This is a genomic window from Jeongeupia naejangsanensis (assembly GCF_016865585.1).
In the GTDB taxonomy this organism is placed as follows: Bacteria; Pseudomonadota; Gammaproteobacteria; order Burkholderiales; family Chitinibacteraceae; genus Jeongeupia; species Jeongeupia naejangsanensis.
Genome location: NZ_JAESND010000006.1, coordinates 111,609 through 165,437, shown reverse-complemented (window position 1 = coordinate 165,437; position 53,829 = coordinate 111,609). Strand labels below are relative to the sequence as shown.

General features: G+C 65.1%; 60 protein-coding genes and 2 tRNA genes (2 of these 62 running past the window's edge). 25 read left to right on the top strand and 37 right to left on the bottom strand.

Translation table 11 applies throughout. The annotated features are described in order from the left end of the window. On the bottom strand, positions 1-541 hold the 5' portion of the coding sequence (locus JMJ54_RS13035) for an N-acetylmuramoyl-L-alanine amidase family protein (protein ID WP_203538988.1). It extends 161 nt beyond the left edge of the window; the window shows 541 of its 702 coding nt (coding positions 1-541); it begins with the start codon at positions 539-541; the stop codon falls past the left edge of the window. Beyond that, positions 528-899: a hypothetical protein gene (locus JMJ54_RS13030; protein WP_203538987.1), complete on the bottom strand. Its 372-nt coding sequence runs from the start codon at positions 897-899 to the stop codon at positions 528-530. Before JMJ54_RS13030 ends, JMJ54_RS13035 begins: the two co-directional genes overlap by 14 nt. Positions 900-1,083: 184 nt before the next feature. On the opposite strand from JMJ54_RS13030, the gene JMJ54_RS13025 reads away from it, so the two are divergent. Further along, complete coding sequence (locus tag JMJ54_RS13025) at positions 1,084-2,127, top strand: imelysin family protein (RefSeq protein WP_203538986.1); 1,044 nt, start codon at positions 1,084-1,086, stop codon at positions 2,125-2,127. Between the two features lie 78 nt (positions 2,128-2,205). Here JMJ54_RS13025 and nagA read toward each other — a convergent pair whose 3' ends face one another. The 8 genes from nagA to agaR form a co-directional block, all read right to left on the bottom strand. Continuing rightward, positions 2,206-3,351, bottom strand: a complete 1,146-nt coding sequence (nagA, locus tag JMJ54_RS13020) for an N-acetylglucosamine-6-phosphate deacetylase (protein ID WP_203538985.1) — start codon at positions 3,349-3,351, stop codon at positions 2,206-2,208. Continuing rightward, positions 3,341-3,772 carry a PTS galactosamine/N-acetylgalactosamine transporter subunit IIA gene (gene agaF / locus JMJ54_RS13015; protein WP_203538984.1) on the bottom strand — a complete coding sequence of 144 codons (432 nt, stop codon included), beginning with the start codon at positions 3,770-3,772 and terminating at the stop codon, positions 3,341-3,343. The genes nagA and agaF overlap by 11 nt, the downstream gene beginning before the upstream one ends. 78 nt (positions 3,773-3,850) lie before the next feature. Next, positions 3,851-4,744, bottom strand: coding sequence for a PTS system mannose/fructose/sorbose family transporter subunit IID (locus tag JMJ54_RS13010; RefSeq protein WP_203538983.1), 894 nt, complete (start codon positions 4,742-4,744; stop codon positions 3,851-3,853). Continuing rightward, the gene (agaW, locus tag JMJ54_RS13005) at positions 4,734-5,507 is read right to left on the bottom strand and encodes a PTS N-acetylgalactosamine transporter subunit IIC (RefSeq protein ID WP_189461428.1); all 774 of its coding nucleotides are present in this window, start codon (positions 5,505-5,507) and stop codon (positions 4,734-4,736) included. The genes JMJ54_RS13010 and agaW overlap by 11 nt, the downstream gene beginning before the upstream one ends. Positions 5,508-5,526: 19 nt before the next feature. Then, positions 5,527-6,000: a PTS N-acetylgalactosamine transporter subunit IIB gene (gene agaV, locus JMJ54_RS13000; RefSeq protein WP_070528418.1), complete on the bottom strand. Its 474-nt coding sequence runs from the start codon at positions 5,998-6,000 to the stop codon at positions 5,527-5,529. 24 nt (positions 6,001-6,024) lie between these two features. Then, a complete protein-coding gene (locus JMJ54_RS12995) occupies positions 6,025-7,173 on the bottom strand; it encodes an SIS domain-containing protein (protein WP_239000076.1) in 1,149 nt (382 codons plus the stop codon). After that, complete coding sequence (locus JMJ54_RS12990) at positions 7,170-8,471, bottom strand: D-tagatose-bisphosphate aldolase, class II, non-catalytic subunit (RefSeq protein WP_203538982.1); 1,302 nt, start codon at positions 8,469-8,471, stop codon at positions 7,170-7,172. The genes JMJ54_RS12995 and JMJ54_RS12990 overlap by 4 nt, the downstream gene beginning before the upstream one ends. Positions 8,472-8,485: 14 nt before the next feature. Further along, positions 8,486-9,256 (bottom strand): transcriptional repressor AgaR, encoded by a 771-nt coding sequence (gene agaR / locus JMJ54_RS12985; protein ID WP_203538981.1) that lies wholly within the window; start codon positions 9,254-9,256, stop codon positions 8,486-8,488. Positions 9,257-9,791: 535 nt separating this feature from the next. On the opposite strand from agaR, the gene JMJ54_RS12980 reads away from it, so the two are divergent. From JMJ54_RS12980 to JMJ54_RS12970, 3 genes are all read left to right on the top strand, one after another. Next, entirely contained in the window at positions 9,792-10,955 is a 1,164-nt protein-coding gene (locus JMJ54_RS12980; RefSeq protein WP_203538980.1) for an iron-containing alcohol dehydrogenase, read from the top strand. A 208-nt stretch (positions 10,956-11,163) separates the two neighbouring features. Next, positions 11,164-12,132 carry a phosphate/phosphite/phosphonate ABC transporter substrate-binding protein gene (phnD, locus tag JMJ54_RS12975; RefSeq protein ID WP_203538979.1) on the top strand — a complete coding sequence of 323 codons (969 nt, stop codon included), beginning with the start codon at positions 11,164-11,166 and terminating at the stop codon, positions 12,130-12,132. A gap of 173 nt (positions 12,133-12,305) precedes the next feature. Continuing rightward, the gene (locus JMJ54_RS12970) at positions 12,306-13,637 is read left to right on the top strand and encodes a sodium-dependent transporter (RefSeq protein WP_203538978.1); all 1,332 of its coding nucleotides are present in this window, start codon (positions 12,306-12,308) and stop codon (positions 13,635-13,637) included. Between the two features lie 75 nt (positions 13,638-13,712). Here JMJ54_RS12970 and JMJ54_RS12965 read toward each other — a convergent pair whose 3' ends face one another. Then, complete coding sequence (locus JMJ54_RS12965) at positions 13,713-17,012, bottom strand: PAS domain S-box protein (protein WP_203538977.1); 3,300 nt, start codon at positions 17,010-17,012, stop codon at positions 13,713-13,715. Between the two features lie 185 nt (positions 17,013-17,197). Between JMJ54_RS12965 and tsaA the strand changes: the two genes are divergently transcribed. The 3 genes from tsaA to JMJ54_RS12950 are packed head-to-tail and all read left to right on the top strand — an operon-like array spanning position 17,198 to position 19,079. Beyond that, a complete protein-coding gene (gene tsaA, locus JMJ54_RS12960; RefSeq protein WP_203538976.1) occupies positions 17,198-17,896 on the top strand; it encodes a tRNA (N6-threonylcarbamoyladenosine(37)-N6)-methyltransferase TrmO in 699 nt (232 codons plus the stop codon). After that, a complete protein-coding gene (locus JMJ54_RS12955) occupies positions 17,893-18,825 on the top strand; it encodes a patatin-like phospholipase family protein (protein ID WP_203538975.1) in 933 nt (310 codons plus the stop codon). The genes tsaA and JMJ54_RS12955 overlap by 4 nt, the downstream gene beginning before the upstream one ends. Further along, on the top strand, positions 18,822-19,079 hold the full coding sequence (locus JMJ54_RS12950) for a DUF2164 domain-containing protein (protein WP_189461417.1): 258 nt from the start codon (positions 18,822-18,824) through the stop codon (positions 19,077-19,079). Before JMJ54_RS12955 ends, JMJ54_RS12950 begins: the two co-directional genes overlap by 4 nt. Here JMJ54_RS12950 and JMJ54_RS12945 read toward each other — a convergent pair whose 3' ends face one another. The 3 genes from JMJ54_RS12945 to JMJ54_RS12935 are packed head-to-tail and all read right to left on the bottom strand — an operon-like array spanning position 19,080 to position 21,409. Further along, the gene (locus tag JMJ54_RS12945; RefSeq protein ID WP_203538974.1) at positions 19,080-20,516 is read right to left on the bottom strand and encodes a TIGR01777 family oxidoreductase; all 1,437 of its coding nucleotides are present in this window, start codon (positions 20,514-20,516) and stop codon (positions 19,080-19,082) included. It lies immediately after the preceding gene. A gap of 16 nt (positions 20,517-20,532) precedes the next feature. Further along, complete coding sequence (locus JMJ54_RS12940) at positions 20,533-20,979, bottom strand: hypothetical protein (protein WP_203538973.1); 447 nt, start codon at positions 20,977-20,979, stop codon at positions 20,533-20,535. A 16-nt stretch (positions 20,980-20,995) separates the two neighbouring features. Beyond that, the gene (locus JMJ54_RS12935) at positions 20,996-21,409 is read right to left on the bottom strand and encodes a thiol-disulfide oxidoreductase DCC family protein (RefSeq protein ID WP_203538972.1); all 414 of its coding nucleotides are present in this window, start codon (positions 21,407-21,409) and stop codon (positions 20,996-20,998) included. A 303-nt stretch (positions 21,410-21,712) separates the two neighbouring features. Here JMJ54_RS12935 and JMJ54_RS12930 point away from each other — a divergent pair, with 303 nt between their 5' ends. Beyond that, the gene (locus tag JMJ54_RS12930) at positions 21,713-22,579 is read left to right on the top strand and encodes a pirin family protein (RefSeq protein WP_203538971.1); all 867 of its coding nucleotides are present in this window, start codon (positions 21,713-21,715) and stop codon (positions 22,577-22,579) included. 10 nt (positions 22,580-22,589) lie between these two features. Here JMJ54_RS12930 and JMJ54_RS12925 read toward each other — a convergent pair whose 3' ends face one another. Beyond that, positions 22,590-22,787, bottom strand: coding sequence for a hypothetical protein (locus JMJ54_RS12925; protein ID WP_189461413.1), 198 nt, complete (start codon positions 22,785-22,787; stop codon positions 22,590-22,592). 209 nt (positions 22,788-22,996) lie between these two features. Between JMJ54_RS12925 and JMJ54_RS12920 the strand changes: the two genes are divergently transcribed. From JMJ54_RS12920 to JMJ54_RS12910, 3 genes are read left to right on the top strand one after another with little or no spacing between them, the layout of a single operon-like run. Then, positions 22,997-23,932 (top strand): pirin family protein, encoded by a 936-nt coding sequence (locus JMJ54_RS12920; RefSeq protein WP_203538970.1) that lies wholly within the window; start codon positions 22,997-22,999, stop codon positions 23,930-23,932. Further along, positions 23,929-24,339 (top strand): OsmC family protein, encoded by a 411-nt coding sequence (locus JMJ54_RS12915; protein ID WP_203538969.1) that lies wholly within the window; start codon positions 23,929-23,931, stop codon positions 24,337-24,339. Before JMJ54_RS12920 ends, JMJ54_RS12915 begins: the two co-directional genes overlap by 4 nt. After that, on the top strand, positions 24,336-24,914 hold the full coding sequence (locus JMJ54_RS12910) for an NADPH-dependent FMN reductase (protein ID WP_203538968.1): 579 nt from the start codon (positions 24,336-24,338) through the stop codon (positions 24,912-24,914). Before JMJ54_RS12915 ends, JMJ54_RS12910 begins: the two co-directional genes overlap by 4 nt. 38 nt (positions 24,915-24,952) lie before the next feature. Here the strand turns inward: JMJ54_RS12910 and JMJ54_RS12905 are convergent, their stop codons facing one another. Beyond that, entirely contained in the window at positions 24,953-25,294 is a 342-nt protein-coding gene (locus JMJ54_RS12905; protein WP_203538967.1) for a FlxA-like family protein, read from the bottom strand. A gap of 89 nt (positions 25,295-25,383) precedes the next feature. Between JMJ54_RS12905 and recG the strand changes: the two genes are divergently transcribed. Both recG and JMJ54_RS12895 read left to right on the top strand, forming a co-directional pair. Then, positions 25,384-27,450, top strand: coding sequence for an ATP-dependent DNA helicase RecG (gene recG / locus JMJ54_RS12900; RefSeq protein WP_308438004.1), 2,067 nt, complete (start codon positions 25,384-25,386; stop codon positions 27,448-27,450). Between the two features lie 6 nt (positions 27,451-27,456). Next, positions 27,457-27,810, top strand: a complete 354-nt coding sequence (locus tag JMJ54_RS12895) for a YbaN family protein (protein ID WP_203538965.1) — start codon at positions 27,457-27,459, stop codon at positions 27,808-27,810. Positions 27,811-27,879: 69 nt separating this feature from the next. Here the strand turns inward: JMJ54_RS12895 and JMJ54_RS12890 are convergent, their stop codons facing one another. The 8 genes from JMJ54_RS12890 to queG form a co-directional block, all read right to left on the bottom strand. Then, positions 27,880-29,208, bottom strand: coding sequence for a D-arabinono-1,4-lactone oxidase (locus tag JMJ54_RS12890; RefSeq protein ID WP_203538964.1), 1,329 nt, complete (start codon positions 29,206-29,208; stop codon positions 27,880-27,882). Between the two features lie 108 nt (positions 29,209-29,316). Continuing rightward, a complete protein-coding gene (locus JMJ54_RS12885; RefSeq protein WP_203538963.1) occupies positions 29,317-30,033 on the bottom strand; it encodes an LrgB family protein in 717 nt (238 codons plus the stop codon). After that, complete coding sequence (locus JMJ54_RS12880) at positions 30,023-30,418, bottom strand: CidA/LrgA family protein (protein ID WP_203538962.1); 396 nt, start codon at positions 30,416-30,418, stop codon at positions 30,023-30,025. The genes JMJ54_RS12885 and JMJ54_RS12880 overlap by 11 nt, the downstream gene beginning before the upstream one ends. Positions 30,419-30,513: 95 nt before the next feature. Next, the gene (gene murI / locus JMJ54_RS12875) at positions 30,514-31,323 is read right to left on the bottom strand and encodes a glutamate racemase (RefSeq protein ID WP_203538961.1); all 810 of its coding nucleotides are present in this window, start codon (positions 31,321-31,323) and stop codon (positions 30,514-30,516) included. A gap of 52 nt (positions 31,324-31,375) precedes the next feature. Then, positions 31,376-32,095, bottom strand: coding sequence for a 5-oxoprolinase subunit PxpA (gene pxpA / locus JMJ54_RS12870; protein ID WP_203538960.1), 720 nt, complete (start codon positions 32,093-32,095; stop codon positions 31,376-31,378). After that, positions 32,092-33,027, bottom strand: coding sequence for a 5-oxoprolinase subunit C family protein (locus tag JMJ54_RS12865; protein ID WP_203538959.1), 936 nt, complete (start codon positions 33,025-33,027; stop codon positions 32,092-32,094). Before JMJ54_RS12865 ends, pxpA begins: the two co-directional genes overlap by 4 nt. Then, complete coding sequence (pxpB, locus tag JMJ54_RS12860) at positions 33,024-33,656, bottom strand: 5-oxoprolinase subunit PxpB (protein ID WP_275411107.1); 633 nt, start codon at positions 33,654-33,656, stop codon at positions 33,024-33,026. Before pxpB ends, JMJ54_RS12865 begins: the two co-directional genes overlap by 4 nt. A gap of 53 nt (positions 33,657-33,709) precedes the next feature. After that, positions 33,710-34,807 (bottom strand): tRNA epoxyqueuosine(34) reductase QueG, encoded by a 1,098-nt coding sequence (gene queG, locus JMJ54_RS12855; protein ID WP_239000075.1) that lies wholly within the window; start codon positions 34,805-34,807, stop codon positions 33,710-33,712. Between queG and tsaE the strand changes: the two genes are divergently transcribed. From tsaE to JMJ54_RS12835, 4 genes are all read left to right on the top strand, one after another. Next, on the top strand, positions 34,793-35,269 hold the full coding sequence (gene tsaE / locus JMJ54_RS12850) for a tRNA (adenosine(37)-N6)-threonylcarbamoyltransferase complex ATPase subunit type 1 TsaE (protein WP_203538957.1): 477 nt from the start codon (positions 34,793-34,795) through the stop codon (positions 35,267-35,269). The two genes, queG and tsaE, sit on opposite strands and share 15 nt — an antisense overlap. Further along, complete coding sequence (locus tag JMJ54_RS12845) at positions 35,245-36,552, top strand: N-acetylmuramoyl-L-alanine amidase (RefSeq protein ID WP_203538956.1); 1,308 nt, start codon at positions 35,245-35,247, stop codon at positions 36,550-36,552. The genes tsaE and JMJ54_RS12845 overlap by 25 nt, the downstream gene beginning before the upstream one ends. Before the next feature lie 69 nt (positions 36,553-36,621). After that, positions 36,622-37,050, top strand: coding sequence for a tetratricopeptide repeat protein (locus JMJ54_RS12840; RefSeq protein ID WP_203538955.1), 429 nt, complete (start codon positions 36,622-36,624; stop codon positions 37,048-37,050). Positions 37,051-37,075: 25 nt separating this feature from the next. Continuing rightward, a complete protein-coding gene (locus tag JMJ54_RS12835) occupies positions 37,076-37,873 on the top strand; it encodes a MipA/OmpV family protein (RefSeq protein ID WP_203538954.1) in 798 nt (265 codons plus the stop codon). Between the two features lie 78 nt (positions 37,874-37,951). Here the strand turns inward: JMJ54_RS12835 and JMJ54_RS12830 are convergent. Both JMJ54_RS12830 and JMJ54_RS12825 read right to left on the bottom strand, forming a co-directional pair. Continuing rightward, a tRNA-Asn gene (locus tag JMJ54_RS12830) sits at positions 37,952-38,027 on the bottom strand. 41 nt (positions 38,028-38,068) lie between these two features. Beyond that, a tRNA-Asn gene (locus JMJ54_RS12825) sits at positions 38,069-38,144 on the bottom strand. Positions 38,145-38,218: 74 nt separating this feature from the next. On the opposite strand from JMJ54_RS12825, the gene JMJ54_RS12820 reads away from it, so the two are divergent. The 4 genes from JMJ54_RS12820 (at position 38,219) to JMJ54_RS12805 (ending at position 42,414) form a co-directional block, all read left to right on the top strand. Then, positions 38,219-39,502 carry an AsmA family protein gene (locus JMJ54_RS12820; protein ID WP_203538953.1) on the top strand — a complete coding sequence of 428 codons (1,284 nt, stop codon included), beginning with the start codon at positions 38,219-38,221 and terminating at the stop codon, positions 39,500-39,502. A 115-nt stretch (positions 39,503-39,617) separates the two neighbouring features. Then, the gene (ygfZ, locus tag JMJ54_RS12815; RefSeq protein WP_203538952.1) at positions 39,618-40,652 is read left to right on the top strand and encodes a CAF17-like 4Fe-4S cluster assembly/insertion protein YgfZ; all 1,035 of its coding nucleotides are present in this window, start codon (positions 39,618-39,620) and stop codon (positions 40,650-40,652) included. A 94-nt stretch (positions 40,653-40,746) separates the two neighbouring features. Next, entirely contained in the window at positions 40,747-41,541 is a 795-nt protein-coding gene (gene fabI, locus JMJ54_RS12810; protein WP_203538951.1) for an enoyl-ACP reductase FabI, read from the top strand. A 108-nt stretch (positions 41,542-41,649) separates the two neighbouring features. After that, positions 41,650-42,414, top strand: coding sequence for a class II glutamine amidotransferase (locus JMJ54_RS12805; RefSeq protein ID WP_203538950.1), 765 nt, complete (start codon positions 41,650-41,652; stop codon positions 42,412-42,414). Positions 42,415-42,420: 6 nt separating this feature from the next. Here the strand turns inward: JMJ54_RS12805 and JMJ54_RS12800 are convergent, their stop codons facing one another. The 9 genes from JMJ54_RS12800 to rplM all read right to left on the bottom strand — a co-directional run bounded on the left by JMJ54_RS12800 (position 42,421) and on the right by rplM (position 49,270). Then, complete coding sequence (locus JMJ54_RS12800) at positions 42,421-43,500, bottom strand: hypothetical protein (RefSeq protein WP_203538949.1); 1,080 nt, start codon at positions 43,498-43,500, stop codon at positions 42,421-42,423. Between the two features lie 16 nt (positions 43,501-43,516). Then, positions 43,517-44,107, bottom strand: a complete 591-nt coding sequence (locus JMJ54_RS12795; RefSeq protein WP_203538948.1) for a malonic semialdehyde reductase — start codon at positions 44,105-44,107, stop codon at positions 43,517-43,519. 2 nt (positions 44,108-44,109) lie between these two features. Then, entirely contained in the window at positions 44,110-45,591 is a 1,482-nt protein-coding gene (gene pap / locus JMJ54_RS12790; RefSeq protein WP_203538947.1) for a polyphosphate:AMP phosphotransferase, read from the bottom strand. A gap of 129 nt (positions 45,592-45,720) precedes the next feature. Further along, positions 45,721-46,053 (bottom strand): iron-sulfur cluster insertion protein ErpA, encoded by a 333-nt coding sequence (gene erpA, locus JMJ54_RS12785; RefSeq protein ID WP_203539066.1) that lies wholly within the window; start codon positions 46,051-46,053, stop codon positions 45,721-45,723. A gap of 85 nt (positions 46,054-46,138) precedes the next feature. Further along, positions 46,139-46,537, bottom strand: coding sequence for a bactofilin family protein (locus JMJ54_RS12780; RefSeq protein WP_203538946.1), 399 nt, complete (start codon positions 46,535-46,537; stop codon positions 46,139-46,141). After that, the gene (locus JMJ54_RS12775) at positions 46,537-47,250 is read right to left on the bottom strand and encodes a DUF6776 family protein (protein WP_203538945.1); all 714 of its coding nucleotides are present in this window, start codon (positions 47,248-47,250) and stop codon (positions 46,537-46,539) included. The genes JMJ54_RS12780 and JMJ54_RS12775 overlap by 1 nt, the downstream gene beginning before the upstream one ends. Further along, entirely contained in the window at positions 47,251-48,294 is a 1,044-nt protein-coding gene (gene argC / locus JMJ54_RS12770; RefSeq protein WP_203539065.1) for an N-acetyl-gamma-glutamyl-phosphate reductase, read from the bottom strand. A gap of 132 nt (positions 48,295-48,426) precedes the next feature. After that, positions 48,427-48,819 carry a 30S ribosomal protein S9 gene (gene rpsI, locus JMJ54_RS12765; RefSeq protein WP_203538944.1) on the bottom strand — a complete coding sequence of 131 codons (393 nt, stop codon included), beginning with the start codon at positions 48,817-48,819 and terminating at the stop codon, positions 48,427-48,429. Positions 48,820-48,841: 22 nt separating this feature from the next. Next, the gene (gene rplM, locus JMJ54_RS12760) at positions 48,842-49,270 is read right to left on the bottom strand and encodes a 50S ribosomal protein L13 (protein ID WP_189461386.1); all 429 of its coding nucleotides are present in this window, start codon (positions 49,268-49,270) and stop codon (positions 48,842-48,844) included. A 339-nt stretch (positions 49,271-49,609) separates the two neighbouring features. Between rplM and JMJ54_RS12755 the strand changes: the two genes are divergently transcribed. Further along, a complete protein-coding gene (locus tag JMJ54_RS12755; RefSeq protein WP_203538943.1) occupies positions 49,610-50,029 on the top strand; it encodes an OsmC family protein in 420 nt (139 codons plus the stop codon). 63 nt (positions 50,030-50,092) lie between these two features. Here the strand turns inward: JMJ54_RS12755 and JMJ54_RS12750 are convergent, their stop codons facing one another. Further along, a complete protein-coding gene (locus JMJ54_RS12750) occupies positions 50,093-50,974 on the bottom strand; it encodes a formate/nitrite transporter family protein (protein ID WP_203538942.1) in 882 nt (293 codons plus the stop codon). 190 nt (positions 50,975-51,164) lie between these two features. Beyond that, positions 51,165-51,818 carry a 2-polyprenyl-3-methyl-6-methoxy-1,4-benzoquinone monooxygenase gene (coq7, locus tag JMJ54_RS12745; RefSeq protein ID WP_203538941.1) on the bottom strand — a complete coding sequence of 218 codons (654 nt, stop codon included), beginning with the start codon at positions 51,816-51,818 and terminating at the stop codon, positions 51,165-51,167. 129 nt (positions 51,819-51,947) lie between these two features. Here coq7 and JMJ54_RS12740 point away from each other — a divergent pair, with 129 nt between their 5' ends. From JMJ54_RS12740 to JMJ54_RS12730, 3 genes are all read left to right on the top strand, one after another. Beyond that, a complete protein-coding gene (locus tag JMJ54_RS12740) occupies positions 51,948-52,478 on the top strand; it encodes a peptidylprolyl isomerase (protein WP_239000089.1) in 531 nt (176 codons plus the stop codon). 40 nt (positions 52,479-52,518) lie between these two features. Then, entirely contained in the window at positions 52,519-53,019 is a 501-nt protein-coding gene (locus JMJ54_RS12735; RefSeq protein ID WP_203538939.1) for a peptidylprolyl isomerase, read from the top strand. Between the two features lie 65 nt (positions 53,020-53,084). Beyond that, a protein-coding gene (locus tag JMJ54_RS12730) for a histidine kinase N-terminal 7TM domain-containing diguanylate cyclase (protein ID WP_203538938.1) crosses the window boundary here: on the top strand, positions 53,085-53,829 show its start. It continues 878 nt past the right edge of the window; the window shows 745 of its 1,623 coding nt (coding positions 1-745); its start codon is at positions 53,085-53,087; its stop codon lies off the right edge, out of view.

Genomic DNA, 53,829 nt, shown 5'->3' with positions numbered 1-53,829 from the left:
ACTGGTAGACGGCCAGATCCGGGTCGAGCACGGCATAGCCTTCGCCGGCGTCGTTCATCACGTGATGCAGGTTGGGTGCAAAACCGGCGCGCTTCATCGCGCTGCCGACCGCCTCCGCACACCCCAGGCTCTCGGTGTAGCGCGGGTTGTCCTTCGAGACGAAGACCGAATAGCCGTGCGAGATATCGCTGTAGCGCTGCGCCTTGCCGGCGACGGTCCACGTCGACAGATAGCGTTCCTGCACCGAATCGTGGTGGATCGAGATGAACAGGTCGGCGCCGGACGCCATTGCCGGCCGCGCACGCAGGCTGTCCATGTCGCCACCGGCGCCGATCAGCAGCACGACGTGACCGTCGGCACGCAAACGCTGCGCGACGACCTTCGCCAGCGCCAGATTGTAGCCGAACTCGGTCTCGCCGTAGGCGCTGGTCGCGCCCGGTGCGGCGAGATAGTGGCCGACATCGACGGCGATCGTCGCGGCCTGGGCCGTTCCCGCGCAGAGCGCGAGCATGGCCCAGAGTACCGGCTTACTCGGCCGCATTGTTTCCTTCGTTCAGTGCTTTGACCGCAGCCAGCTCGTCGGCCTGCTGCTGCGCGCGCTTGGCGGCAATCTTCGGCCGCAGGATGTTCATCATCACGATGTCGCGGGTGCTCATCAGCGCCAGCAGCCAGACGATCAGCACCGCCGCGTAGCCGAGCGAGTTGTTGCGGAAGCCCGGCGCCAGCGATTCGACCAGCGGATTGATGACGAACTGGATCGAGCCGATCACGATCAGCAGCAGCACCAGTGTCGAAATCGCCCGCTCTTTCAGAAAGGTACCGCGCAACAACACGCGCTGGTCCCATTTCGACAGGCCACGCAGTTCGGGCACGTCGTCGGCCCGGAAGTAAAACGCCATGATTGCTCCTTTAAACAAACAGCTGACCGCCCGTCGGGGCGATTCGTTCCCGGCGCAGTGTTGCCGCAAGCGTCGCCATTGGCAAGCACCGTGCGCCGGCGGCACCGGCCGGCGGCGCGCTGGCTGCGCGGCGTAAGCACTTGTGGTAAGAAAGGCGCGGGAGACAACACCTCGGAAAACGATAATGAAATTACCGCTCTGCGCCTTGCTCGTCCTGCTGTCCGCACCCGCCTTCGCCACCAGCCAGCCAGCCGGCGAGCCGGCACCGCTGCAGATTCCGGTTCTGGTCCGCTCGCTGGCCGATCAGGTCTACCTGCCCGGTCTGCAAGCGTTGCAGGCCGAATCGGCCAGGCTGCAACGCAGTGTCGACGCACTCTGTACGCGCCCGGATGCCGAGGCGCTGGCCACAGCGCAATCGGCCTGGCGCAACACCTCCCTTGCCTGGCGCCGGGTCGAAAGCGATCGCGTCGGTCCGCTGCGTCAGGACGAATTCATCAACCGGATCGATCCGTGGCCGCTCGACGCCAAGGTACTGGCCGCGTCGCTCGCCGCAACACCGGCGCAGCCGGCCGAGCCGTACTCGTTCGAACAATGGACCCGCCAGCCCAAGGGCGGCAGCGGCCTGCCGGCCATCGAAGCGCAGCTTTTCGGCCAAGCACCGGCCCAACAGCTGGCGCAGCTCAAATCGGGACGCAGCTGCGGGTTCACCCAGTGGCAAGCAGCCTCCCTCGCCCGCCAGTCGCAGATTCTGGTGATGGAATGGCAGGGCCTGCGCCGCGGCCTCGATTACGATCCGACCTATCCGCGCCCGCTGATGACCGAAATGCTCACCCGCAGCGTGGCCGGCCTGCGCGAACTGGCCGGCTGGAAGCTGGCCAAGGACGAGGTCGCTCCGCCCGCATCGCGATTCCCCGACGCGCTCGCCGGCCAGTCCCGCGCCAGCCTGCTCGCCAGTTTCGACAGCATCCGCGCCGTCCTGCTCGGTGCTCCGGGCGGCATGGGCTTCGATGACTATCTGCAAAGCCGCAACCGCGACGAAGTCGTCAGCACGCTGAACGGGCGGCTGGACGACGCACGCCGCGCGCTCGAGGCACTGCCCGACGATTTCACCAGCCGCGCCGGTGAAGTCCGTGGCGAACGTGTGCTCGCTCAGCGTCGCCTCAACGCGCTGGCCGACTACGTCGACGGCCCGATGCGCGATGCGCTCGGCCTGCTGATCTCGCGCTGAGCAGAAAAAAAGCCCCGGGCAAGCCCGGGGCGAGATCGGTGTCGAGGGTAGGCGGCACCGGGGGTCTGAACTCGGTTTTCAGCCGAATACGCTGCGGCCCTGCACCCAGGTCGCGATGACCTCGCACTGCGGCGTGATCGCCGTCAGGCTGGCGGTCTGCCCAGGGGCGATGCTGCCCAGATCGGGCCGGCGCAGCGCGCGCGCCGGGTTGCGGCTTGCCAGCGCCCACGCGCGCTCGATGGGCAGGCCGAACCAGTCCATTGCGTGCCTCACCGCGTCGATCAGGTGCGCGGTGCTGCCGGCCAGGCCGCCGGCATCGGTGCGCACCACGCCGGCCTTCATGTGCACGGTGATCTCGCCGATCCGGTAATCGCCCTCGGGCATGCCGGTGGCGCGCATCGCGTCGGTGATCAGGATCAGCCGCTCCTCGCCGGCGCTGCTGAGCGCGATCTGCGCCGCCGCCGGGTGGACGTGATGGCCGTCGACGATCAGTTCGACGTCGGACTCGGGCCGGGTCAGCCCGGCGCCGACGACGCCCGGATCGCGATGGTGCAGCCCGCGCATGCCGTTGTAGCAATGGACGACGCCGCGCGCACCGGCGAGCATCGCATCGACCGTTTCGTCGTAACTGGCGTCCGAATGGCCGATCAGCGTGCGCACGCCGCGCTCGCGCAGCCAGGCGATTGCTTCGTCGGCACCGGGCAGTTCGGCCGCGAGTGCGACGGTGTTGAGCGAACCGTCGGCCAGCGCATGCCAGCGCGCCAGTTCGGGCACGCTGATCGGCCGCATCAGCGGCACCGGGTGCGCGCCGCAGCACTTGGCGGTGAAATACGGCCCTTCGAGATACGTCCCGACGATTTCGGCACCGGATACGCCATGCTTGCGGCTGTCGCGCACCTGAACGATGGCGGCTTCGATCGCTTCGACCGGTGCGGTGACCGTGGTTGCGGCAAACGCCCCGACGCCGCAGCGGGCAAAGTAGGCCGACATGGTGTCGAGCGCATCATGGCTGGCGTCCATCACGTCGGCGCCCATCGCGCCGTGCACATGACTGTCGACCAGCGCCGGCATCAGCCAGGCGTCGCCCAGATTCCGGTCGAAATCGCCGCCGGCCTTCACCGCGAGGATGCGTCCGTCGTCGCCGACATGCACCACGCCACCGGCGAGCCAGCCCTGCGACGTCAGCACCCGTGCGGCGCGGATACGGACCGGGTCACAGGCCATCGACGGCCTCCGCACGCTTTTGCTGCCGGGCCAGCCGGTCGGCCAGACTGGTGATGCCGCCCTGCCCGGCCTCGATCGCCCGCTGGCGGAATTCGGCCGCGGTGGCGATGTCGTCACGCTCGAACAGCATTTCGGCGAACATCGACAGATTCATCCCGGCGATCACCTCGGTCCCCGGACGGGCCTGCGCCAGCGTCGAGGCAATCCGGAACGGCGAACCGCCGAGCAGGTCGGTAAAGAACACGGTTTCGCCGGTACAAGCACCGAGCACCGTGGCCAGTCTTGCTTCCAGATCACCGGTACCCATGCCGTCGGGGAAATCGACAACATGCAGATCGGCCTGTGCGCCGAACACCTGGGTGATCGCTTCTTGGATGCCGGAGGCAATGCGGCCGTGGCCGGTCAGGATCAGGGAAATCATCGTCTTGCTCCATGCGGCCTTGGCCGCGATGTCGTTTCCGCCGCCAAACACCCCGGCGTTCAGCCGGGGTGCAGGCGATTACAGGAAGCCCATAAATTTACCGACGAGGCCAAGCACCACGGTCAGGCCGATCAGCTTCACCGGCGAATAGCCCTTCTTCATCAGCCAGTAGACCACGAGCGTAAAGCCGAGCGGCAGCAGGTTGGGCATCAGCTTGTCGAGCACGCCCGATTGCAGCGCGATCTTGGCTTCACCGGCGTGGATCTCCAGCGGTGTGCTCAGCCTGACGTAGGACGCGACCAGCGCACCGATCACCGTCATCCCGACGATGGACGCCGCGTGCGAGATCTTCTTGGTGCTGTTCTTGAGCACGTTGATCGCGCCCAGCCCGGCCCGGTAGCCGTAATGCGCCAGACCGAAGCGCAGGCCGAAGTGCAATGCGTTGAACAGCAGCAGGAAGACGATCGGGCCGAACATCGAGCCTTCGAGCGCCAGCGCCGCGCCGATGCCGGCGCAGATCGGCAGCCAGGTCAGCCAGAACATCGCGTCGCCGATCCCGCCCAGCGGCCCCATCAGCGCGACCTTGACCGCGCGGATGGTCGAGATCTTCTCCTTGCTCTGCTCCATCGCCAGCACGAGGCCGGACAGGAAGGTCACGTCGAACGGGTGGACGTTGATGAACTCGAGGTGCATCTTCATCGAGTTCCGCAAGTCCTCGTCGTTCTTGTGGATCTTGCGCAGCGCCGGGATCAGCGTGTACAGCCAGCCGCCGGCCTGCATCCGTTCGTAGTTGAACGATGCCTGCAGCGCGAGCGAGCGCCACGCCATGCGGTTGATGTCCTTCTTGGTCAGCGGCTCGGCCGGGGTGGTGTCGACATAGTCGTCCCGCTCGACCGAACTCGTGGCCAGCGCCTGTTCCATCCGCTTCTCGGCCTTGGCGGCCAGTGCGGCTTCGCTATCGTTAAATGCCATCTTCCACCTCCACATTCCGGGCAGCGGCAGCCTGCGGCTGGGCGCGGTTGCTGTTGAAGAAATCGATCATTGCAATCGCCAGTGCGCCGAGCGCGATCGCCAGGATCGGCAGCTTCAGGTAGGTGACGCCGACGAAGCCGAGGATGAAGTAGGCGACGTAGTTCTTGTTGAGCATGATCTTCATCAGCAGCGCGAAACCGATCGCCGGCATCATGCCGCCCGCCACGCCGAGGCCGTCGAGCACCCACTGCGGTGCGGCCTTGACGACCGCGCCTGCGGCATCGGCACCGAAGTAGATCGGCAGGAAGGCCACGATGAAGTAGAAGCAGAACAGGATGGCCATACCGAAGTAGTTGACCAGCTCGATACCGCGCCAGTTGCCCTTCTTCGCCATCGCGTCGCACTTGTGCATCATCGGCGAGAACGCGGTGAACAGGATGGTGATGCACCCTTGCACGGCGATCGAGAACGGCACCGCCACCCCGATCGCCACCGTGGGCTCCGCCTTGGTCAATATCGCGAACGCCGTGCCGATGACGCCGCCGATGACGACGTTGGGCGGCTGTGCGCCGGCCAGCGGCACCATGCCCATCCACACGAGCTCCAGTGTCCCGCCGACCAGCAGGCCGGTATGGACATCCCCCAGAATCAGCCCGACCAGCGGGCCGAGCACCACGGGACGGTGGAAGTGGGTCAACCCGTCAAACAGGTCCACCCCCGCCAAACCGGCCAGCAGCGCTATCAGCAGTGCTTCGATCAACATGTCTCAACCCCTCCCAGAGTCAGAGCAACTTCGAAACGAGTTCGCCGGCCTCGTCGGGAACGCGGCGGATCTCGCAGGTCACGCCCAGCGAGGCCAGCTCGCGGAACGTCGCCACATCGGCATCGTCGACCGACACCGTCTTGTGGATCTGGCGCTTGCCCTCGGCGAAGTGCATGTTGCCGACGTTGACAAACGTGATCGGTACGCCGCCCTTGACCAGTGCCAGCACGTCCTGCGGCGTCTTGCAGACGATGAGGATCTTCTGGCGGTCGGCGGCCTTGTGGATGACTTCGGTGGTCTTGGCGAGCGTGAAGTAGCGCGTCTGCACGCCCTCGGCGACGACCATGTCCATCAGGTTCTGCTGCACCGGGTCGTTGGCGGCAGCGTCGTTGGCGACGAGGACCAGGTTGGCGCCGAGGCTGCCTGTCCAGGTCACCCCGACCTGGCCGTGCACGAGGCGGTTGTCGATGCGGGTCAAGAGAATGTTCGGCATGGTGTTTTTCTCGCTTGTCCTGAATCAGTTCGGATACGGGTAGATCGTCACGCCCTGGACGACGCGGTTCACTTCGCCGGTCGGGCACGGGTTGTCCGGCGTCAGGCCGGCCGCGAGCGAGGCCTCGAAGGCGAACAGCTGCGCGAACAAGAGGTAAGGCAGCGCCAGCCACAGGTCGTCGGCATCGGTCAGCTCGACCGGCAGCGTGTCACCGGCCCGGGTCCCGAGTGCGATCACCTGCGGCGCGATGCCGTTGCCGACCAGTTCGGCGTACAGGTCGTCGTCGTAGCGGCGCGTGTACGGCTTAGCCGACATGAACACCAGCACGCAGGTCCGGGCGTCGATCATGAATTTCGGGCCGTGGCGCACGCCGAGCGTCGAATCGAAACGCGTTGCGATCTTGCCGGCGGTCAGCTCCAGCAACTTGAGCGACGCTTCTTCGGCCAGCCCGGCAAGACCGTTGCTGCCGAGGTAGACGACGCGCTCGAAGCCTTCGATGGCCAGCTGGCGCGCACGTTGCGGCCAGACGCCGAGCTTGGCCTCGCACTGTGCGGCGACCGACTCGACCCGTGCAGCCGCGTCGGCCAGCGGTACCGCGCCGAGCATCAGCGCGGCGCTGACGAACATCGACGTGAAACTCGACGTCATCGCGAAGCTCTGGTCGTTGGCGCCGTCGGGCATCAGCACGCAGCGCACCCGCGGGTTGCCGGCGGCATAACGCGCCAGCGCACCGTCCGGGTTGCACGTCAGGATCAGGTGACGGCAGTCCGGCAGCAGCTGGTCGGCCAGTTCGACCGCAGCCACGCTTTCCGGGCTGTTGCCCGAGCGGGCAAACGACACCAGCAGGGTCGGCAGGCGCGGATCGAGCCAGGCTTGCGGATCGCCGACGATGTCGGTGGTCGCCACCGGGTCGATGCGCAGGCCGGTACGTTCGCGCAGTACCGGGGCCAGCGTCTTGCCGGCAAAGGCCGAGGTGCCGGCGCCGGTCATCACCACGCGCAGGTTCGGGGTGGCGAGCAGGTCGTTCAGCCACGGCTGCCAGTCGGCCGCCGAGTCCTGCAGCGTGGCGGTGATTTCGCGCCACAGCCGCGGTTGCTGGGCAATTTCACGGGCGGTGTGGATGGCGCCGTGGGCGACGAGCCAGTCGTGATCGTGATCGAGATAACGCATCATGCAGCCCTCCGCAGGTCGGCGGGCCGGGCCATGCCGCAGGCACGGGCGTAGCTGCGGGTCACTTCCATCACCTTGTCGATCACCAGTGCCTCGGCGGTCGGGGCGATGCGGCCTTCGGCGACGCGCTTGGCCTGCTCGGGCAGGTACTGGCTGACCAGGGTCATCAGCAGCGGCTGCTTGGCAAGGTTGGCGAACAGCGTTTCCTGCGCGGCAACGACCTTCGGGTGCGGCCAGTAGTAACGGATCCGGTCGGACAGGCTGTAGTTGCGGTCGAGGTACTGCTGGTGGCCAGGCTGGCTGTAGTACGGCAGCCAGTAGTCGGGCTCTTCCTGCATCACCTGCGCGATCACCGACTTCAGGTGCGAGGCACCGAGTTCGCCGATGGTTTCGCGTTCGATCACGTCGAGTGCGTACAGCGCTTCGCGCAGTGCGAACGTCAGCCCCGGGCCGACCTTGAGGATGGCGAAGTGGTTGCGCACCAGCTCGGTCAGTGCGGTGTCGCTCTGGTAGTCGGTCGAGTGCGCTTCGAACACCAGCGGCTCGGATTCGATGAAGGCACTCAGCGTTTCGGCTTTTGCCGCGTTGTAACGGACGACCTTGTGGTGGTCGAACTCGACGCCCGGCTGTACCACCATGGCGATGACGCGCTCGAACGTGTCGGCAAGGCCGGCGGCGGCAAACACCTCGCGGTGGACCTTGAGCGTGGTGCCGGCGGCCTGCGGCGACGTCACTTCCAGCTCGCCGAGCTCTTCGTTGGCACCGCCGGGAACCGGCACTTCGGTGCCGATCACGTACACCGGCGCCTCGCCACCGACGTCGCGCCAGGCAGCTTCGGAAATCGCGCACAGCTGCGCGGCGCGTTCGGCGACGACGGCGTCGGACAGCGGCACCGGATCGCCGGCGCAGGACATCGAGCAGTCGAGGTGGATCTTGCGGAAACCGGCCTTCACGTAATCGCGGACCATGTCGCCGGCCATCGCCATGGCTTCGTCCGCCGGAGCCTTCTTCCAGGCGTTCGGGCCGAGGTGGTCGCCGCCGAGGATCAGCCGGGCCGGATCGAAACCGACCTTCTTCGCCAGACCGAGTACGAAATCGCGGAAGTCTGCCGGCTTCATGCCGGTATAGCCGCCGAACTGGTTGACCTGGTTCGACGTCGCCTCGATCAGGATCGCGCTGTCGTCCTCCAGCCCCTGCAGCAGCGCGGCTTCGAGCACCAGCGGGTGCGCCGAGCACACCGAGTAGATCCCGGTCGGCTGGCCGGCCTTGTGGCGATGGATGATGTCGAGCAACAGACTCATGGCTTTCTCCTTGTTCATTCGTCGGCGACGATCACGTTGACGCCGGACAGCGTCAGTGCACGTCGGTATTCGTCGGTGATGCCGCTGTCGGTGATCAGCGTGTGCACCTGTGGCAGCGGGCAGATCACGCAGAACCCGCGGCGACCGAATTTGCTCGAATCGGCCAGCAGCACGACCTTGTCGGCGACGCTGATCATGGCGCGGTTGAGCTGGGCGTCCTGTTCATTGGTGGTGGTGACGCCGGCCTTGAGATCGATGCCGTCTGCACCGATGAAGAGCGTGTCGAAGTGGTGCAGCCGCACCGCCTGCTCGGCGATCGGTCCGCACAACGAGTACGAATCGGCGCGGACATTGCCGCCGGTCATCATCAGTTCGAAGCGCACGTCGCCGATCAGCTCGTTGGCGAGATTCAGCGCGTTGGTCATCAGCGTGCAGCGCTTGTACGGCTCGATGTAGCGCGGCACGAAACCGACGGTGGAGCCCGAATCGATGATCAGCGCGTCGCCGTCGTTGACGAGCTGCGCTGCGGCGCGGCCGATCAGCTGCTTGGCCTCGCTGCGGATCTTTTCCTTTTCGCGGAATTCGAGCTCGAAGGCGAAGTGCGGGCTCAGCACCGCCTTGCCATAGCTGCGGCTGATGCAGCCGCTGTCTTCGAGAAAATCGAGGTCGCCCCGAACCGTTACCGTCGACACGCCGAGGGCGTCGGCGAGGTCGCTGACATTGCAGCTTTCCTGTTCGCGCATCAGTTGCACGATGCGGTTGCGGCGTTGCTGTACCCGGTCCATGTCTGCCTTCCTTCGTTGGCTCGCCGGATGGGGTTCGGTGCCCGTTCCGGCGTGGTGCGTTGACCGGACTGTAGGCGCACAAACAAAAGTGGGTCAATTCGACAACTTTCGATCAACAGCGATCGAAGCTTGCGAGTTTTTGCCAAGTCGACAGCGGATTCATACGAAGGCCATTTGAAAAACCACCAAACGGAAACGCATGGAAACATAAACACAACTTACTGTTATTTATGGCTTTTACAAAAACAACCGCAGTACACGATCAGCTTGTCTCCACGACAACGGCACCGATATGAAATTTTGTTACAGCCTGAAGCGGGCCGGAACGGCACCGGCATGACAAATAAAAAGAAAGTCGAATCGAAAATCGAAAGATGAATTTCTTTCGATTGGTATCCGACAGACGGTAATATTTACTGCAAATAGAACCTGCCAAAGTGAATCCCAATACACTAGGCGGATGGGGTCGCTCGCGCTGTCCGCAGACAGACGCGACAGGCGGCCAGAGTCGAGAACCGCTGCCAGGATTCACCCGATGAACAATTTCAGCTTCCACAACCCGACCCGCCTGCACTTCGGCCAGGGGCAGATCGCCCAGATCGCCAACGAAATCCCTCCGAGCGCACGCGTCCTGCTGCTTTACGGCGGCGGCAGCATCAAGCGCAACGGTGTCTACGACCAGGTGATCGCCGCACTGGCCGGTCGGACCGTCGTCGAGTTCGCAGGTGTTCCGGCCAATCCCGAATTCGATACGCTGATGCAGGCGGTCGAACTCGGCAAGAAAGGCAAGGTCGACTGGGTGCTCGGTGTGGGCGGCGGTTCGGTCCTCGACGGCAGCAAGTTCGTCGCTGCCGCGCTGGCGCTTGATCCGGAAATCGACCCGTGGCTGATCGTCGGCAACAAGACGCCGTTGAAATCGGCGCTGCCGATCGGCTGTGTACTGACGCTGCCGGCCACCGGTTCGGAAGCCAACTTCGCCGCGGTGGTCACCCGGCGCGAGACGCAGGACAAACTGTCGTTCAAGAATCCGGTGGTCTTCCCGCGCTTCTCGGTGCTGGACCCGAGCGTCATCACCACCCTGCCGCCGCGCCAGCTGGGCAACGGGCTGGTCGACGCCTTCGTCCACACCACCGAGCAATACCTGACGTTCCCGAACGAAGCCCGGGTGCAGGACCGGCTGGCCGAAGGCATCCTGTCGACGCTGGTCGAAATTGCACCGGCGCTGCTGAAGGACCAGAGCGACTATGCCGCGCAGGCGAACCTGATGTGGGCCGCCGACCAGGCCATGTACGGCCTCGTTCCGCTCGGCCAGCCGCTCGACTGGGCCACGCATGCCATCGGTCACGAGCTGACCGCGCTGTACGGCCTCGATCACGCGCAGACGCTGGCCATCACACTGCCGAACCTGCTCGAACACACTTTCGAAACCAAGCAGGCCAAGCTGGCGCAGTACGGTCGCCGCGTCTGGGGACTTAGCGGCGACGACACCGACGTTGCCCGCGCAGCCATCGCCGCGACACGGGATTTCTTCGAGTCGGTCGGCGTGTCGACGCGACTCTCCGGCTACGGCATCACCGACGTTGCCGCAGCGGCAGACGGCGTACGTGCGCAACTGATCCGGCACAAGCGCGTTGCGCTGGGCGAGCACGGCACGCTGACGCCGGACGACTGCCACGCGATCATCATGCAGGCAGGCTGACGCGGGTCATTCACCCGATCCGGACATGCAAACGGGACGCCAGGGCGTCCCGTTTTTCATCTCGCGCGAATCCGGTCCGGCCCGGCTTCATGCCGTTCGCAACGGGCACGATCATCGGCCGACGGCGCGCCCGGCACCGCCGCCAACTTGTCATTGTTTTGTCATCTTCAAAGCTTACAGTCGCGCCCCTATAACATGGGGAAGAACGATGTCGCGATTCTGGCTACCTGCATTGCTCGTCGTCGCGCTGCTTTCCGGCGCCGCACGTGCCGAGGTCACGCTCGGACTGCTGGCGAACAAGGGCGAAGGCGATGTCGCCGCCGACTGGCAACCGATTGCCGACGATCTGGCCAAAACGCTCGGCCAGCCGGTGAAGGTCGTTGCGGTCAAGGATGATGCCGAGCTGGCACGCCGCTTTGCCGCCAAAGAGATCCAGATCGCCCGGACCAATACCGGCACCGCACTGACGCTGGTCGAACAGGGCAACGGCGACATTGTTGCCCGACTGGCACTGACCGGCGGCGTCGCCGAATACCGTTCGCTGCTGCTGGTACGCAACGATGGTCCGGCCAGCCTGGCCGCCCTGCTGCGCGACAAACAGCGCTGGACGATCGCCATGGGCGCACCGACATCGACCGCCGGCTACCTGATTCCGGCCTACCACGCCTTCGCCAAACAGAACGTGCTGCCGGAGTCCTTCTTCCGCAGCATCACGACCGGCAACGCCGAGGACGGCTTTCGCGCGCTGGCCGAGCAGCGCGTCGATGTCGCGGTCTGCAACAGCGACGATCTCGACAAGCTGCGCGAAACCTATCCGCGCGACTTCAGGAACATGCGCGTGCTGTGGCAATCACCGTCGTTCTCGTACGATCCGCTGGTGCTGAACAAGGCGCTGCCGGCCGCCACCCGGCAAAAGATCACGCGCTTCTTTCTCGGCTACGGCCGCAGCGGCGCCCACAGCGCACAGGAAAAGACCCGGCTTTACTACGCCGACCAGTTGTCGGGCTTCCTGCCTTCGAGCAACCGCCAGCTGCGCGAAGTCACCGACCTGCAGCTCTACTTCGGCCTGTTCAAGCTCAATCTCGCCAAACAGAGCGATGCCGAGCGCAGCGCCAGCGAAAAACAGCTTTACCGACGCTACAACCAGCTGGTGGCGGTGCTCGGCGGCCCGAAATGAGTCTTGCCGGTGCATGCGCATGACATCAGGACGGGCCGCAAGGCCCGTTTTGCTTTTCCGCAGGAGCGCGCCAGGCAGCATGAATTTGCGCCAGATCACAATGGGTGATTGTTGCACTTGAAATGGGCCGTTCCTGGCGTGCAAGCTAATCGGTTGATTTTGTGGAGATTTTGATGTCTGACACTGCCAACCGGGCAAACTGGGGCTCCAAGCTGGGCTTCATCCTCGCCGCTTCGGGCTCCGCCGTCGGCCTCGGCGCCATCTGGAAATTCCCCTACGTCGCCGGCAAGAACGGCGGCGGTGCCTTCCTGATCGCCTACCTCGTCTGCGTGTTCACCATCGGCATTGCACTACTGCTGGCCGAGATGCTGATCGGCCGCACCGCGAAGAAGTCGGCCACCACCGCCTTCCGCGACCTCAAGGGCGGGCTGTGGCCGTGGGCCGGCCGGCTGTCGGTGCTGTGCATCTTCATCATCCTGTCCTATTACTGCGTCGTCGGCGGCTGGACGATCGCCTACATCTTCCGCTCGATCACCGGCGAGGCACTGACCAGCGACACCAAGGCGCTGTCGGCCGCCTTCGGCAGCTTCATCGCCAATCCGGGCCAGGCGCTCGGCTATACCGCGGCCTTCCTCGGCATCACCGTCGCCGTCGTCATGGGCGGCGTCGAAAAGGGCATCGAGCGGATGAGCAAGGTGCTGATGCCGGCGCTCTTCATCCTGATGCTGATCCTGATCGCCCGCTCGCTGACGCTGCCGGACGCATGGGACGGCGTGAAGTACTTCATCACGCCGGACTTCTCCAAGCTGACCGCCAGCATGATCGTCGACGCGCTCGGTCTGGCGTTCTTCTCGCTGTCGCTCGGCGGCGGCATGATCATCGCCTACGGCTCTTACCTGCCGCAGGACACCAAGCTCGTCGGCGCTACGCTGTGGGTCAGCTCGCTGGCCACGCTGGCCTGCGTGCTCGCCGGGTTGATGGTGCTGCCGGCCGTGTTCGCCTTCCATGTCGACCCGGCTGCAGGCCCGGGGCTGACCTTCATCACCATGCCGGCGATCTTCGCGCAAATGCCGGCCGGCCAGTTCTTCGCCATCGCCTTCTTCTTCCTGCTGCTGTTTGCCGCGCTGACCTCGTCGGTGTCGATCCTCGAACCGATCGTGTCCTTCCTGATCGACGAGTTCGGCTGGGCCCGCAAGACCGCAACCATCGCCGTCGCGATCGCCTCCTTCGTCGTCGGCATCCCTGCCGCACTGTCGTTCGGCCCGCTGGCCGACGTCCAGCTGTTCGGCAAATCGGCCTTCGACCTGATGGACTACGTCGCGTCGAACGTGATGATGCCGGCCGGCGGCCTCTTCGTTGCACTGTTCGTCGGCTGGGCAATCTGGCCGAAGATCCGCAGCGAACTCAGCGCCGAAGGTTCGGCCGCCGTGCTGCCGGCGTTCCGGTTGATCTGCGCGGTGATGGCACCGATCGTCATCGGCGTGATCTGGTACCACAACCTCTGAGTCGCCTCGCGACCAGACGAAAAGGCCGGCATTGCCGGCCTTTTTTCTGCGCGTCCGCTACGCCGGACGGATTGCTCAGGCGGTGACGATGCGGTCGCGACCCTGGTCCTTGGCCGCGTAGACCAGGTTGTCGACGCGCTTGAGCGCCGCGTCGATGCGCTCGAACGGCTGGTACTGGGTGACGCCGATGCTGGCGGTGACCCGGCCGACGACCTCGAACGGCTCGTCGCGCAGCGAGGCAAGCAGCGTCTTCGCCAGCCGCTCGGCGTCGGCAAAATCGGTATCCGGGCAGACCAGCAGGAATTCCTCGCCGCCAAGGCGGCAGAAGATATCGGTCGCACGCACGCGCTGGCGCACGAGCAGGGCGAAATGCTGCAGCACCTTGTCGCCGACATCGTGACCGAACTGGTCGTTGATCCGCTTGAAGTGGTCGAGGTCGAACATCAGCAGCGACAACGGCACGCCATTGCGATTGACGCGGCCGACCTCGCGCTCGATCGCCAGATTGAAGTAGCGACGGTTGTAGAGCAGGGTCAGCGGATCGGTGATCGACATCTGCTCCAGCTCGCGCTGCAGGCGCTTCTGCTCGGAGATGTCCTCGACGATGCACCAGGCCAGCCCCTGGCCCCCCTCCTTGCTCGGCATCAGGAAGCCGTTGATCAGCACCGGCACGCGATGGCCGGCCCGGTGCAGGTATTCCTTTTCGTACGGACCGTAGCGCTGCTGCCGGTACAGCTCGTAAACCAGCTCGCGATCCTGCAGTGCGTATTCGGCCGGCGTGATCGCCGACAGCGTCTGCGCCCGCAGATCGTCGACGCCATAGCCGAGCAGATTGCAGAACGCCGTGTTGGCATCGACGAAATGGCCATCGCTATGGCGGATCAGCGCCATCCCGACCGGCGAGGATTCGAAGAAGGTGCGGAATTTCTCTTCGCTCGCCGCCAGCGCGTTCTGCGCCTCGACCCGGTCGGAGATGTCCTCGCAGACGCCGATGTAATGCGTCAGCGTACCCAGCGTGTCGGTCAGCGGTGTCAGCGACAGCGAGTTCCAGAACGGCGAGCCGTCCTTGCGGTAGTTGCGCAGCCGCACGCGGCCGGCGCGGCGCTCGGCGATCAGCCGGCGGACGGTTTCGATTTCCGGTTGCAGCCGGTCGCGCCCCTGCAGGAAGCGGCAATTGCGCCCGAGCACTTCGTGCCGTGCATAGCCGCTGAGGTGCTCGAACGCCGAGTTGACGAAAATCAGCGGCAGATCCGGCGCATGCGCGTCGACGATCAGCACGCCGAGCGAGCTGGCCTCGATCACGCTCGCCAGCAGCGCGATCTGGTCGCTGGCCTTCTTCTGTTCGGTGATGTCGGAAATGAAGCCGTACCAGATCGTGCTGCCGTCTTCCTGCCGCTCCGGCGACGACTCCCCCCGCAACCAGCGCACACCGCGCTGCGGCAGGTCGACCCGATAGTCGCAGCGCCACAGGCTGAGCTGCTGCGCCGACTGGTCGATCGATTCGGCCAGCATCGGCATGTCGTCGGCAACGATGCGGTCGAGCACGATGGTCGCGTCGGCGCCAGCCGCCTCGGGGCTGACGCCGTAGATCGCCTGGATGCCGTCGCTGGCATACGGAAAGACCGAACGGCCGTCCGGAAAGCGCTGGTACTGGTAGATCAGCCCCGGCACGCGCTCGGACAGCTTCGACAGCAGCCGGTCGCGGCGGATCAGCGCCGCTTCGGCGGCCAGCCGCTCGGTGATGTCGACCCCGATGCACAGATAGCCGACCCGGTTGCCCTGCGCGCCGACGATGCGCGTCACCGTCAGTTCGACCTGACGCACGTCGCCGCTGCGGGTCCGGTGCGTCCAGACCCGCGCATCCATGCCGCTGCGTTCTGCGACCAGCGTCAGCGCCTCGAAACGGCCGACCGCCTGCCCCAGCTCGTCCTCCAGTTCGATCCGGCGCCCGTCGATTTCGCGGTCGGCAATGAAATCCAGCATCGACCGGCTGCCGACCACCTCGTCGCTACGGTAGCCGAGCAGGTATTCGGCACCACGGTTGAACAGGCCGATCTGGCCGTCGTTGTCGGTTGCGATGATCGATACCCGCGACGCCGCGTCGAGCACATTGCCCAGATAGGCCCGGGTGTCCTGCAGTTCGAGCAGCGTGCGGCGCTGTTCGGACAGGTCGGCGACACGGATCAGCACGTCGTCGACGCTGGCACCGGTCCGTGCGACCCGGACGCCGGAAATCGCATAGCTGTGGCCGTCGATGACGCGATCGAGCAGGAAGGGCTCGCCGCCGGCGAGCAGCGCGGCAATGGCCTCGTCGAGTTCGGCCAGCCTGGCGACGTGGGCAAACACGCCAACGCCGTCGGCCTGCTCGATGTGCCAGTCGTGCAGCAGCGATTCCGCCGCTTGGTTGGCCTTGCGCACCGACCACTGCGCGTCGACGAGGAACAGCGCGTTGTCGATCGCATGGAAAATCCGCCGCAGCCGCTGCTCGCTCTGCTTGAGTTCGCGTGCCCGCGACACCGCCAGCGCTTCGGCATAGCCTTGCCGGTTGGCCAGCACGTAGACCAGCAAGGCCAGCAGGAACGGAATCACCGTACCGGGCAGCCACACCGCGGAAATATCGACCCAGTCGCCCTTGCGGGCAAACGCCCCCGCCGCCGTCACGCGCAGTGTCACGGTGCGATCGCCGATCAGCAACGGCAGGAAGAAGTCGCGCAGCTGCGCCGGATGCCCGGCGGCGATGCCCGGATCGCTTTCGGCCACGGTACGGCCGCTCTCGTCCTCGAGCGCCAGCATCACACCGCGCTCCTGCGCGATCCGGTTCAATTGTGCCTGCAGCAGGTTCAGACGGTAGGTGCCCCAGACGAAGCCATACGGCGTCTGCTCGCCGGGGCGGAACACGGCGATCGCGATCGCGAAACCGTGCTCGCCGGTATAGTCGCCGCGCAGGGCCATCACCGGCGACGTCGCCATGCCGTGACGTGCCTGCGCCCGCCGCAACACCTCGCCACGGATGGGGTCGGCGCTCAGGTTGCTACCGACAAAGCTCCCCTGCGACCCGCCGGGTTCGGCATAACGCACGCGCAGCGCATCACCGGCCTCGGGGCGGACCCAGGCAATGCCGCCGAAGGTATCGAGATAGGGTTCGACGAACGATCCGAACTGGGACGCCGAAACCGACGGCGAAAGCGCCATGTAGCGCGCCGACGCGCGCAAGGCGCCCAGATCGTTGGCGATGCCGCGCGTCAGCTGTACGGCAACGCTTTGCGCCTCGGCCCGGAAACGCCCTTCAAGCGCGCGCAATTCGATCCGCACCAGCAGCTGGGACACCAGCCAGGACATGCACAGGCCGACCGCGAACACGATCAGTGCAAGCACGAGCGGGCGCGATACGGAGCGCAGGGCAGCAGGCAGTCGGATCACGTCGTCAGACAGGGAGGGGGTGAACGCCGACTATAGCACCGCCCCTTCTTCTGCCGGCCTTGCGGCCGCTCTCCGGCCACAAAGCGTTGGTGCGTTGCGTCACTTGGAAAGCCATCGCGAAGCAAGGCACAATCGCACCGGTGAATACCGACTCCTTTTCGCTCTCGCCGCTGGGCCGTCTGGCGACGCCGTTTCCGGACAAATTCGGCATCCCGCGCCAGCCTTCGCTGGCGCCTCACGCCACCGGCACGCTCAGGCTGCTCCCCCCTTACGACCGGCCCGAAGCGGTGCGCGGGCTCGACGCGTTCTCGCACGTCTGGCTGACCTTCGTGTTCCACCAGACCGGCGGCCAGTGGCAGCCGACTGTGCGCCCGCCGCGCCTCGGCGGCAATGCCCGCGTCGGCGTCTTCGCCAGCCGCAGCCCGTTCCGGCCCAACTCGCTCGGGCTGTCGCTGGTCGAGCTGGCCGGCGTCGACACCACCGACGGCGTGGTATTGCACTTTCGGGGCGTCGACCTCGTCGACGGCACCCCCATCGTCGACATCAAGCCCTATATCCCCTACGTCGAAAGCCTGCCCGATGCCGTCGGCGGCTTTGCCAGCAGCGCACCGCCACGGCTGACGGTGAATTTTTCCACCGCTGCACGGCAGGCGATCGAGCGGCAGGCAAGGCATCATCCGGAACTGGCCGCACTGATCACCGAAGTGCTGGCGCAGGATCCGCGCCCAGCCTACGCCGGCGACCCCGCGCGCGTCTACGGTGTGCGGCTGTACCGATTCGATGTGAAATTCCGCGTGGCCGACGGCTGCGCCTTTGTGGACTCCCTGGACCCGGCATGAACCGACTTTCCCGCCCCTTGCGCCCACTATTTCGTCCGCTGTTCGGCGCACTCCTGACGCTGGCGCTGCTCGCCGGCTGCACCACTACGCCCCCTGCACCTCCTGTCGCGCCGGAGCCGCCGCCCAAGGTCCGTGTCGGCCTGGCGCTCGGCGGCGGCGCGGCCAAGGGCTTCGCGCACATCGGCGTGATCAAGATGCTCGAAGCCAACGGCATCAAAATCGACACCGTTGCCGGCACCAGCGCCGGCAGCGTCGTCGGCGGGCTGTACGCCAGCGGGCTGGATGCGTTCGCGCTGCAGGAAAAGGCCTTCGGTCTCGACGAGGCCGCGATTCGCGACGTCAGCCTGCTGAATGGCGGCATCGTCAAGGGCCAGAAGCTGCAGGACTTCGTCAACCAGCTGGTCGGCAACCGGCCGATCGACAAGTTCGCCAAGCCCTTCGGCGCGGTCGCGACCGAACTGGATACCGGCAAGCGCACCGTGTTCGTCCGCGGCAACGCCGGTCAGGCCATCCGCGCCTCGAGCAGCATTCCCGGCGTATTCGAGCCGGCGCTGATCGCCGGCAAGCGCTACGTCGACGGCGGCGTGGTCAGCCCGGTGCCGGTCGACGCGGCGCGCGAGTTGGGCGCCGACATCGTCATCGCCGTCGACATTTCGACCAAGGCCGGCAACAAGGCCCCGAGCGGGTTGATCGGCACGGTCAATCAGGCGGTCGTGATCATGGGCCAGAAGCTCGGCGAGCAGGAACTGACCCGTGCCGACGTGGTGATCCGGCCCAAGGTCGGCAAGATCGGCCCGACCGATTTCGACCAGAAGAACCAGGCCATCCTCGAAGGCGAAAAAGCCGCGCTGGCGGCCATTCCGCAGATCAAGCAGAAGATCGCCGAGAAGCAGCAGGCGCTGATCGCCGCACGGATGGCCAAACGATGAGCGAGGCGCTGATCCGCTTCGAGCCGGCCGAGCGTGCAGAGCTGGCCGCCCGCCTGCGCACCTGGTGTGATCGCGAGATCGGTCTGGAACTCGGCGGTTTCGATGCCGAGTTCCTGCTCGACTTCGCCATCAATGAAATCGGCACGCAGTGCTACAACCGCGGCCTGCTCGACGCGCAGGCCGCAATCGCCAAGCGCGTCGACACGCTGACCGACGCGATTGCGGAGCTGGAGAAAGCCCCGCCGCGTCGCTAGTCAGACGAGACTGCGCAAGGCACCGGCCAGATCCGGGTGGCGGAAGCGGAAGCCGCGCGCCACCAGGCGATCCGGAACCACCCGCTGGCCGTCGACGAACAGCTGGGCCATTTCGCCGGCCAGCCAGCGAATCGGCGCGGCCGGCAAGGCCAGCCAGACCGGACGGTGCAGCTGGCGCCCCGCGCAGGCGGCAAACGTCGCCTGTGCAACCGGCTCCGGCGCGACGGCGTTGTAGACCCCCGCCATCGTCTGGTCAGCGAGTGCATTGGCGATCAGCGCGAGCACGTCGTCACGATGGATCCAGCTCATCACCTGCCGCCCGCTGCCCAGCCGCCCGCCGACACCCAGACGGATCGGCAGCAGCAGTGCCGGCAGGGAACCGCCGTCACCGAACACCAGCCCCAGACGCAGCACGACCTGCCGCACGCCGTACGTGGTCGCCGTGCACGCGGCATCTTCCCAGCGCCGGCACAGCTCGACCATGAAACCCTGCCCCGGTGCAGCATCGTCGGCCAGCGTCTCGTCGGCCGGCCGCACGCCGTAATAGCCGATCGCCGATGCCTGCACCCAGACGCCGGGGCGTGTTTCCGCCCTTTGCAGCCAGCCCAGCAGCGCCTGCGTGGTGCCGATCCGGCTGGCAAGCAGCTGCGCCTTGCGGCGCGGACTCCAGCGCGGCCCGATCACCGGCGCACCGGCCAGATTGACCACGGCGTCGAACACCTCGTCATCGGCCAGCGCCTCCAGCGAGCGCACGCAGCGCGCACGGCAGTCGAACAGGTAGGCCGCCCGCAGCGGATCACGCGCCAGCAGGGTCACCGCATGGCCGGCGTCGAGCAGCTGCCGTACCAGCGCCGTGCCGATGAAGCCGGTGCCGCCGGTCACGAGCACGCGCCGGTGCGGCAGCGCGGCGAACGGATTGGGTACTGACACGGCACGGGACAGCCTGAACGCCGCCCAGCCGTCACGCAGCCCCGACAGCGCCACGCCAAGCGCAAACAGCGTCAGCACGGTGCCGCGCCAGCCCGAGTCGGTGGCCACCAGCGCCGTCGGCAGCGCCCCCCACTGGACCAGTTGCACAGCGTAAAGCCCGAACACGGCACCGCCGTTGATCGCCAGCAGCGTGTGCAGTACCCGTTCGCTCGCCGGCAGCTTGCGGCTGCCATCCTCGACGACGAAATCCCACAAGGTCAGTCCGACCTCGACGGCGATCAGTGCCGCCACAGCCAGCGCCCAGAAGCCCTGGAATGCAAAATGCGCGACACCGGCGAACAGCAGCCCGTACAGCACGGCCCGTACGGCATGGATCGCCAGCTCCAGCCGGGCACTGCGCTGCGCGGGCAGCCGCACGGTCAGCTCATGGTGGTAAACGGTATCGAAGGCGCCCATCAGGCCTTGCGCGATCAACAGATTGAGTACCCATTGCAGTGGTTCTGACATCGCCCTCTCCTCATCGTCATGAATCGTCGGATACGCTCCGGTCACGCCACCACAGCCAGCACAACGGCGGCAGCATCGTGACCAGCGCCAGCACGTCGACCCAGACGTGGATCCACGCACCGGCGCGCAGGGAAACCAGCATGTCCTGTGGCGCCCACAGCAGCAGCCCGGCAATCAGCCAGCCCCAGGCGGTGACGCTGCGCTGCACGTCGCCGATGCGGACCAGCGCCCACATCCACAGCGCCAGCCCCTGGATCGTCGGGCCGAACAGCGACATCCACCACACCTGCAACGCCCGCGCCCCGTCCGGCGTCGTGCCGCCCCGGAACGCCGGCTCGATGCTGCGGTGATAACCGTCGAGCAGCGCGGCATCGGCCACCCACGGCAACGCCAGCCCGACCACCAGATGTGCCAAGGCCGCGCCATACAGCCAGCGGACCAGCCAGACTCTCGTTTGGATCACGGCCTCCGGTCTTGGGTCAGCGCAGAAAAGGATTACCGATTTTGCAACGGTCGCCGTCGCAACGTGTGATCGGCCGGTAGCCCAGCCAGCGCGAGATGCGATAACGGTTGCGGGCAAACCAGCGGTACCAGCGCGCCAGGTGCGGCCGGAATACGGCGACCCGCAGCGGCGCCACCAGCCAGCCGCGGCCGACCAGGGTGTAGGCGGCCAGCATCGTGTCGATCCCGACGAGCATCCGGCCATTGGCGTCGCGCCCGTGCAGCTCCAGACCGAGTGCCGCCGTGTCGACACCCAGCTCGGCCGGATCGAATCCCGCTTGCGAGATATCGACAAACCCGAGCTGCCCAGCGCGGTCCCAGCGGTGCAAGCGCTGCATTTCGGCGACACAGAACGGGCAGAGTCCGTCGTAATACAGGGTGAGCGTGGTCATGGTGCATCTCCGTCGTCGTCCGGCACCGTCCGCCCGATCCGGCAGCCACAGCGGAATTGCTGAAGGCAGTCGTGGCGTGGCAGTGGCCAACTCGTCATTTATTTCCGAAATTTCTGTATTTACAGAAATTAAAGATCGAATGAATGCCAACGTCAAGGCCGATTGGTGTCGACCACGCCGCACGCCACAGGCAAGCGCCCTATTGTCCCACCAGTAGAACAATCAATTGCCGATCCGGTGGATTATCATTCCGGACAGCTTGCACGATGATAGCGACACCACCACTGACTGGAGTCCCCGATCATGACCACCGCTTCCTATCGCCGTATCGCCCGCATCGTCCGCGGCATGGCCACCTCCGACGGCGGTGGCGTCCGGCTCAACCGCGTGATCGGCAGCCAGGACCTGCCGATGCTCGACCCGTTCCTGCTGCTCGACGAATTCCGATCGGACAACGCCGACGACTACCTCGCCGGTTTTCCGGAGCACCCGCACCGCGGCTTCGAAACGGTGACCTACATGCTCGCCGGCCAGATGCAGCACGGCGACAACAAGGGCAACACCGGCAACCTCGGCCCGGGCAGCGTGCAATGGATGACCGCCGGGCGCGGCATCGTCCACTCGGAAATGCCGCAACAGGAAAACGGCCTGCTGCAGGGCTTCCAGCTGTGGGTGAACCTGCCGGCCAGCGACAAGATGACCGCGCCGCGCTATCAGGAATTCGCCGCCAGCGAGATCCCGCAGGTTGCGCTGGATGGCGGCGGTTCGGTCAAGGTGATCGCCGGCACGTTTGGCGGCGTGACCGGCCCGGTATCGGGCGTGGCGACGCAGCCGAGCTACTACGACGTGATCCTGCCGGCCGGTGCGACACTGGATCTGACGATGCCGGCGGAACATCATGCCTTCATCTACGTCTACCAGAATGTGCTGAGCGTGGTCGACGGCCCGCAGGAGCGGCCGGTGAAGCAGGGTGAACTCGCCGCGCTGACGCAGGGCGACACGATCGCCGTCGGCGCGCTGGAACAGGAAGTCCGTTTCATCGTCGTCGCCGGCAAACCGCTGAACGAGACCGTGGCACGCTACGGCCCCTTCGTGATGAACACCGCCGAAGAGGTCCAGCAGGCCTTTGTCGACTTCCAGCAAGGCCTTAACGGTTTCGAACGGGCCTAGGCACCCGAAATCAGTGTGCGTGGCTCTCGGCAGATGCGGTCAGCATTTTTGCCGAGAACCGCCCACTCATCACATCGGCACCGGCGGCATAGCCTTGTGCACGCTCCTGTGCGAGCAGTTGCGCGATGGTGGCATGCACCTCGTCGGAAATGGCACCTTGCTCGCGCATCTGGTCGAGCAAGCGATAAGCATTCGGTTGATGCGACATGTCCTGATTCCTTGGCGAGATGAACAACAAACATCGATGCCCGCAACGATAGCTCGCCATCTTTGTGGGCAATACTGCGATAAATCCTAACTGCGGGCTTCCCTTACCACCGCGCTCGCCGCAAAGTATTCGCATCCGCCGCGACTGCCGCCATGAAAGAAGAAGTCAGACAACCGGCGCCCCTGCGCCAATCCAGACAAGGAGCCGTGATGAGCAGCACCGAACACGAAGTATCGATCTCGACCGACTGCCCGGCGCCACCCTTCGTGCAGCGCTTTGCCGCGCACAATGCCGTGCTCGGCGAAGGCATGCAGATCCGCCGCGCCCTGCCCAACCGCGAACGCCGGATGATCGGCGCGTGGTGCTTCCTCGACCATTTCGGCCCGGTCGACATCGGTGCCGGCAAGGGCATGCGCGTCGGCCCGCACCCGCACATCGGGCTGCAGACCTTTTCCTGGCTGCTGGAGGGCGAGGTCTACCACCGTGACAGCCTCGGCTTCGAACAGCTGATCCGCCCCGGACAGGTCAACCTGATGACCGCCGGCCACGGCATTTCGCACTCGGAAGAATCGCCGCCGAACCACAGCGCGATCATGCACGGCGCACAGCTGTGGATCGCGCTGCCGGACGAGCAGTTCGAGCGCCCGCCGGCATTCGAGCATTACCCGTCGCTGCCGGAATTCGACGACGGCGGCTACCGGGTCACCGTACTGGCCGGCGAATTCATGGGTCACGTGTCGCCGGCGCGCGTCTATACGCCGCTGCTGGGCCTCGACCTCAACGCAGCGGCCGCCGCCGCGACGACGCTGCCGCTGCGCCGCGACTTCGAGTACGGCGCCATCGTGCTGGTCGGCGAGGCCCGGCTGAACGGCGAGACGCTGGTGCCGGGCGAATGCCTGTACTTCGGCTGTGGCCACGATGCATTGCAGGTCGAAACCGATGCCGCGACGCGCATCCTCATCGTCGGCGGCGAGCCCTTCAAGTCCGAGCGCATCCTGTACTGGAACTTCGTCGGCCGCAACGGTGCCGACATCCGCGAGGCCACCGACGAGTGGAACGCCGGCGACGCGCGCTTCGGCGAAGTCCATGGCTACGATGGTGACCGGCTGCCGGCACCGGCCGTGCCGAAACTGAGGGGGGAATGATGGCCCGCGACATCGTCAACGCCCACCTGTCGGGCGAACCGTTCCGTGCGCTGCTGACCGACGGCCGTCACGACTGGTTCGGCGACGTCGGCCGCGAATCGGGCGGCATGGACGCCGGCCCCGATCCGCACGCGCAGCTCTTGGCCGCGCTCGGCACCTGCACCGCGATCACGGTCAAGATGTACGCAGCGCGCAAGGGCTGGCCGCTCGACGACGTCCGGGTCCGGCTCGCCTACGCGCCCGACCACAAGGATGGCGATGCCCGGATCGAGCGGCAGGTCGAATTCGTCGGTGCGCTCGATACCGACCAGCGCACCCGCCTGCTCGATATCGCCAACGCCTGTCCGATCCACAAACTGCTGACCGGCCCGGTCGCGGTTGCCACCACGCTCACGGAGTCCCCATGACGGTTCGCCTGCTCGCTTTTTCCGCCAGTACCCGCGTCGCCTCGTTCAACCGCAAGCTGATCGCCGTCGGCGCCCGGGCCGCGCGCGACGCCGGTGCCGAGGTCACGCTGATCGACCTGCTCGATTACGAGCTGCCGCTGTACAACGGCGATCTCGAAGCCCGCGACGGCCTGCCCGAAGCCGCGGCACGGCTGCAGCAGCAGTTCGCCGCCCATCACGGCCTGCTGCTGTCGACGCCCGAATACAACGGCATGTTCCCGCCGCTCTTGAAGAACACGCTCGACTGGGTCAGCCGCGCCGATGCCAGCGGCCAGTCCGGGCTGCGCTTTCTCGAAGGCAAGGTCGCCGGGCTGCTGTCGGCGTCGCCGGGTGCGCTGGGCGGGCTGCGCTCGCTGATCGCCAGCCGCCAGTACCTGACCAACCTCGGCTTTCTGGTGATTCCGCAGCAGCAGGCCGTCGGCGGCGCCGGTCAGGCCTTCGGTGAAGATGGCGCGCTGGTCGAGGCCCGGACACAGGCCGGCGTCGAGAAAGTCGCCCACGCGCTGGTCCGGCTGGCACGGCAGACGCAGGAATAACGGTCAGCCCGCGGGCGCCGCGCAACGGCGCCCGTCACTCACACCTTCACGTCCACCGAACCGGTCACCGCCTGCACCACCTGGGTGACCGGATTCGACTCCTGCCGTGGCTGGGCCGGCGAATGCCTGTCTCCACGCTCGCTGCGCTGTTCGACCAGCTGGCGCAAGCGCTCCTGCAGCAATGCCAGCTGCGCCTGCAGCAACTGCTGGATTTCCTTTTTCTCTTTGGGCCCCAGCGAGTCGTCGTGCGCGAGCTTGCTGATCTGGTCCTGCGTGTCCTGGATTTTCTCCTTGACCCGCTCGATCTGCTCGTTGATGTTGCCGCCACCGGCTGCGGGCCGGGCGGCGGTAGCAAGACTCGGGACCGAGATCGTCGTCATGGCGGATTCCTGTGATTGATTCCATGCCATCGGCAATCCGGCGTGTTTCTTGAGCCGGCACGGCCGCGCGCCTCGCCAAAGCGGCACAAATCCGCTACAGTCCAAGGCAACAGAACAATCGTTCTAGCTTGATGGACCTCGCCCAACTCCAGCCCGGCCTGCGCACCCGCCTGTTGAAACTCGGCATCAGCCGTGCCTTCGACCTCGTGCTGCACCTGCCGATGCGCTACGAAGACGAAACCCAGCTCTACCCGATCGCCGAAGCGCCGGTCGGCACCGCTGCGCTGGTCGAAGGCGAAGTCACCGGCTGCGAGACCACGTTCCGGCCGAAGAAACAGCTCGTCGCCCGCGTGCGCGATGCCAGCGGCACGCTGGTGGTGCGACTGATCCACTTCTACCCGAATCAGGCCCAACAGCTCGCCGTCGGCAAGCGGGTACGGCTGTACGGCGAAATCCGCCACGGTTTCTGGGGCGACGAAATGGTCCACCCCAAGGTCAAGACGCTGTCGGACAGCGACACGCTCAACGACAGCCTGACGCCGATCTACCCCACCACCGCCAACCTGTCGCAGGCCCAGCTCGCCCGGCTGATCGCCAAGGCGCTGAAGGACGAGCCGCTGACCGACACCCTGCCGGCGGCGGTGCGCCACGATTTCGGTTTTCCCGACTTCGCCGAGTCGGTGCGCTTTCTGCACAACCCGCCGCCCGACGTCGCCCGCGTGCAATTGACCGAGCGCATCCACCCGACGTGGCGGCGGATCAAGTTCGACGAGTTGCTGGCCCAGCAGCTGTCGCTGCGCATGGCCCGGGCGATCCGGCGCGAACGCACCGCACCGGTGATCGCACCGCCGGGCCGGCTGGCCGCACAACTGGTTGCCAGCCTGCCGTTCGGGCTGACCAAGGCGCAGAACCGCGTGCTGCTGGATATTTCAAAAGACCTCGGCCAGCGCCATCCGATGCAACGGCTGCTGCAGGGCGACGTCGGCGCCGGCAAGACCATCGTCGCCGCGATCGCCGCCTGCCACGCGATCGAGGCCGGCTACCAGGTCGCGATGCTCGCGCCGACCGAAATCCTCGCCGAGCAGCACTACGCCAAGTTCGTCCAGTGGCTGGAGCCGCTCGGCGTCAAGGTGGCGTGGCTGACCGGCAGCCTCAAGGCCAGGGCCAAGCGCGAAGCACTCGAGGATGCCGCGCTCGGCAGCGCACAGATGGTCGTCGGCACGCACGCGATCTTTCAGGGCACGGTCGAGTTCAAGAACCTTGGTCTGGCCATCGTCGACGAACAGCACCGCTTCGGCGTCGCCCAGCGGCTGGCGCTGCGCGAAAAAGGCGGCAGCCCGCACCAGTTGATGATGTCGGCGACGCCGATCCCGCGCACGCTGGCGATGAGCTTCTACGCCGACCTCGACGTCAGCGTCATCGACGAACTGCCACCGGGCCGCACGCCGATCGTCACCAAGCTGGTGTCGGACGCGCGCCGCGACGAGATCATCGAGCGCATCGCCAGCAAGGTGCTCGAAGGCCGGCAGGTGTACTGGGTCTGCCCGCTGATCGAGGAATCCGAAGCGCTGCAGTTGCAGACCGCCGTCGACACCCACGCGCAGCTGACCGAGGAACTCGAAGGCATCGCCATCGGCCTTGTTCACGGCAAGATGAAGCCGGCCGAGAAGGCCGCGATGATGGACGCGTTCAAGCGCAACGAGATTCAGGTGCTGGTCGCGACGACAGTGATCGAAGTCGGCGTCGACGTCCCCAACGCCAGCCTGATGGTCATCGAACACGCCGAACGGATGGGGCTGGCGCAGCTGCACCAGCTGCGAGGCCGCGTCGGCCGTGGCGCCCATGCCAGCCTGTGCATCCTGCTATACACCGGCCCGCTGGGCGAGACGGCCAAGGCGCGGCTCAAGGTGATCTACGAAAGCACCGACGGATTCGAGATCGCCCGTCAGGACTTGCAGATCCGCGGCCCGGGCGAACTGGCCGGCGTACGTCAGTCCGGTGTGCCGATGCTGCGCTTCGCCGATCTGGAAAAGGACGCCGACCTGCTGGACGCGGCACGCGACGTCGCCGAGAACATCCTCGCCACCGAGCCGCAACTGGCGATTCCGCATCTGGACCGCTGGCTGCCGGGGCGCGAAGCGCTGCTGCGGGTCTGAGCGCCGATGCTGCGACGCAACCTCTGGCGCATCGCCGGCCTGCTCGCCCTGCTGCTCGGCGCCATCGGCGCGGTACTGCCGCTCTTGCCGACCACACCGTTCGTGCTGCTCGCGGCATTCTGCTTTGCCCGTGGCGAGCCGGCGTGGCACGCCTGGCTGCTGCGCCACAAGGTATTCGGAGCACTGATCGCCGAATGGGAGGCCCGTGGCGCCGTTCCGCGCCGGGCCAAATGGGCGGCCACGATCATGATGGCCGTCAGCTTCGGCATCAGCGTGCTGCTGATCCACAGCCGTGCGCTGTGGTTTGCCGGGATTTCGATGGCGCTGGTGCTGGTGTGGTTATGGCGGCGGCCCGAGTAATCCGGCGCCACTTTCGCCCGCTGCAACAACCGAACGAGGAAGCCACGGACATTGCTTCGGCGAACAGTCTCAGGCCAGGGCAAGCACGCCGTCGGAAAAGGCATTCCCGAACCGGTTGAGCGGATCGAGGCTGTGCTTCAGCGTGATGAACCGGTTCAAGTCCGGATAAAGTGCCGGCCAGCGATAGCGCTCCGCTTCGAAGTACTTGCCCCAGTGCGGCCTGCCGCCCAAGGCGCCCAAGGCCTGCTCCACCTGACTGACGTAGTCCATGCCGGCTTTGGAAATACCGCCGTCCATCGCGTAATAAACGACGAAACCGAAATAGCAGACCGGCCGGTTGAGCGTCGGACTCAGCCAGGCCCCCGACGGACCGGTGCAGCGCAGGATCACCGGGTAGTGCGTCCGTTGCGGGGAGTCGCGATGAATCCGCTTCAGGGCTGCAACCGCATCGGCAAACCTGTCCAGATCCACGGCAATTTCGAAATTGATCTGCGGCACCGGAATGCCCTTGCACCAGATATCCGGAATGCCGGCCTGCAGCTGCGCCTCGTCCCGGAAGCGGGTGACCGTCTGGTACGGCTTGCAATCGGCCTGATCCGGCCGGATGTCCTGCCCCATCAAGGTCAGGCTGTTGTCGATGGTTCGGGAAAAGACGCCGTCGGCCAGCGCGTTCACGTTTTCCTGCCGCCAGTCCTGCACGGCATCGCTGTACCACAGCATGGCCTGCTGCTCGTCCGGAAACCACCAGCACTTGGCGTACTCGTGTTGCTGGTTGATCTGGATGAACTGGTCGAACAGGACGTCGTCGCTGATCGACACCTTCGAGCAGATGTGTTCCGCATAGGGGATCGTGCGCAGCGTGATTTCCAGCACGATGCCAAGGCAGCCCAGATTGAGTTTCGCGCCGTCGAACCCCGCGTCCGACTCGTCCAGCGTCATCACGCGGCCATCGGCCAGCATCAGCCTGATGGCCAGAACCGAATCGGAGATCGCACACTGCTGCAGACCCTGGCCATGCGTACCGGTCGCCACCGCGCCACCCAGACTTTGCACGGCAATGACACCCGGCGCATGGGGCAGCATCCGCCCCATTGCCTTGAGTTCGTCGTAAATCACGTGCAACGGCGTGCCCGATTTGTAGGTCACCGAGCCGGCATCGTGACGGACCATGCCGGTGTATCCGTCCATCAGCGCAGCCACATCGGACGGCTGGGCCAGATTCAGCAGCCTCACATTGGAATAGCGCGTTCCCAATGGGCGGATGCGGCCATCCGTACCGGTGACGGCCCTGCGCAACGCGTCCTCGTCGACCACACGAAGGGATTGCTCCGTGCCGCAGACCGTTTCTGTGTCCGACCAGTTGGTCACATCGTGCTTGCTAACGGGTCGAACACTCATCGAGTTGCAATTCCAGTCTAAAAGTCGGTGCCGTTATAACGGTCAAACAGCTTGTCCACAAGACCCATCTCGCAAGAACGCGCCTTGCACGTCATCGGTAGCCGGCGGTCAATGCGGCCAGAACGCCAGAATGACCGGCAGCACGACCGAGGTCAGCACCCCGTTGAGCCCCATCGCCAGCCCGGAGAACGCCCCGGTCGTCGTCGACAACTGAAACCCGCGCGCGGTGCCGACGCCGTGCGCGGCGACACCGAGCGCCAGCCCCTGTTCGATCTCGCCGGTAACCTTGAGCCAGCGCATCAGCGGTACGACGATGATGGCGCCGAGGATGCCGGTGATGATGACGAGGTTGGCGGTCAATGGTGCGAGGCCGCCGAGCTTGTCGGCCAGCGCCATCGCAATCGGTGTGGTCACCGACTTCGGTGCGAACGACACCTGAACCGGCCACGACAGGCCGAACAGCTTGCCCAGCAGCAGCGCCGAGACGATGCCGGTAACGCCGCCGACGAAGAGCGATACAGACAGCGGTACGAGCAGCGATCGCACGCGCTGCAGGTTGTCGTACAGCGGCACGGCGAGCGCAACGGTCGCAGGCCCCAGCAGCAGGTGCAGAAGACGCGCACCACTGAAGTAGTCCGGATACGGTATCCGGGCAACGCTGAGGACGACGATGATCAGCGCAATCGCCACCAGCACCGGATGCAGCAGCGGATTGTGGCCGCTCTTGCGGAAAAGCTTTTCGGCCAGCAGGTAGGCAAGCCCTGTCACCAGCAGCCACAACAACGGTGCGGCCTTGAGCGAAGCGAAAGCGGCATCAATGTTCATCGGCCTTCCCCTTGCGGCGTACCAGCACCCGGTTGCGCAGCTTGCGGCGATGGCGGTTCAGCATCGCCTTCATCGTCAGCGCCGTCACCGCCATGGTGATCACCAGCGACAGCACCAGCACCGGCAGCATCGCCAGGCCCTGATCCCGCAGCACCGGGCCGAGCAGCATCAGCCCGACGCCGGCCGGCACGAACAGCAAGCCCATGTAACCGAGCAGCCCTTGTGCGACCTGTGCCAGCCGCGGATCGACGCCGCGATGCCAGACGCACCAGGCGGCGAGCAGCAACATCCCCAGCACCGGGCCGGGCAGCGGCAGGTGCAACAGGTTGGAGGCGACCTCACCGATCAGCTGGAACAGCACCAGCACACAGAATCCGTACAGCACCTCTGCAACTCCTCCAAGCGATCCGTGGTTACCCAGATCACGCCAACGACACGGCAAGCGAGCACAACGCAGCCAGCGCGGTTTTATGCATCGTGCTAGAGGCTGACGAGTTCGACCTTGCCCAGACTCCGCCCCAGAAAACGCTCGCCGATGGTCTGGAATTTCACCGGCACGTCGGTCACATAGCAACGATAGTCCGGCCGGCCGCGATGCGGATTGGCCAGTCCCTGCTCGGCCAGCAGGTCAGCGGCCTGATCGGCGATCGCCAGCGCCGAATCGACCAGCTCCATCCGGCTGCCGGTGACGTCGAGCAGCATCGGCTTGAGCAGCGGGTAATGGGTGCAGCCGAGCACCAGCGTGTCGATGCTTTCGACGAACACCGGCCGCAAGTATTCCTGCGCGACCATCCGGGTTACCGGGTGATCGACCCAGCCTTCCTCGACCAGCGGCACGAACAACGGACAGGCTTGCGAGTAGACGCGGTACTTGGGTTCGAGCGTGTGGATGGCGCGGGCGTAGGCGTTGGAATTGATCGTCGTCGGCGTACCGATGACGCCGATGCCGCCCGACTTCGTCCGTTTGGCCGCCTCGCGCGCGCCGGCTTCGATCACGTCGAGCACCGGCACCGGCGACGCCTCGCGCACCTTGTCGGCGGCGACGGCCGCCATGGTGTTGCAGGCGATGATCAGCATCTTGACGTTCTGCTCGCGCAGGAAGTCGGCAATCTGCTGGGTGAAATGCTCGATGGTAGCGACGGACTTCACGCCGTAGGGCACGCGCGCGGTGTCGCCGAAATAGATGATGTTCTCGAACGGCAGCCGGTCCATCAGCGCGCGGACTACGGTCAGGCCGCCGACGCCGGAATCGAATACGCCGATGGCGTGCGATGGTTGAGCGTTCTGCATTCTGTTCCCCGAAAGCGGGCATTCTACGCCGCCCGGCAAGGGCGAAACAGCCTCAAACGCGTCGGGGAAAGCGCTTGCGCAAGGTTTGGGCAAATTTCAGTGCATGGGCATTGTCGCCATGAATGCACACCGAATCCGCCACCAGCGGCAGCCAGTCGCCGTTCTGGGCGTACACGCCGCCCTGCCGCCACAGGCTCTCGACCTGGGCGATCGCGGCGATGTCGTCGAGCACGGCGCCCGCTTCGCTGCGGGGCGCCAGACTGCCATCGTCGAGGTAGGCGCGATCGGCAAAGGCCTCGCGGATCACGGTCAGCCCGACCGCCTCGCCGGCCTTGACGAGCTCGCTGCCGGTCATCGCCATCAGCGCGAGCGACGGATCGATCTCGTACACCGATTGCGCCAGCAGCGCTGCCAGCTTCGGATCCCGCGCCGCGTCGTTGTACAGCGCGCCATGCGGCTTCACGTAAGACACCGAGACGCCGGCCTCGATGCAGACGGCCTTCAGCGCCCACAGCTGCGCAGTCAGACTGGCGACGAGCTTGGGATCGGACATCTGCAACGACACCCGGCCAAAGTGTTCGCGATCCGGATAACTCGGATGCGCACCGATGCGCACCCCATTGGCGCGGGCCAGCTGCACCGCCTCGCGCATCGAATCCACCCCGCCGGCATGGCCGCCACAGGCAATGCTGGCCGCGTCGATCAGCGGCATCAGCGCCGCATCGTATTCATAGCCTTCGCCCAGATCGGCGTTCAGCGCCAGATAGTTCATCGTCCCTCCCAGGCCAGCGCGCGACGCATGCGTTCGAGCCAGTCCCGCTGCGCCGTCGTTGCTGCCAGCGCCGCAGCGGTATCCACTTCGACAAAGCGCAGCGTGTCGCCCGGCTTGAACTGCCCGGCGCGCCACAGGTCCGCGCGAATCACGACCAAGGGCCGCAGATAACCACCGGTGGTCTGCGCATCGGCCAGCAGCACGATGGGCTCGCCCGACGGCGGCAGCTGCACGCAACCCGGCATCACCGCATGTGAAGCGAGCGATGAAGCCGATGCCACGTCGACCGCGGTACCGGTCAGCCGCATGCCCATCCGGTTGCTGGCAAGCCCGATGTGCCAGGGCGTTCGCAACAGTTGCCGCTGGGCATCCTGACCGAGCAGCGGCCAGTCCGGCCCCGGCAGCACGCGCAGATGCTCGCCGCGCTCGGCCTGCGCCACGGCAACGCCGGGCAAGCGCGGCTCGGCCTCGCCGCACTCGATCACATCGCCCGCGCACAGCGCACGCCCCTTGAAGCCGCCGATGCCGGCAAGCAGGCCGGTAGAGCGGCTGCCCAGTACCGGCGCCACGTCGATACCGCCAGCCAGCGCCAGATAGGCGCGCGCCCCGTGCTCGGCAAAGCCGAAACGAAGCACCGCGCCCTTGGCCGCTGCATAGCGGTGTGCCGGGCTCAGTGCCACGCCGTCGAGCGTCACACCCATCGTCGCGCCGGCCCAAGCGAACACAGTCGGCGCATCGAAGCGCAGCGCCAGACCGCCCAGGGTGATTTCCAGTGCCGCTGCCCCTGCCGCATTGCCGGCAACAAGATTGGCCAGCCGCAGCGACAGCGGGTCGCAAGCGCCCCCGCGCGGCACGCCAAGCGCGGCATACCCGTCGCGCCCCAGGTCCTGAACGCTGGTCTGCGGCCCGGGCTTGAGGATGGTCAGCGTCATGCCGGCCTCGGCACGAACACGACCGTATCGCCCGGCGACAACAGCCCCGGTGTCTCGCGATACGGATCAAACAGCTTCACATCGGTCCGGCCGATCAACTGCCAGCCACCCGGCGACGCCAGCGGATAGACCGCCGTCTGCGCGCCGCCGATCGCGACCGAACCGGCCGGCACCGACAGCCGCGGCGACGCCCGGCGCGGGCAGGCGAGCGCGGGGTCCAGTCCGCCGAGGTAGGCAAAGCCCGGCAGAAAGCCGAGGCAGTAAACGACATACTCGCCCGCTGCATGGCGTGCGATCACCTCGTCGCAGCTCAGGCCGGCCTGCTCGGCGACAACCGCCAGATCCGGCCCGGCCTCACCGCCATAGACGACGGGAATCTCGACGCGTTTGCCCATTTCGGTCTCGGCGCCGTTACTGTCCAGCCAGGCCGCCTCGATCGCCCTTTCGAGCTGCGTCGTTGCGATCGCCAGCGGATCGAAAAAACCGGTCAGATTGCCCATGCCGAGCACCCACTCGACTTGGGGCTCCCGCGCGCACAAGGCATGCCAAGTCGCCCACAGCCGCCGCTGCGTTGCCAGCGCGACGTCGACGCTGAGCATCAGCGCGGCTTCGCCGAAAGGCTGGATCATGACGGACGGGGATGTTTCTGGCATGAGGTGCGGCATCGGTTTCGATGCCTCCATCATGGCTTATTTTGCAGTGCAGCGTGACGCGCCAGCGCCCACGCGACGTGCTCGCGGACCACATCATCATCGTCGTTGGCACGCGCTACCAGCGCCGCCAGCACCGCCGGCGTCGACGGCGCGTTGCCGAGCCCGACCGCCAGGTTACGCAACCAGCGCGCATAGCCGATCCGGTAGATCGGGCTGCCGGCGAGCTTTTCCTTGAAGTCGTCCTCGGACCACGCGAACAGCTCGACCAGCGTCACGTCATCGAGGCCGTGGCGGACATGGAAATCGGCTTCGCTGGTATCGACGGCAAAACGGTTCCACGGGCAGCAGAGCTGGCAGTCGTCGCAGCCGTAGACGCGGTTGCCGATCATGGAGCGGAACTCTTCCGGAATCGCCCCGTGCAACTCGATCGTCAGGTAGGAAATGCAGCGGCGTGCATCGACCGTGTACGGTGCAACAATGGCCTGCGTCGGACAGGCGACCAGACACTTGGTGCAGCGGCCGCAATGCTCTTTTTCCTCGGGCGGATCGAGCGGCAGTTCGAGGTCGGTGAACAGCTCGCCGAGGAAGAAGTACGAGCCGTAGTCGCGGTTGATCAACAGCGTGTGCTTGCCGCGCCAGCCCAGCCCCGCCTGCGTCGCCAGCTCGACCTCGAGCACCGGCGCCGAATCGACAAACACCCGGTGGCCGAACGGGCCGATCTCGGCGCCGATCCGGTCGGCGAGCTTTTGCAGCTTGTTGCGCAAGACCTTGTGATAATCGCGGCCCAGTGCGTAGCGCGAGATGTGCGCCTTCGTTCCGTCGGCAAGCACCGCCTCGCTCGACGACACGCCGGGCGGACGGTAAGGCAGGAAGACGCTGATCACGGTTTTAGTACCGGGCACGAGTTCGACAGGCCGGGCACGCTTCATGCCGTGCCGTGCCATATAATCCATCTCGCCGTGAAAACCGGCCTCCAGCCACGCGGCAAGGCCTGCTTCGGCATGCGAGAGATCGGTGCCGGTAATCGCCACCCTGGCAAAGCCGAGCGCCTCCCCCCACGCCTTGATCGAAGTGGCCAGTTCCCGAACGTCGAGACCCTTGTCGAGATCCTTATGCATAACGCCCATGATACCGCCTTCACGCTCTTTCTCGCCGACGAGGCCGAGACGCTCGCGCTCGGCGGACGGCTGGCTGCGGCACTGCATCCGGGGCTGGTGATCTTCCTCGAAGGCGACCTTGGCGCCGGCAAAACCACGCTGACGCGCGGCATCCTGCGCGGGCTCGGATTCGCCGGGCGGGTGAAAAGTCCGACCTATACACTGGTTGAACCTTATACAGTTTCGAATTTATACTTGTATCACTTTGATTTATATCGCTTTAGCGACCCATCGGAGTGGGAAGATGCCGGTTTTCGCGATTACTTCAATCGCGACAGCGTCTGCCTGATCGAATGGGCCGACAAGGCCGAGGGCCTGCTCCCCGCGCCGGACTGGCTGATCCAGCTGGCGCCCGAGGCCGATGGCCGCCGCCTGAACCTGACCGCACTGACGACAAACGGAACGCAATGCCTGGCCCGACTCGCCCGCTGATCCCCGACGCCCACCGCCGCACCGTACTGCGTGCAGCGGTCACCACCCTGCTGCTGTCGGTCATCCCGAAAGGCTTTGCCGCGACCGATTCGCGCGTCGTCGCCGTGCGCGTCTGGCCGGCGCAGGCGTATACGCGGATCACGATCGAATCGACCGCGCCTTTGAGCTTCAACCAGTTTTCGCTGAAGAATCCCGAACGTCTGGTCGTCGACCTCGACGGCATCGACCTGAACGGCGAGCTGCAGACGCTGGCCGGCAAGGTCAACGCCGACGATCCCTACATCCAGCAACTGCGCGCCGCACGCAACAAGCCCGGCACGGTGCGGCTGGTGCTCGACCTGAAGACCGACGTCAAGCCGCAGGTGTTCACGCTGGCGCCGGTCGGCGAATACCAGCACCGGCTGGTGATCGACCTGTATCCGGCGGTGCAGAACGACCCGCTGCTGGCCTTCCTCGACGATCAGACCACCCCGCCGACGCCGGCGGCCAAGCAGCCGGAACCCGCCAAGCCGGCGGAACCGCAAACGAAAACGACCAACGTCGACCGCAAGGACCTGAAGATCGACCGGCTGATCACCGTCGTCCTCGATCCGGGCCACGGCGGCGAAGACCCGGGCGCGATCGGCCCGCAGGGCAACCACGAAAAGACCGTCGTACTGTCGATCGCCCGGAAGGTCAAGGCGCTGCTCGAGAACGAACCCAACATGCGCGTGGTGATGACGCGCGACGACGACTTCTTCGTGCCGCTCGGCGTGCGGGTAAAAAAGGCCCGCGCGGTGCAGGCTGACCTGTTCATGTCGATCCACGCCGACGCCTTCATCAAGCCCGACGCCAACGGCTCGTCGGTATTCGTACTGTCCGACCGCGGTGCAACGAGCACCGCCGCCAAATGGCTGGCGCAGACGCAGAACGACGCCGACCTGATCGGCGGTGTGAAGATCGCCAACGTCAAGGACGTCCACCTGGCCAAGACGCTGATGGACCTGACGCAGACGGCGACGCTGAACGACAGCATGAAGTTCGGCAACGCGATGCTGTCCCAGCTCAAGCAGATCAACCGGCTGCACAAGAACCATGTCGAGCAGGCCGGTTTTGCCGTGCTCAAGGCGCCGGACATCCCGTCGATCCTGATCGAGACTGCCTTCATCTCCAATCCGGCCGAAGAACAGAAGCTGATCGACGAGGGCTATCAGCAGAAAATGGCGCAAAGCATCGTCAGCGGCATCAAGGCCTACTTCGCCAAGAACCCGCCACTCTCGCGCACCAAGCTGGCACAGGGGTAATAGCGGCGATTTGGGCGATCCGCTTTTCATCGTAGAATCGCCCACCGCCGCCTTATCAGGAAGACCGCCATGCCCGCCATTCCCGCCAAACTGTTCAACGAGATCGAAGCACTGTCCGGTGCCGGCGATGCGCTGTACGAAGCCGGCGACTACAAGGCGGCCATCGCCAAATACAAGGCAGGCTACGCACTGGTACCGGCGCCGAAAGAGGAATGGGAGATGGGTACCAGCCTGCTGATCGCGATCGGCGACACCCAGTTTGCCAACGGCGACTTTGCCCGCGCGATCGAAACGCTGACCACGGCATCGTTCACGCCGGCCGGCATGGGCAACCCCTTCGTCCACCTGCGCCTCGGTCAGGCCCTGTTCGAAACCGGCGCGCTCGATCTCGCCGCCGAATCGCTGCAACGCATTCGCGGCCACGGCGACGACAGCATTTTCGAAGACGAAGACCCGAAATACCTCGACTTCCTGCAATCGCGCACGCCCAACCTCTGACAAGACTCCCACCAAGGATCACCCCATGACCCGTCTTGCCGCGTCCATCGCCGGTCTCGCGCTGTTCGCCGCCTCCGCAGCGCAGGCCATCGATCTGCCGTCGATGAATCTGCCCAATCTGGTCGGCGTCGGCATCGGCGCAACCCCGGAGTGCTCGGGCTGCAAGGACGATATGATCGGCGTCGTGCCGGGTGTGCGCTACGTGACCGAGTCCGGCCGGCTGTTCGAGTGGTACGGCCCGTATGCGCAGTACAACTTCGGCGGGCTGACCGGCTTCCAGTGGGGCCCGGCCGTCAACCTCAAGCTCGGTCGCAGCAATGTCAGCGACGACGTGATCAGCAAACTGCACGACATCGACAACACGGTCGAGTTTGGCGGCTTCATCGGCTACGAGTACGACAACCTGCACGGCATTCCCTACCGTTTCCGCGTCAACGCCAACGTACTGACCAACGCCGGTCAGGTGTATGACGGCGCCCGGTTCAACCTTGGCGCAACGCTGTGGGTACCGCTGTCGGAGCGCTTTTTCGTCGGCAGCGGCCTCGGCGCGACCTGGGCCAGCGCGAGCTATGTGAATACCTACTACGGCGTCACCGACGCCGATGCGACGGCATCCGGTCTGGCGCCGTTTCAGGCCGGCGGCGGCAACCAGCAGGTCTTCGGCTGGATCGGCGTGATCGGCCAGATTTCGGGGCACTGGTGGGGTGGCGCGGGCGCCTTCATGCAGCGGCTGATGGGCGACGCGGCCGACAGCTCGTTCGTGCGCGAGCGCGGTGATCGCGACCAGTTGACCTATGGTGCCGGTCTCGGCTACGTCTGGTAAGACGCAACGCCTGCGACCCGCGGTCGCGGGTCGTGACGCAAAAAACCCCGGCCATCGCTGACCGGGGTTTTTCGTATTTGGCTCCCCGACCTGGGCTCGAACCAGGGACACACGGATTAACAGTCCGTTGCTCTACCGACTGAGCTATCGGGGAAAAGAAAATCCCGGCTTGAAACCGGGACTTCGGTATTGGGTTGGCTCCCCGACCTGGGCTCGAACCAGGGACACACGGATTAACAGTCCGTTGCTCTACCGACTGAGCTATCGGGGAACCGAAGAGATGCGTATAATAGGAACGGACTCGCCCGTTGTCAACACATTCCAACAATAAATCCAGACGAGATCATGAAAAACACACGGAAGCCACTGATTCTTATCGTTTTAATTCTGGTCCTGATCGGCTTGCTTCCGCTCGTGATCCCCGACTCGCTGTACCGCGACCGACTCGTCGATGCACTGCAAAAGCGCCTGCACGGGCCGGTACAGATCGGCCGTAGTGGTATCGAATACGCACCCCGCCCCACCCTGGTCATGCATGATGTCGTGTTCAACCAGGATGCGCGCACCGCAAAAATCGACAAGCTCAGCGTGCCGATTTCGCTCCACAACCTGTTGAACTGGGGGCGTGAAATCCGCGGCATTACCGTCGAGAATGGCCAGTTCAGCCCGCGCTTCGCGATGCAGCTCCCGGAAAAACTTCGCCCCGAAGCCGATCAGCCGCGCCTCGTCCAGATCGACCTCAAGCAATCGAGCGTATTGCTCGGCAGCAGCGTGATCGGCCCGATCGACGCGACGCTGCGTTTCGCCAGTGACGGCCAACTGGCCGAGCTGCAAGCCGGTGACGAAGGCAACCACCTCGACTTCCACGTACAGCCCAAGGGAGGCCAGTTTGCCGTGACCCTGACCGCTAGCGGCTACACGCTGCCGTTCGGTCACCCGGTGCACTTCGACCGGCTGCTGCTCAAGGGACTCGCCGGCCCGGACGGCATCGACATCGAAGACATCCGCGGCGACCTGTACGGGGGCATTGTCACCGGTCGCGCCCAGCTGGGATGGCAGGACAACGCCTGGACACTGGCCGGCACACTGCGCACCAACGGCGTCCAGGCCGAACCGTTCAGCCAGGTCTTCAGCGAAGTCACCCATGTTTCGGGCCGCCTCGCCGGCGAATCGACCTTCGTCTACAAGGCCGACGACTACCACAAGCTCTTTGACCAGCCAGGCATCGATGCGCAATTTCGCGTCAGTGACGGCATGCTGCACAACTTCGACCTGATCACGCCGCTCAAGTCGGCCCAGCCGGCGACCTATGCCCGTGGTGGACAGACGCGTTTCGAAACCTTTACCGGCCGCCTCGCCGTCCGCGGTGACACAGTGCAGATTCTCGACGCGACTCTGGTCGGCGGCAAATTCAATGCCCAAGGCCAGCTGACGATCCAGCCGAACCTGAAGCTCAACGGCGCAATCATGGCGCGCCTGTCGGGCGGCACGATCCAGGTGGCCAACCGGATCAGCGCCGGCGGCGTGCTGAAGGCACCGGAGCTCTCGACGGCCACAACGAACCGCCCGCAGCCGCAAGCGGTCAACCTGACCGAGACGCCGCCGGCACCGGATACCGCCACCCAGTAAACGCGGCGCCGTCAGACCACGCAGCAAGAACAGGGGGCGAACGCTGGATATTCCGGCGTTCGCCCCCATTTTGCCCTCAAGCGATCTCGCACTCTCGACTCGACGGAGTCCCCTCATGCCCTGGAACGACACTCTCGAATCCCTCGGTGCCCGGCGCAACGACGCCGGCATCGTCACCGATTTCGGCAACGCCGCCGAAGAACTCGCCGCACTGGCCTCCCAGTCCGTTGTCTCGCCTTTGGCGCAATACGGCCTCATCCGTTTCAGCGGCGAGGAAACCGCGACCTTCCTCAACGGCCAGCTTTCGAGCGACGTGCGCACGCTGGCACTTGATACTGCGCAGTATTCGAGCTACTCGACACCCAAGGGCCGGATGCTGGCGAGCTTCCTCGTCTTCCGCGCCGGCGAAGATTACTTGCTGCAGATCGCATCCGAGCTGCAACCGGCGATCCAGAAGCGCCTTGGCATGTTCATCCTGCGCACCAAAACCAAACCCAGCGATGCCAGCGCCGAACTCCTTCTGCTCGGCGTTGCCGGTCCGGATGCCGCAGCCAAGATTACGGCGGTCACCGGTCAGCCGGCGCCCGCGCCCATGGCGGTCATAGAGGCCGTCGTCCATGGCGCGCACACGACGGTGATCGGCCTCGCCGACGGACGTTTCGAGCTGGCCATCCCGGCCGATGCCGTCGAGGCAGTCTGGCAGGCACTGGTCGACGCCGGCGCCCGCCCGGTCGGCGAGCCCGTATGGCGCCTGACCGAAATCCGCGCCGGCGCACCGTGGATTACCGCACCAACACAGGAAGCCTTCGTTGCACAGATGGCCAATATGGAACTGATCGGCGCGGTGAGTTTCACCAAGGGTTGCTACCCGGGCCAAGAAATCGTCGCCCGGACCCAGTACCTCGGCAAACTGAAGCGGCGCATGTTCCGGATGCACGTCGCCGCGGAGGCACAGACCGGCGACGACGTGTTCAGCGCCGAGATGAACGGCCAGGCCTCGGGCAAGATCCTGCTCGCCGCACCGGCGCCGGAAGGCGGCTTCGAGGCGCTCGTCGTGGCGCAGATTGCCTCGCTCGAACATAGCCTGCACCTCGGCAGTGTCGACGGCCCGCCGCTGTCCCGACTCGACCTGCCTTATGCGGTGGACTGATTCGCCCCAAGCCGTCCGCACCGCCAGTTGCGGACGGATTCGTTTATAATCGCGCGACTCTATTTAGAACGATATCTCCAAGGGAACTACACGCATGGGCTTTCTCGCCGGCAAAAAAATCCTGATCACCGGGCTGCTGTCCGACCGTTCGATTGCCTACGGCATCGCCCAGGCCTGCAAGCGCGAAGGCGCCGAGCTGGCGTTCACCTATGTGTCCGAAGACCTGAAGCAGCGTGTCGTCGATCTCGCCAAGCACTTCGATTCGGACCTCGTCCTGCCCTGTGACGTCGCCAGCGACGAGCAGATCGAAGCCGTTTTCGCCGACCTCGGTCAGCGCTGGGGCGGCCTCGACGGCCTCGTCCATTCGATCGGTTTCGCGCCACGCGATGCGCTCAAGGGCGATTACCTCGACGCGGTCACTCGCGAGAACTTCCGCATCGCCCACGACATCAGCTCCTACAGCTTCGCCGCGCTGGCCAAGGCCGCACGCCCGATGCTGAACGAAGGCGCCAGTCTGATCACCCTGTCCTACCTCGGCGCCGAACGCGCGATCCCGAACTACAACGTGATGGGCCTCGCCAAGGCCTCGCTCGAAGCCAACGTACGCTACATTGCCGCAGCGGTCGGTCCGGAAAAGGGCGTACGCTGCAACGGCATTTCGGCCGGTCCGATCAAGACGCTGGCTGCATCGGGCATCGCCAACTTCGGCAAGCTGCTGAAGGCCGCTGCCGATGCCACGCCGCTGAAGCGCAACATCACCCAGGAAGAAGTCGGCAACGTCGCCGCCTTCCTGCTGTCGCCGCTCTCGTCGGGCATGACCGGTGAAGTCATCCACGTCGACGCCGGCTTCAGCATCGGTGCCGGCGCACTGGGCGACAAGTCGGAGTAATCCGCACCGCTTCAGGAAAAATGCCCGGCCAGTGCCGGGCATTTTGCTTTTGAGCCCGGCGGCACACCGGTGCACAATGAATCATCCTTACCAATTCGGAGCACGCCGATGTGCCAGCTTCTGGGCATGAACTGCAACGTGCCGACCGATATCGTTTTCTCGTTCGAAGGCTTTCACCGCCGCGGCGGACTGACCGACCACCATGCGGATGGCTGGGGCATCGCTTTTTTCGAGGAGCGCGGCTGCCGGCTCTTTCTCGACTACCTGCCGTCGATCAGCTCTCCGATCGCCGAGCTCGTCCGCGCCTACCCGATCAAGAGCCGCAACGTCATCGCCCACATCCGCAAGGCGACGCAGGGTACGGTCAACCTCGCCAACACCCATCCGTTCCGCCGCGAGCTGTGGGGGCAGTACTGGATTTTCGCGCACAACGGCAATCTCGACAGCCTGCCGTCACTCGCCGGCAGCCGCTTCCAGCCGGTAGGCGATACCGACAGCGAGCAGGCGTTCTGCTGGCTGCTCGACGCGCTGGCCAGGCGCTTCGACACCGCGCCAGCCTACGACGCGCTGCATGCGGCACTGAAGGCGCTCACCGCCGAGCTGGCCGGGCGCGGCAGCTTCAACTTCCTGCTCTCGAACGGTGAAGTGCTGTTCGCGCGCTGCGCGACCGACCTGCACTACATCATCCGGCGCGCGCCGTTCTCGACCGCCCACCTCGCCGACGCCGACGTCAGTGTCGACTTTTCGTCGGTGACGACACCGGACGATCGCGTCGCGGTGATCGCGACCCAGCCGCTGACCGACAACGAGACCTGGACCCGGATGGACAGCGGCCAGCTGCTGATGTTCGTTGACGGCGAGCCTGTCGCCTAGCTTCCGCTAGCCGTTGCGCGACTGCAGCCGCAGCAGCGCGTAGAACGGCTCGCCAAAAGTCTCGCCACCGGGGTCGAGCTGGCGCAGCTGATGCGCCAGCTTGTCGGGTGTCGACATGCCTGCGGCAAAGCGGTCTCGGACCTTCTTCAGCATCTGCGCCTGCGCGACCAGTTCCTCGCGCCGCTGCTCGATCCGCCGGCGCTGACGGCGGTGCGCGCCGACCGACAGGTTGAGCCAGAGGACCAGCGGCAGTGCCACCAGCCAATGCTCGCTGAACAGCGCGACGATGGCAGCGAGGATCAGCGCCAGATACCAGAGCTGGTCGGCCATTTCGAGTTGCGGGAACAGCACCGACAGGCTGGGCCAGCGATGCTTGAAGGTGCTGGCGACAAAGCTGTCGTCACCGGCTTCGCGCTTCTTGCGGACCAGCACCGCATCCAGCGCCAGCGTCGCATACCACTGGCTGACGATCTTGCAGTGCAGCCACGGCGCCGCCAGATACAGGTCCAGCTGCGCGTAGAACGCCTCGCGGAACGCCTCGGTACCGATCGGCGGCACCACCTCGTTGAACGGCTGTGCTGCCGAGCGCTGCACCAGCAGCGGCCAGCCGGCGATGTCGGCAATCTGGCGCCGCCGCTCGGCCAGCAGTTCCGGAGCAACCGTCAGCTGCGGGTGGTCAAGGCGCAGATAGTGCCCCAGCAGCGCCTCGAAATCGCCAAAGTCCGGCGTCTGGCCCGGGTTGTTCGACAAGGCGGTGCGCAGTCGCTCCACCTCGGCGAGCACCGCATTGCCGATGGGCGCGGCCTCGGGCACCCAGGGCAGACGAACCAGCGCCTCGGCCTTGAACAGGCTCTCGTCATAGTGGCGCATGAAGGCCGCGTGAAAACGCGCGCGTTCATCCTCGTCACGCTGCTTGTCGCCCGACACCAGCGGCGGCGTCGGCGGCTGGCGCCTCAGGTCGACCAGAATGCGGTTGACCTGCGACTCCAGCTCCGGAGCAATGCCGGCCTGGGCAAAGACCGGCTCCAGCTCGCGCCGGCGCGACCGCCAATCCTCCAGCGCCTGCCAGATCGTCCAGTCCGTCATCGTGCGTACGACAGGTTCATGCGATCAGGCATGCGGTCTCGAACGGCAGGCGCGGATTGCGCGGATGCAGCTTCTCGCGCAGGCCGTAGCCGAGATTGATCAGGAAATTCGAGCGCCAGCTCGTCCCCTCGAAGAAGGCCGCATCGACCGTCGCGTTGTCGAAACCCGACATCGGTCCGCAATCGAGGCCGAGCGAACGCGCAGCCAGCATCAGGTACGCCCCTTGCAGACTGCCGTTGCGCAGGCAGGTGGTCTGGATCGCCGCGTCGTTGCCGGTAAACCAGCTGCGTGCGTCGGTATGCGGGAACAGCGTCGGCAACTCGTCGTAGAACGTCAGGTCGTGCGCAACGATCACCGTCAGCGGCGCCGCCAGCGTCTTGTCGCGGTTGCCTTCGGACAGCGCCGGTGCAAGCTTTGCCTTTGCTTCGGGCGAGCGTACGAATACGAAGCGTGCCGGCGAGCTGTTGGCCGAAGTCGGGCCGAACTTCAGCAAGTCGTACAGTGCATGGATCGTCGCGTCATCAACAGCACGGTCGTCGAAATGGCTGAACGTGCGGGCCTCGCGGAACAGCTGGTCGAGGGCCGCGGCACTCAGGGTCTGGGACATGGTCATTCCTTGCGTTTGAGGCGGGCTTCGATTGCGTCGCACAGTTTTTCGAGGATGGTGACGCGGGCATGGTACTTGTTGTTCGCGCCGATCAGATGCCACGGCGCGTGCGCCGAGCTGGTCCGGTCGATCATGTCGCTGGCGGCGATGATGTAGTCATCCCACTTGTCGCGGTTGCGCCAGTCTTCGTCGGTGATCTTGAAACGCTTCCACTCGATGGCTTCACGCTCCTTGAACCGGCGCAACTGCTCGTCCGGATCGATGGCCAGCCAGAATTTGACCACGACGGTGTTCGCCGCGTCGAGCTGCGCCTCGAAGTCGTTGATCTCGCTGTAGGCCCGCATCCAGTCGAACTGGCTGGCAAAGCCCTCGACCCGCTCGACCAGCACCCGGCCATACCACGAGCGGTCGAAGATCCGCACCTGACCATGCGACGGCACGTGGCGCCAGAAACGCCACAGATACGGCTGGGCCCGCTCCTCCTCGGTCGGCGCAGCGATCGGCACGATGCCGTACTGGCGCACGTCGAGTGCGGCAGTGATCCGGCGGATTGCACCGCCCTTGCCCGCCGCGTCCATGCCCTCGAAAACAGCGGCAACACCCATTTTCTTGAAGCCGCGCTTGCGGGTCAGCTGGTTCAGCCGGCCCTGCACTTCGGCGAGCCGCTTTTCATAGTCCTTCTTGTCGAGCGCATGAGTCAGCTCGAGCCGGTCGAGCAGGCGAACCCCGTCGACCGAGGGCAGCAACGGCGCGGCCTCGCCATAGGGCTGGAACTGCTTGTCGAAGCGCGCATTCAGCGCCTCCAGCAGCTGCTGGCCGACCGAGATCGAACGGTAATTGGCATCGCCCGCCTCGACCACCCGCCACGGTGCAAACGCCAGATTGGTCCCCTGCAGCATCGGCTGGAGGTTGGCGATGATCTCGTCGTAGTTTTTCAGGAACCAGCGATCGCTCTCGCCGACACGCCACTCGGTCAACGGATCGGATTCGAGTTTCTTGATGCGTTTTTTCAGGTCCGCCTTGGGCAAGTGCAGCCAGAACTTCATCAGCAGCACGCCCTCGCTGGCGAGCATGCGCTCGAAGCGGGTGATCCGCTCGATCTCGCGCTGCAGTGCAACCTTGTCGCCGCTGCGCAGCGCGTCCCACATCGGCCCCAGATACCAGCCATCAAAGAAGATCGCGGTCTTGCCCTTGGGGGGCAGCGCGCGCCAGTAGCGCCACAACGGCGGCTTTTCGGCCTCCTCGTCGTTCGGCAGGCCGAACGCGTGGCTCTCGATATGACGGGGGTCCATCCACTCGTTGAGCTGGCTGGCCATCTCGCCCCGCCCGCCGGTCGGCACGCCCGAGAGCAGAATCACCACCGGGAAATCACCCTGCTGCTTCAGCTTGAACTGCGCTGCCAGCAAGGCCTCGCGCAACTTGGCCTCGCGCTCGCGGTAGTCGTCCTTGTCGATCTTGTGGCCCAGCTTTGCCGATTCAAACATGCACTGCTCCCGGTTGGCATCGAAACGCCATTATCGGGCCGAAGCACGGTGGCGGGGCAAGTCCGTTTCATGTTTGCGACAACAAAAAAGGGAAGCGCATGCGCTTCCCTTCTTCTGGTGCCGGCCGGATCAGACCGAGAACGACGAACCGCAACCGCAAGTCGACTGGGCGTTCGGGTTCTTGATCGTGAATTGCGAACCTTCGAGGCTGTCGACGTAGTCGATTTCGGCACCGACGAGATACTGGTAGCTCATCGGGTCGACGAGCAGCGTCACACCGCCCTTGTTCACTTCGGTGTCGTCGTCGTTGACGATTTCATCGAAGGTAAAGCCGTACTGGAAGCCGGAACAGCCGCCGCCGGTCACGAAAACGCGCAGCTTGAGGTCGGGATTCCCCTCCTCGGCGATCAGCTCGGCCACCTTGCTTGCAGCGGCGTCGGTGAACAGGAACGGGCTGGGCATTTCGGTAGTTGCGGTGGTCATCGCATACTCCACATTTAATAGTTGACTAAACAACTAGGATTATCGCGCCGACCCCGCCAGCGGGTCAATCGACACCGCCCGCAACTTCTGCCGGCGTCACCATCCGCGCGCCTTCCAGCGGGATCAGCCGGCCTTCGATCACCGCGCCGGGGTGCATTTCCAGCGTCTTGTAGGTGAGATCGCCATGCACGCGAGCCTTGGGCTGCAACTCGACGTAGTGGCTGACTTCGATCGGCCCCGCGATCTCGCCATTGAGGATCAGGTGCGTCGCGCGCACGCCGCCATCGATCCGCGCCTTTTCCGACACCACCAGCGTGCCGTGCTGCGCGTCGACCGCGACCACGTTCCCGGTCACGATGCCATCGACCCGCAAACCGCCGGCAAAGCGCAACTCGCCGTCGAACTGCGTGCCGTGGCCGATCAGGCTGTCGATCCGCTGGCTGCCTTTCTTTTTCTTGAACATCACCCCTCCTGATTGTTGCAGCTCGCGAGCGGCTGCTTGTCCTTGTCGGCAACGAGTCGCAACTCGATGCGTTCGACCTTGGCGGCAGCCGGCAGCGCCAGCTCCCCTTCGGTACTGCCGTAGTGGCGAAATGCCAGCGGTGCTGCGGCCAGATCGACCCTGCGCCGCGTACCGCCCTCGCGCAGTACGGCGCTCGGCAGCAACTGGCCGGCAAAGGCGGCATCACGGCCGGTACCTTGTGTTGCCAGCGCCCGCCAGCGCCAGCGCCCGTCACCCTGCGGTTCGAAATCGCAACGGACCAGTTCGGCCGGGCGATTGCGGTCATTGCGCGTCAGCAGCGTATCGAAGAACGCCAGCCGCTGCTGCTGCGCTGCCAGCTGCTGCTGTACGCCGGCCAGTTCGGCGGTGAGTGCCTTGCGGGCGGCTTCGCTGACTTCGAGCTGTTGCTGGACTTCGGAGGCCGTCGCGGCCAGCACGGCCCGTTGCGTCCGGCCCGCCTCGAGCGCGGCCAGCTTCTGGGTCGCCTGCTGCTGCGCCAGTTCGCGCCCCTGACGCTCCCCAAGCCAGCTGCCGCCGGCAAACGCAGCCGCCAGCAGGCCCAGGCCGAGCACGGTGCGCCAGAGGCGGCCGTGCCAGCCGAGCACCGGCCGCAAGGTCAGCGGTGTCGCGGTCAGCCGGGCGCGCTGCAGACGATACAGGCGCTTGAGCGGCATTTACGGCAGCAGCGGAACGACGTCGAGGCCCTGCGTCTCCGGCAGGCCGAACATCAGGTTCATCACCTGGATGGCCTGTCCCGACGCCCCCTTGACGAGGTTGTCTTCAACGACAAGGATCACCAGCAGGTCGCCGTTGCCGGGACGGTGCACGGCAATGCGTGCAATGTTCGAGCCGCGTACCGAGCGCGTTTCCGGGCACGATCCGGCCGGCAGCACGTCGACGAACGGCTCGCCGGCAAAGCGGTCTTCGAACAGTTTTTGGAAATCGGTGTCGCGCCCCTCGGACTTGATGCGCGCGTAGATCGTCGAATGGATGCCGCGAATCATCGGCGTCAGATGCGGCACGAAGGTCAGCTTGACCGGCGCACCGTGGATTGCGCTCAGGCCCTGGTTGATTTCGGGCGAGTGGCGATGGCCCTTGACGCCGTAGGCCTTGAAGTTGTCGCCGGCTTCGGCAAACAGTGTCCCGACCTCGGCCTTGCGGCCGGCACCCGACACGCCCGACTTGCAGTCGGCGATCAGCGTATCGGTCTCGATCAGCTGCAGGCCGTTTTCGAGCAGCGGCAACAGGCCGAGCTGCACCGAGGTCGGATAACAGCCGGCCATGCCGATCAGGCGTGCCGCCTTGATCGCGTCACGGTTGACTTCGGCCAGACCGTACACCGCTTCGTCAAGCAGATCGGTGCAGCTGTGCTCCATTGCGTACCACTTCTGGAACTCGGCCGGATCCTTGAGACGGAAGTCGGCGGCGAGGTCGATCACCTTGACGCCGGCCTCGAGCAGTTCGCGCGCCTGCGCCATCGCCACACCGTGCGGCGTCGCGAAAAACACCACGTCACAGCCCTTGAGGTTGGCTTCTTCCGGCGTCGAAAACGCCACATCGACACGGCCACGCAGGCTCGGGAACATTTCGGCGACCTTCATGCCCGCTTCCTTGCGCGACGTCACCGCTTCGATACGCGCACCGGCATGCCCTGCGAGCAGACGCAGCAACTCGACCCCGGTGTAGCCCGTGCCGCCGACAATCCCGACCTTGACCATCTCGAACTCCTTGTAAGCAATCGCTGCGATCATAAAACAAAAGCCGCCCGGATGGGCGGCGCTTGGCTGGCGAGAACGCCAGATACGACAAAGCCGCCCGGAGGGCGGCTTTGCAGATGCAGACAATCCCGATTAACGCTTCGAGAATTGCTTGCGACGGCGGGCTTTGTGGAAGCCGACCTTCTTACGTTCAACTTCACGCGCATCGCGGGTAACGAGGCCAGCAGCCTTGAGTGCACCCTTGAGTTCTGCGTTGTAGTCGATCAGCGCACGGGTCACACCGTGACGAACCGCACCGGCTTGACCGGTTTCACCGCCACCGTTGACGTTGACAAGGATGTCGAACGCTTCGAGGTTTTCGGTGAGCGCCAGCGGCTGGCGAACGATCATACGGCTGGTTTCGCGGCTGAAGTATTCATCAACCGGCTTGCCGTTAACGACGATGTTGCCCGAGCCCTTGGCCAGGAACACGCGGGCAACGGCGCTCTTGCGGCGACCGGTACCGTAGTTGTACTTACCTACCATTTTGCTATTCCTTTGTCAGGGCTCAGACTTCAAGCGCTTTAGGCTGTTGCGCGGTATGCGGATGCTCATTACCGGCATAAACCTTCATCTTCTTGAGCATGGCGTAGCCCAGCGGGCCCTTCGGCAGCATGCCCTTGACGGCTTTTTCCAGCACGCGACCCGGGAACTTGTCTTGCATCTCGGTGAAGGTGCGTTCGTAAATGCCGCCCGGATGACCGGTGTGACGGTAATAGATCTTCGATTGGGCCTTGTCGCCGGTCACGCGCAGCTTGTCTGCGTTCACCACAACGATGTAGTCGCCGCAATCGACGTGCGGGGTATATTCGGCTTTGTGTTTGCCACGCAGGCGCTTGGCAATTTCAGCCGCAAGGCGACCCAGCACTTTGTCAGTGGCATCAACAACGAGCCACTCGCGCTTCACCTCGTGCGGCTTGGCAGAGAAGGTTTTCATGACTGCTTAGTCCACGTTACGATTTCGAGAAAGTCGCAGATTTTATCCCCCGAAGAAAGAACGTGTCAAACCTTAGCGAACGGGATCTGCCAAAAAAAACGCAACCCGTGAGGATTGCGCCTGAATTCCACCAAAGAAGGAGGATGGAGGAGACAACGCCGGGCAAGCCCGACGCCGAGACCCATTCTTGCATGCGCCCCTTGGGCAAACAAGATGCCAAAAGGGTAAAAATGACATTCAGGTGGTCAGGTAAAACCCCTAAAAGCTGCGCCCAATCAAGCGTTTCACTACAATCTCGGCCTTGGTCTATTCGACAATGCACTCAGGAAAAGGGAAGTCATGAAAGTACGGTTGAAGTGGGTTGAAGCGGTCAGTTTTCTGGCGCAATCGGAGTCCGGTCATGCCGTACTGATGGATGGCCCGCCCGAAGGTGGCGGTCGCAACCTCGGGCCGCGGCCGATGGAAATGCTGCTGATGGGCATGACCGGCTGCTCGACCTACGACGTGATCCACATCCTCAAGAAAAGCCGTGCCGACGTGCGCGACTGCGTCGTCGAGGTCGACGCCGACCGTGCCGATGTCGACCCGAAGGTGTTCACCAAAATCCACCTGCATTTCATCGTTACCGGACGTGCACTCAAGGCCGATCAGGTCGAGCGCGCGATCAAGCTGTCGGCCGAGAAGTACTGCTCGGCGTCGATCATGCTCGGCAAGATGGCCGAAATCACGCATGACTTCGAAATCGTCGAAGCCGACTGATCGCCGGCGTTGCCGACAAAAAAGCCGCCCTAGGGCGGCTTTTTGCATTGCGGCGAATGCGCCTCACTCGACCGTATCGGCAATGCCACGGCCGTAATCCGCTTCGCGCTGACGGCGGCGACCGAAGCGCGGTGCATTCTGTTCGCCATAGATCAGCGTGTACGGCAGACCGATCACCAGCGCGCCGCCGACGATGTTGCCCAGCGTCGCCGGAATCAGGTTGGAGACGATGAACTGCCCCCAGCTGATGTCCGCCCCGCCGAGCATCGCCGCCGGGATAATGAACATGTTGGCGATGCTGTGTTCCATGCCGAGCGTGACGAAGGCCATCACCGGAAACCAGATCCCGAGCACCCGGCCGAAGGTATCCTTGGCCGAATAGCCCTGCATCGTCGCCACGCAGACCAGCACATTGGCCAGCACGCCCTTCATGAAGGTCATCATGAACGGGTGCGACGTTTTGCCCTCGGCGATGCCGACCAGATACTGCGTTGCCGGATCCCCCGGATTGATCAGATGGGTCAGGTAGACAAGGAAGTACGCTGCGCCGACCGCACCGATGAAGTTGCCGATGTAGGAGATGCCCCAGAAGCGCAGCATTTCGCCGACGCCAAGCTCGCCGCGCAGCACCGCCGATGCGCCGAGCGCACAGTTCGACGTGAACAGGTCGGCACCGGTCAGTGTCACGGCGATGAAGCCGAGCGGAAACAGCGCGCCGAAGATGAATTTCACCAGCCCCGGATTGCTCGCCGCCAGTCCGGTACATCCGCCGGCAACGATGACCGCGAGGATGGTACCGATACCGATGAACATGCCGCCGAGCACGGCGATACCGGTCAGCCGCCCCGGATGCAGCCTCGCCTTTTCGGCGCCGGCGTGTGCGATGTAACCGACGATCTCCGCCGGTGAACGAAGCGTGGTCGATTGGGACTCGTGGGTTGACATGGCACACCTGTAACAAAGGAACATGACGAGCAGTTATACGCCGTGCCCATCACGTAGTTTTGGTACAAGTTCCATCCGGTACGCCGAATGGCAGCCCGAACTGATCCAGATCAAACGAGGCAGGCTGCCCTAGTTCTTTCGGACTAGTTATCGTGCTTTACGCAACCTGTTTACAACACCGTCCGGCCCGTCAGAATCGGTAGCTCAACGACGTCATCAACGTCGACGTCAGCCCCATCACCGCCTTCAGCGGTCGCGGCAATTCGGCGGCGCCCAGTTCGACCGCCAGATCGGCATGGCCCATCTCGTCGCGGTACATCTGCTCGACCACCGCACGACTCTTGGCATCCTGCGGCGGCAGCGTGCCGAGGTGCGACTGCAGGTGCGCGCCGACCTGGCGCTCGGTCTCGGCCAGAAAGCCGAGATTCCACCGGTCGCCGACCAGACCGGCGGTGACGCCGATCGCCAGGCTGCCGGCGTACCAGAGCGGATTGAGCACGCTGCGATGGCTGCCGAGTTCGTCGATGCGCCGTTCGGTCCAGGCCAGATGCTCGACCTCTTCCTGCGCCGCATGGCGCAGCGCCTCGCGGTTGGCCGGGTCGCGCGCCGTCAGCGCCTGCCCCTGATACAGGGCTTGCGCGCAGATCTCGCCGCTGTGATTGACCCGCATCAGCCCGGCCGCATGACGCTTTTCCACCTCGTCGAGTTCGGCCTCGTCGATCTGCGCATCAGGATGGGCTCGGCCGCTGGTGGCCGGCGCCGCAAGCGTGCGCAAAACGGTGTCGAATTCGGTCACGACGTCATCGAGACTGGGCAGTCTGGGCAAGGCGGGCAATTTGAACATGGGCTTCTCCTTGGCGCCGATTTTACTATTTATCCGCGTGCTATGATTCGGCGGATTTTCACCGCCACCGATACGGATCAGAACACGATGAAAAAAATCTTCGCCGCCGCGGCGCTGAGCCTTGCCGCGATGTCCGCCTTCGCCGCCAACCCGCAGGTCGAACTCGTGACCAACAAGGGCAAGGTCGTGCTCGAGCTGTATCCGGACAAGGCCCCCGCCACCGTGGCCAACTTCCTGCAGTACGTGAAGGACAAGCACTACGACGGCACGATCTTCCATCGCGTGGTCGCCGACTTCGTCGTCCAGGGTGGCGGTTTCGACACCAAGGGCAACCAGAAGCCGACGCGTGCGCCGGTCAAGAACGAAGCACAGGCCGCCTTCAAGGCCGGCCTGAAGAACGATCGCGGCATGCTGGCCATGGCCCGCACCGCCGATCCGGACTCGGCGTCGAGCCAGTTCTACGTCAACCTGAAGGACAACGACTTCCTGAACTGGCCGGGCCGTGACGGCGCCGGTTACGCCGTGTTCGGCAAGGTCGTTTCCGGAATGAACGTCATCGACAAGATCGGCGCGGCCAAGACCATGCCGGGCGATGCACCGGTCGATGCGATCGTGCTCGAGTCGGCGCGTGAACTGCCGGCCGCCAAGGCTGCCAAATAAACACAAACGTTTTCGGACAATCAACGACAAAGGATTAATCATGACCCAGGTAAAACTCAGCACCAGCGCAGGCGACATCGTTCTCGAACTCGACGAGGTCAAGGCACCGGTTACCGTTGCCAACTTCGTCCAGTACGTGAAGGACGGCCACTACGACAACACCGTGTTCCATCGCGTGATCGACGGTTTCATGGTCCAGGGCGGCGGCTTCGCCCCGGGTATGAAGCAGAAGGACACCCGTGACAACATCAAGAACGAAGCCGACAACGGCCTGAAGAACGACGCCTACACCGTGGCGATGGCGCGTACGCCGGAACCGCACTCGGCATCGGCCCAGTTCTTCATCAACGTTGCCAACAACGATTTCCTGAACTTCCGCGCGCCGACGCCGCAAGGCTACGGCTACGCCGTGTTCGGCAAGGTCGTCGAGGGCAAGGACGTCGTCGACGCGATCAAGAGCGTGAAGACCGGCAACAGCGGCTTCCATCAGGACGTGCCGAAGGAAGACGTGCTGATCGTCAAGGCCGAAGTGCTCGGCTAAGCGCCCATCCGCTGCAACCGCGCCGCCCCTTTTCCGGGCGGCGTTGTTGCATCTGGCCGACCGCAATGTCCTCCGCCTGGCACTGGCAAGCCCCCAGCTTCATGCTCCTGTCCGGCGGCATGCTGATGGTGCTGCTCGCCATCCGGATCGCGCAGCGGCCATCCTTCGGGGGCCGTGCCGCTTTCGTCGGCATGCAGCTGACCCTGGCGTGGTGGTGCGGCATGGCCGCGCTCGAGTACGCCAGCACCGTGCCGGCGCTCAAGGCCGAACTGGCGCGCTGGACCTGGCCGGCCATCGTGCTCGGCCCGACGTTCTGGCTGCTGTTCGCCTTGCGCTACCTGTACGGCCACGCAGCACTGCTCGGCTGGCGCGGCCACGCACTGGCATGGAGCCTGCCGCTGCTGATCGGCATCCTGGCCGTCACCGACAGCCAGCATCAGGGGCTGTACCGCGCTTACGTGCCGATCCGTGCCGGTATCGACAGCCAGCTGCACTACTTTCCCGGCCCGGTGTTCTACTTTGGCGCGCTCTATCTCTACCTGCTGATGCTCGGCGCACTGACGCTGATGCTGCTGAGCCTGAGCCGCTGTGCCCGCGCCTACCGCAAGCAGTATCTGGGCTTCGTACTGGCCTCGATGCCGCCGTGGATCGCCAACGTCGGCTACATCACCCAGACCTGGACGCTGTTCGATTTCGACCCGACGCCGTTCGCGCTGACGCTGACCTGCCTGATCTTCACCTGGCTGATCCGTCACGGGCAGTTGTTCGACCTGATCCCGATTGCCCGCACGCTGCTGCTCGACGCCCTGC

What these genes read in the sequence shown, in the direction of transcription:
- JMJ54_RS12865 (WP_203538959.1), bottom strand. Translation starts at nt 33,027, where the DNA reads ATGACGCTGACCATCCTCAAGCCCGGGCCGCAGACCAGCGTTCAGGAC.
- rpsI (WP_203538944.1), bottom strand. Translation starts at nt 48,819, where the DNA reads ATGGTAGGTAAGTACAACTACGGTACCGGTCGCCGCAAGAGCGCCGTT.
- agaV (WP_070528418.1), bottom strand. Translation starts at nt 6,000, where the DNA reads ATGCCGAACATTCTCTTGACCCGCATCGACAACCGCCTCGTGCACGGC.
- erpA (WP_203539066.1), bottom strand. Translation starts at nt 46,053, where the DNA reads ATGCCCAGCCCGTTCCTGTTCACCGACGCCGCTGCAAGCAAGGTGGCC.
- JMJ54_RS12915 (WP_203538969.1), top strand. Translation starts at nt 23,929, where the DNA reads ATGATGGCCCGCGACATCGTCAACGCCCACCTGTCGGGCGAACCGTTC.
- JMJ54_RS12805 (WP_203538950.1), top strand. Translation starts at nt 41,650, where the DNA reads ATGTGCCAGCTTCTGGGCATGAACTGCAACGTGCCGACCGATATCGTT.
- JMJ54_RS12780 (WP_203538946.1), bottom strand. Translation starts at nt 46,537, where the DNA reads ATGTTCAAGAAAAAGAAAGGCAGCCAGCGGATCGACAGCCTGATCGGC.
- pxpB (WP_275411107.1), bottom strand. Translation starts at nt 33,656, where the DNA reads ATGATCCAGCCTTTCGGCGAAGCCGCGCTGATGCTCAGCGTCGACGTC.
- JMJ54_RS12905 (WP_203538967.1), bottom strand. Translation starts at nt 25,294, where the DNA reads ATGACGACGATCTCGGTCCCGAGTCTTGCTACCGCCGCCCGGCCCGCA.
- JMJ54_RS12935 (WP_203538972.1), bottom strand. Translation starts at nt 21,409, where the DNA reads ATGACCACGCTCACCCTGTATTACGACGGACTCTGCCCGTTCTGTGTC.
- fabI (WP_203538951.1), top strand. Translation starts at nt 40,747, where the DNA reads ATGGGCTTTCTCGCCGGCAAAAAAATCCTGATCACCGGGCTGCTGTCC.
- rplM (WP_189461386.1), bottom strand. Translation starts at nt 49,270, where the DNA reads ATGAAAACCTTCTCTGCCAAGCCGCACGAGGTGAAGCGCGAGTGGCTC.
- JMJ54_RS12945 (WP_203538974.1), bottom strand. Translation starts at nt 20,516, where the DNA reads ATGTCAGAACCACTGCAATGGGTACTCAATCTGTTGATCGCGCAAGGC.
- JMJ54_RS12755 (WP_203538943.1), top strand. Translation starts at nt 49,610, where the DNA reads ATGAAAGTACGGTTGAAGTGGGTTGAAGCGGTCAGTTTTCTGGCGCAA.
- pxpA (WP_203538960.1), bottom strand. Translation starts at nt 32,095, where the DNA reads ATGAACTATCTGGCGCTGAACGCCGATCTGGGCGAAGGCTATGAATAC.
- queG (WP_239000075.1), bottom strand. Translation starts at nt 34,807, where the DNA reads ATGGGCGTTATGCATAAGGATCTCGACAAGGGTCTCGACGTTCGGGAA.
- JMJ54_RS12740 (WP_239000089.1), top strand. Translation starts at nt 51,948, where the DNA reads ATGTCCGCCTTCGCCGCCAACCCGCAGGTCGAACTCGTGACCAACAAG.
- JMJ54_RS12840 (WP_203538955.1), top strand. Translation starts at nt 36,622, where the DNA reads ATGCCCGCCATTCCCGCCAAACTGTTCAACGAGATCGAAGCACTGTCC.
- JMJ54_RS12990 (WP_203538982.1), bottom strand. Translation starts at nt 8,471, where the DNA reads ATGAGTCTGTTGCTCGACATCATCCATCGCCACAAGGCCGGCCAGCCG.
- JMJ54_RS12995 (WP_239000076.1), bottom strand. Translation starts at nt 7,173, where the DNA reads ATGATGCGTTATCTCGATCACGATCACGACTGGCTCGTCGCCCACGGC.
- JMJ54_RS12885 (WP_203538963.1), bottom strand. Translation starts at nt 30,033, where the DNA reads ATGAACATTGATGCCGCTTTCGCTTCGCTCAAGGCCGCACCGTTGTTG.
- ygfZ (WP_203538952.1), top strand. Translation starts at nt 39,618, where the DNA reads ATGCCCTGGAACGACACTCTCGAATCCCTCGGTGCCCGGCGCAACGAC.
- JMJ54_RS12910 (WP_203538968.1), top strand. Translation starts at nt 24,336, where the DNA reads ATGACGGTTCGCCTGCTCGCTTTTTCCGCCAGTACCCGCGTCGCCTCG.
- tsaE (WP_203538957.1), top strand. Translation starts at nt 34,793, where the DNA reads ATGCATAACGCCCATGATACCGCCTTCACGCTCTTTCTCGCCGACGAG.
- JMJ54_RS12925 (WP_189461413.1), bottom strand. Translation starts at nt 22,787, where the DNA reads ATGTCGCATCAACCGAATGCTTATCGCTTGCTCGACCAGATGCGCGAG.
- JMJ54_RS12895 (WP_203538965.1), top strand. Translation starts at nt 27,457, where the DNA reads ATGCTGCGACGCAACCTCTGGCGCATCGCCGGCCTGCTCGCCCTGCTG.
- argC (WP_203539065.1), bottom strand. Translation starts at nt 48,294, where the DNA reads ATGGTCAAGGTCGGGATTGTCGGCGGCACGGGCTACACCGGGGTCGAG.
- JMJ54_RS12930 (WP_203538971.1), top strand. Translation starts at nt 21,713, where the DNA reads ATGACCACCGCTTCCTATCGCCGTATCGCCCGCATCGTCCGCGGCATG.
- JMJ54_RS12920 (WP_203538970.1), top strand. Translation starts at nt 22,997, where the DNA reads ATGAGCAGCACCGAACACGAAGTATCGATCTCGACCGACTGCCCGGCG.
- coq7 (WP_203538941.1), bottom strand. Translation starts at nt 51,818, where the DNA reads ATGTTCAAATTGCCCGCCTTGCCCAGACTGCCCAGTCTCGATGACGTC.
- JMJ54_RS12775 (WP_203538945.1), bottom strand. Translation starts at nt 47,250, where the DNA reads ATGCCGCTCAAGCGCCTGTATCGTCTGCAGCGCGCCCGGCTGACCGCG.
- JMJ54_RS12980 (WP_203538980.1), top strand. Translation starts at nt 9,792, where the DNA reads ATGAACAATTTCAGCTTCCACAACCCGACCCGCCTGCACTTCGGCCAG.
- JMJ54_RS13010 (WP_203538983.1), bottom strand. Translation starts at nt 4,744, where the DNA reads ATGGCATTTAACGATAGCGAAGCCGCACTGGCCGCCAAGGCCGAGAAG.
- agaW (WP_189461428.1), bottom strand. Translation starts at nt 5,507, where the DNA reads ATGTTGATCGAAGCACTGCTGATAGCGCTGCTGGCCGGTTTGGCGGGG.
- JMJ54_RS12845 (WP_203538956.1), top strand. Translation starts at nt 35,245, where the DNA reads ATGCCTGGCCCGACTCGCCCGCTGATCCCCGACGCCCACCGCCGCACC.
- JMJ54_RS12735 (WP_203538939.1), top strand. Translation starts at nt 52,519, where the DNA reads ATGACCCAGGTAAAACTCAGCACCAGCGCAGGCGACATCGTTCTCGAA.
- JMJ54_RS12750 (WP_203538942.1), bottom strand. Translation starts at nt 50,974, where the DNA reads ATGTCAACCCACGAGTCCCAATCGACCACGCTTCGTTCACCGGCGGAG.
- JMJ54_RS12890 (WP_203538964.1), bottom strand. Translation starts at nt 29,208, where the DNA reads ATGAGTGTTCGACCCGTTAGCAAGCACGATGTGACCAACTGGTCGGAC.
- JMJ54_RS12835 (WP_203538954.1), top strand. Translation starts at nt 37,076, where the DNA reads ATGACCCGTCTTGCCGCGTCCATCGCCGGTCTCGCGCTGTTCGCCGCC.
- agaR (WP_203538981.1), bottom strand. Translation starts at nt 9,256, where the DNA reads ATGGACCGGGTACAGCAACGCCGCAACCGCATCGTGCAACTGATGCGC.
- JMJ54_RS12970 (WP_203538978.1), top strand. Translation starts at nt 12,306, where the DNA reads ATGTCTGACACTGCCAACCGGGCAAACTGGGGCTCCAAGCTGGGCTTC.
- JMJ54_RS12950 (WP_189461417.1), top strand. Translation starts at nt 18,822, where the DNA reads ATGAGCGAGGCGCTGATCCGCTTCGAGCCGGCCGAGCGTGCAGAGCTG.
- JMJ54_RS12820 (WP_203538953.1), top strand. Translation starts at nt 38,219, where the DNA reads ATGAAAAACACACGGAAGCCACTGATTCTTATCGTTTTAATTCTGGTC.
- phnD (WP_203538979.1), top strand. Translation starts at nt 11,164, where the DNA reads ATGTCGCGATTCTGGCTACCTGCATTGCTCGTCGTCGCGCTGCTTTCC.
- JMJ54_RS13025 (WP_203538986.1), top strand. Translation starts at nt 1,084, where the DNA reads ATGAAATTACCGCTCTGCGCCTTGCTCGTCCTGCTGTCCGCACCCGCC.
- pap (WP_203538947.1), bottom strand. Translation starts at nt 45,591, where the DNA reads ATGTTTGAATCGGCAAAGCTGGGCCACAAGATCGACAAGGACGACTAC.
- nagA (WP_203538985.1), bottom strand. Translation starts at nt 3,351, where the DNA reads ATGGCCTGTGACCCGGTCCGTATCCGCGCCGCACGGGTGCTGACGTCG.
- JMJ54_RS12955 (WP_203538975.1), top strand. Translation starts at nt 17,893, where the DNA reads ATGAACCGACTTTCCCGCCCCTTGCGCCCACTATTTCGTCCGCTGTTC.
- murI (WP_203538961.1), bottom strand. Translation starts at nt 31,323, where the DNA reads ATGCAGAACGCTCAACCATCGCACGCCATCGGCGTATTCGATTCCGGC.
- JMJ54_RS13030 (WP_203538987.1), bottom strand. Translation starts at nt 899, where the DNA reads ATGGCGTTTTACTTCCGGGCCGACGACGTGCCCGAACTGCGTGGCCTG.
- agaF (WP_203538984.1), bottom strand. Translation starts at nt 3,772, where the DNA reads ATGATTTCCCTGATCCTGACCGGCCACGGCCGCATTGCCTCCGGCATC.
- JMJ54_RS12795 (WP_203538948.1), bottom strand. Translation starts at nt 44,107, where the DNA reads ATGTCCCAGACCCTGAGTGCCGCGGCCCTCGACCAGCTGTTCCGCGAG.
- JMJ54_RS12800 (WP_203538949.1), bottom strand. Translation starts at nt 43,500, where the DNA reads ATGACGGACTGGACGATCTGGCAGGCGCTGGAGGATTGGCGGTCGCGC.